The sequence below is a fragment of the Stenotrophomonas sp. 86428_Sma genome (assembly GCF_056481585.1).
The window spans coordinates 3,828,504-3,880,242 of the sequence record NZ_CM151156.1 but is presented as its reverse complement, the minus strand read 5'-3'; the positions used below and the strand labels follow the sequence as shown (position 1 = coordinate 3,880,242).

Sequence of the window (51,739 nt, the reverse complement as noted above, 5' to 3'; positions counted from 1 at the left end):
AGCAACCAGGTAACCGACCAAGGGAGACAAGCGGAGCTTGTTGGCCAGCGCGCCGAAGATGAAGGCGAGCCCGAGGCCAACGGCAACGATGTTGATCAGGTCGGTGTCATGGTGCATCGGCACTCGCAGGAAATCGGGGGTATCCCGATTTTCACCGATGACGCCAGATACGGCAAACCTTAAATGCGAATGGGGTCAGATCCCTCTCCCGCAGGAAAAGGGATCTGACCCCACCGGGGAGTTGCCGGCCAGCGGCCGGCACTACCGCTTACCAGGTGTACTTGACCCGGCCGTACACGTACGCGCCGTTGAAGCCGAACGGCGAGTAGTTGCTGTACGGCAGCATGCCGAAGGTGGAGTTCTGCAGGTCTTCGGTGCGGTCCGGGTACTTGTCCAGCAGGTTGTCGGCGCCCACGGTCAGGGTCCAGTTGCTGCTCGGCTTGTAGCTGGCCGAGGCATCCACCACCCAGGCGTCGCCATAGGTCTGGTCGCGCAGTGCGGTGGCCGAGTTGCGCACGGTGAACTTACCGTAGCGGGTCGCGGCCAGGCCCAGTTCCCAGTGGTCCGAACGCCAGGTGCCGCTCAGGATCGCCTTGTCGCGCGGATAGCTGTCCTCGATGCGGCCGATCTCATCGCGGCCGATCAGCGACTGGGTCAGGCCCAGCGTGCCGAACACCGCCGGGGTGCCGCCGACGCGGCGCACTTCGGTGTCGTTGTAGCTGTACGCGGCGGTCAGTTCCAGGCTGCTGGCGCTGAAGGGCACCGTGTAGCTGGACACGAAATCGACACCGCGGGTGCGCGTATCCAGGCCGTTGGTGAAGTACGAGAACGCGGTCACCTGCGGCAGGCCCAGGGTGCCCAGCAGCGCGCTGGTGGCGGTGTTGGTGGTGATGCTGGACGACAATGCGATGCGGTCATCGATGTCGATCTGGTAGGCGTCGACGGTGATGTACAGGCGGTCGACCGGCTGCAGCACCAGGCCCAGGCTGTAGGAGGTGGAGGTCTCGGCCTTCAGCGGCGAGGCGCCCAGCGCCTGCGCAGCCGGGCTGGTGGTCGGGAAGGTGCCGCGCTCGACGAACACACCGTTGAGGAACTGGCTGGTGACCGCCTGGTAGCCCTGCTGCGCCAGCGACGGCGCACGGAAGCCGCTGGACGCGGTGGCCCGCAGCGCGACCTTGTCGGTGAACGCGTAGCGCGCCGACAGCTTGCCGGAGAAGCGGTCGCCGAAGTCCGAGTAATCCTCGTAGCGGCCGGTGATGCCGGCCGAGAACTTCTCGGTCAGGTCCGCTTCCAGGCCGGCATAGACCGCGTAGTTGTGGCGGTCGGCATGCACTTCATTGGTCGGGGTGAAGCCACCGAAGCCCTGCGCGCCGCTGCCGGTGTACGAGTTCAGCTCGCCCGGCTTCTGGTCCCACTTTTCCTTGCGGTACTCACCGCCGAAGGACAGCGTGACCGGGTAGGCCAGGCCCCAGTCCAGCGACTTGGTCAGGTCGGCATTGAAGATGTCCTGCTGGTACTTCAGCGTGCCGTCGTAGAACGAGCGCGGGCTGGTTGCGCCGAGGCTGTAGTTGATGCTGTTGCGGGTGTGGAAGTCGAGGGTGTTCTCGCCGTGGTTCAGGCTCAGGTCCCAGGTCCAGCCGTTGTCGGTGTTGCCCTTGACCCCGGCCACCAGCGAGCGGTCCTTGGAGTACTGGTTGATCTCCGGCACGAATCCGTCCGGGTAGGTCTGCGCCAGCAGCGCGCTCTGCCCGCTGTGGTTGCGCGAGCGGTAGAACGCGAACGAGGTGATGTCGCGGTTGCTGAGCAGCGCGCTGGCGTAGCCGGTCACGCGGTCGCTGAAATCGAAGCTGGCGTTGACCGAAGCCGCAGTCGCATCCACGCGCGGGTCGCCGACGATGAAGGTCTTCTGGCCGATGCTCGGGAAGTTGCCGGTGTTCGGGGTGGTGCCGCGGTACGGGCCGGCGCGGTTGCTTTCGTCCTGCTGGCTGATCTGGCCGGCCACGTGCACGCGGCCACGGCCGTTGCCGAACTCGACGCCGGTATCGCCGGAGAGCTGGTACTTGTTGCCGTCACCGGCCGAGTACTGGCCGTAGTCCACCGCCAGGCTGCCGCCACTGCCGCTGCCCTTGAGCACGATGTTGATGACGCCGGCGATGGCGTCCGAGCCGTACTGCGCCGACGCACCGTCGCGCAGCACTTCCACGCGTTCGATGGCGGCGATCGGGATCGCATTGATGTCCACTGCCGACGAACCACGGCCGATGCTGCCGTTGACGTTGATCATCGCCGAGGTGTGGCGGCGCTTGCCGTCGACCAGCACCAGCACCTGGTCCGGTGACAGGCCGCGCAGCTGCGCCGGGCGCACGCCGCTGGTGCCATCGGTCAGGGCAGGGCGCGGGAAGTTCAGCGAGGGCAGGGCGCGCGACAGCGCGGTGGCCAGCTCGCTGGTGCCGGTGGACTGCAGAGCTTCGGGGGTGATGATGTCGATCGGCGACTGCGATTCGGCCACCGTGCGGTCGGCCACGCGGGTGCCAGTGACGATCACCGTGTCCAGGGTGTTGGCGGCGGTGCCGGCCTGCTGGGCAGCGGCAACGAACGGAGAGCCACCGAGTGCGACAGCGACGGCGGCGGCGATCAGGCTGGTCTTGCGGGTCATCGGGACGGAGCTCCGGTTGGCGGGGGCGGCACCGGAATCGACATCACGGGGGTGAGGCGGACGGCGGTTGTTGCGGTGCGCAAAGCAGGAATTAACGGGATATTCAGTGCGTGTCAAATGCCGGTCATCGGAAAAAATGTTGCAGCAGCAACCATTTAGCCCGGATCGGCACTGGCGGGGGAGGGAGCCCGGGACGCGCGCGGCAAGGACGTGGGAGAGAGGAACGCCGGCCGCCGCGCATCCCGGGACGCGTCAAGTATTCGTTAACGCTAGAATTGCGTCGCAGGAACAGTGCTCACCAGCACATTCCATCTGGTTATATGGACGCCTCCCCCGATGATTTCCCTTCGTAATTTCGCCTTGCGCCGCGGCGAGCGGCTGCTGTTGTCCAATGTCGACCTGACCCTGCACGCCGGTTACCGGGTGGGTGTGGTCGGCCGCAACGGTACTGGCAAGTCCAGCCTGTTCGCGGCGGTGAAGGGCGAGCTGGAGGCGGACAAGGGCGATGTCGATCTGCCCGGCAAGGTGCGCATCGCCAGCGTCGCCCAGGAAACCCCGTCGCTGCCCGACCCGGCGCTGAGCTTCGTGCTGGGCGGTGACATCGAGGTGGCTGCAGTGCTGGCCGCCGAGGCCGAGGCGACCGCCCGTGAAGACTGGGAAGCGGTGGCCGAGGCGCACACGAAGATGGCCGAGCTCAATGCCTACGACGCCGAAGCGCGCGCGGGCAAGCTGCTGCACGGCCTCGGTTTCCCGGCAGAGACCCACCACCGCGCGGTGTCCTCGTTCTCCGGCGGCTGGCGCGTGCGCCTGAACTTGGCCCGCGCGCTGATGATGCCCAGCGACCTGCTGCTGCTGGACGAACCGACCAACCACCTGGATCTGGACGCGGTGTACTGGCTGGAGCAGTGGCTGCTGAAGTATCCCGGCACCCTGCTGCTGATCTCGCATGACCGCGAGTTCCTCGACAACGTGGCCACCCACACCCTGCACCTGCACGGTGGCGGCGCCAAGCTCTATCCGGGCGGCTACACCGACTTCGAGCGCCAGCGCGCCGAACAGCTGCGCCAGCAGCAGATCGCGCACGAGAAGGAACAGGCCGAGCGTGCCCACCTGCAGAGCTTCATCGACCGCTTCAAGGCGCAGGCCAGCAAGGCCGCGCAGGCGCAGAGCCGCATGAAGCGCCTGGCCAAGCTGGCCGGCACCGAAGCGGTGCGTGCCGAGCGCGAGTTCCGCATCGAGTTCGCGCCGCCGGCCAAGCTGCCGTTCTCGCTGATCCGCCTGAACCACGTCGAGGCCGGCTACGGCAAGGACGCGGTGATCCTGCACAACGTCGGCTTCGGCCTGGAAGCGGGCCAGCGCATCGGCCTGCTCGGCCCCAACGGTGCCGGTAAGACCACCCTGGTGAAGACCCTGGTGGGCGAGCTGGCGCCGATCGTCGGCGAGCGCATGGCGCACCCGGACCTGAAGATCGGCTACTTCGCCCAGCACACGGTGGAGTCGCTGCACGAAGGCCAGTCGCCGATGGAGCATTTCCGCGAGATCGCGCCGGACGCACCGAACCAGTCGTTCCGCGATTTCCTTGGCAAGTGGAACTTCCCGGGCGACCGCGCGTTCGAGCCGGTCGATGGTTTCTCCGGCGGCGAGCGCGCGCGCCTGGCGCTGGCGCTGATCGCCTGGCAGCAGCCGAATGTGCTGCTGCTGGACGAACCGACCAACCACCTTGACCTGGAAATGCGCGAAGCGCTGGCTGAGGCACTGGCCACCTTCGAAGGCGCGATCGTGATGGTCTCGCATGACCGCCATCTGATCGGCCTGGTCTGCGATACCTACTGGCGCGTGGCCGATGGCGTGGTCGAGCCGTTCGACGGCGACCTCGACGCCTACGCGGCCTGGCTGCGCACCCGTCCGCAGGCGCAGGGCACCAAGGCGCGCATGGAACAGGTGGAAGAGCCGGTGGTGGTCAAGACCGCGCCGGTGGCTCAGGTGGTGCAGAAGAGGCCGGTGAACCCGCACAAGCTGGCTGCCGCCGAGGCCAAGGTGGCCGAGCTGGAAAGCGCCCTGGCCGAGCTGGACCGCCAGCTGGCCGACCCGGCCAACTACGCCGATGCCACCCGCTTGGCGGTGATCGGCCGTGACCGCGAAACCGCTGCCGCCCAGCTGGAAAAAGCCGAAGCGACGTGGATGGAACTGCTGGAGTCCTGATCACGCAAAAAAGGGGACGGAGGGGATTAAGTCGTTTGTGGCACAAACGACTTAATCCCCTCCGTCCCCTTTTTCATCCCTGCGCCTGCAGCCATTCGCGGAACCGCTTCGCCGGCTCACGCTCGGCACGCGAGCGCAGTCGCGTGAGCCAGTAGCGCCCCAGCTCCAGCGTGGTGCTGAATGGCTGCAGCAGGCGACCCTCGGCCAGTTCCTGCTCGAACATGCGCAGCGGCAGCAGCGCCACGCCGGCACCACCCACCGCGGCCATCGCCACCGTCAACGACGAATCAAACACCGGCCCGCGGGCTTCCACGCCACTCACTCCTGCCGCCTGCAGCCAGCGCGGCCATTCGTCGCTGCGGTAGGAGCGCAGCAGGGGCAGGGTGCCCAGGTCGCGTGGCTGTTTGAGCCGCCGCGCCAATGCTGGTGCGCACAGCGGTGCAAACGGCGCGTCGAGGATCGCTGTGCAGGCCTGGCCCTGCCAGTCGCCATCACCGAAGCGGATCGCCAGGTCCAGGCCCTCGCCGGCCAGATCAATGCGATTGTTGTGGGTCTGCAGTCGCAGCTCGATGTCCGGGTGCGCGGCCTCGAACGCAGCCAGCCGTGGCAGCAGCCAACCGGTGGCGAAGGTGCCGACCACGCCCAGCGTCAGTACTTCACGGGCCGGGCCACCGGTGTAGCGCGCGATGCTGGCCGAGATGCGCTCGAACGATTCGTTGAGCACCGGATACAGCGCCGCGCCCTCCTCGGTGAGCGCCACGCCGCGCGGCAGGCGATGGAACAGACGGATGCCGAGCCGATCCTCCAGCCCGCGGATCTGGTGGCTCAGCGCGGCCTGGCTGACGCACAGCTCCAGCGCGGCACGGGTGAAGTTCTGGTGGCGTGCGGCCGCCTCGAAGGCGCGCAGCGCGTTCAGCGGCAGGGTGGGGTGCAGCATCGGAGTAGTCGTGAGTCAATGTGATGGCTGATCCTACCTTCCCAGTAGCTAGTTCAGGAGAATTAAAGGGTTGATTGCGACAGGCATTAATTCAGCTAATGCCTTCCGCTGATTTTTCGCGCTGGTCGCCCGCGTGCGAGGCTTCAATAATCGGGCGGTCCCCCAGGAGAACCCGCATGCTCGCCCGTCGCCGATTCCTGCAGTTCAGTGGTGCTGCCGTTGCTTCCTCGCTTGCCCTGCCGTTGCTGGCCCGTGCGGCGGGCAAGACCGCCGCCAGTGCACCGACCGATGCCGCCCTCACCGCCGCCACCGACTTCGCCGCACTGGAAAAGGCCTGTGCCGGCCGCCTCGGCGTGACCCTGCTTGATACCGCCAGCGGCCGCCGCATCGGTCATCGCCAGGACGAGCGTTTCCCGATGTGCAGCACGTTCAAGAGCGTGCTGGCCGCCAGCGTGCTCAGCCAGGCCGAGCGCAGGCCCGCGTTGCTGGACACGCGCGTGCCGGTGCGCGATGCCGACCTGCTCTCGCACGCGCCGGTCACCCGCCGCCACGCCGGCAAGGACATGACCGTGCGGGATCTGTGCCGTGCCACGATCATCACCAGCGACAACACTGCAGCCAACCTGCTGTTCGGCGTGGTCGGTGGCCCGCCCGCGGTGACTGCGTTCCTGCGCGCGAGCGGTGATGCGGTGAGCCGCAGTGATCGCCTGGAGCCGGAGCTGAACAGCTTTGCCAAGGGCGATCCGCGCGACACCACTACGCCGGCGGCGATGGCTGCGACCCTGCAGCGCGTGGTGCTGGGGGATGTGCTGCAGCCGGCGTCGCGGCAGCAGCTGGCCGATTGGCTGATCGACAACGAAACCGGCGACGCCTGCCTGCGCGCGGGCCTGGGCAAGCGCTGGCGCGTCGGTGACAAGACCGGCAGCAACGGCGAGGACGCGCGCAACGACATCGCCGTGTTGTGGCCGCTGGCCGGCGGCACGCCCTGGGTGCTGACCGCCTACCTGCAGGCGGGTGCGATCAGCAACGAACAGCGTGCCACGGTGCTGGCGCAGGTAGGCCGCATCGCCGATCGGCTGATCGGTTGAGGTAACCGGGGTCATTCAGAAGTGGCTTGCCGGATCGGTTCGGCGCGCGCATCCTGCGCGCGTTCGAACCACACGGAAGTCCCCCATGAGCCATGAACTGATCTACCTGCTGCTGATCTTCGCGCTGCTGGTGATCCCACGCGCGCTGCAGCGTTTCAGCCTGCCCGCGCCGCTGACCTGCCTGCTGTTCGGCATCATCGGCATGCTCTGGCTGGGCGACCAGGCGCACGACGCGGTGATCGGTCTGTTGGCCACGCTGGGCATTTCCTCGCTGTTCCTGTTCGCCGGCCTGGAAGTGGATCTGCAGGCGCTGCGCCGTGGCATGTGGCCGCTGCTGGCGCATCTGGTGATCCGTACCGGCACGCTGTTCGGTGTGGGCTGGCTGGCCTGGCGCTACGCGGGGCTGCCGTGGCAGGCCGCCGGCCTGCTGGCGCTGGCGCTGCTGACGCCGTCCACCGGCTTCATCATGGATTCGCTGTCGCGGCTGGGCCTGAGCGAGGACGAGCGGTTCTGGGTGACCAGCAAGGCCATCGCTGGCGAACTGCTGGCGCTGGCGGCGTTGTTCATCGTGCTGCAGGCCGGTGATCCGGGGCACATGGCGCTGTCCAGCCTGGCCCTGCTGGCGATGATGGTCGGCCTGCCGCTGCTGTTCATCGCGCTGGGCCGCTGGGTGGCGCCGCACGCGCCGGGTTCAGAGTTCTCGCTGCTGGTGATGGTGGGCATGGTCGCGGCCTACATCACCTATCTGCTGGGCGTGTACTACCTGGTCGGTGCGTTCATCGCCGGTCTGGTCGCGCGCCTGCTGCACCAGCGCATGCCGCTGCTGGCCTCGCACGAGAACCTGCATGCGCTGCGCCTGTTCGCCTCGTTCTTCGTGCCGTTCTACTTCTTCAACGCCGGCACCAAGGTGCCCAGCGAAGCACTGAGCTTTGAGGCGCTGGGGCTGGGCATCGTGATCACCCTGGTGGTGCTGCCGCTGCGCATCGGCGTGGTCTGGCTGCAGCGCCGGGTGATGTTCGGCGAGAGCTTCCGCAGCAGCCTGCGGGTCTCGCTGGCGTTGGCCCCGACGCTGATTTTCACCCTGGTGCTGGCAGCGATCATGCGCGAGCGTTTCCAGATTCCGGCGGTGCTGTTCGGCGCGCTGCTGCTGTATGCGGCGCTGACCACGCTGCTGCCGTCGCTGGTGTTCCGCACGCCGTTCGATGTCGATCCGGTTGAACAGGAACCTGCGGGTGAAGGCGAAGCCGCGCCGGTGGCGGCCACCGAAACGCTGCCAGCGGCATCTGCAGTCGATCGCTGAGCGGATGCTGCGCGTGCGGTTTGCGCACTTCGGCCATGGCCGTTAGGGTTGGGGCATGAAACTGCCTGCCGTTGTCACCGCTTCCGCCCTCCTGCTCAGCCTTGCTGCGTGTTCGCAGCGCTCCGATACGGTCGCCCATGATCTGGCGACCGCACCGGCCGATGCCTTCATGGCCGCCATCGCCGCGCATTGCGGCCAGGCTTACGCCGGCAAGGTGGTGGAGGACACGCCGGCACCGACCGGCAAGGATCCGTTCGCCGGGCAGCGCCTGGTCATGCATGTGCGCGGCTGTGCCGATCCGGCGCACGAGCTGCGCATCCCGTTCCATGTCGGCGATGACCACTCGCGGACCTGGGTGCTGACCCGTACGGAAACCGGCCTGCGCCTGAAGCACGACCATCGCCACGAAGACGGCAGCCCCGACGCGATCACCCTCTACGGTGGCGACAGCACGCCGCCGGGCACCGCCGAGCGCCAGCAGTTCCCCGCCGACGCCGATTCGGTGGCGATGTTCCGCCGCGCCGACATGCTGGCCTCCACGCACAACACCTGGGCGATGGAGATTGATCCCGACCAGACCTTTGTCTACGAGCTGACCCGCCCGGAGGGCCGCCGCTTCCGCGTGCAGTTCGACCTGAGCAAGCCGGTTGCCCTGCCGCCTGCACCGTGGGGCGACGATAAAGCGTCCGCCCCGTGATCACAGGGTCGGATCCCTCCTGCGGAGGGCCTCGACCCCAGAAAGGCCCTCAGTAGATCCACGCCATGTGTGGATGCGGGATACCGGACCGGGGTCAGAGCCCTGGCCGTCGGCCAGGGATCCGACCGTGTACTTACCGCGTACCGAAACGCGCGCGGCAGCCGTTGCTCACCCACACCTGGCCACGTGAGTAGCCCCAGCTGCGGCCTTCCTGGCAGGCACTGCCGGACAGCTGCTGCTGCAGCACCGGGCGGCCCTGGCGCTCATCCCAGTCGCAGGTCTGCGAGCGGTTGTTGTTGCTGCTGCAGGTAACCGAGTAATTGCTGTTGCCGCCGCCCCAGCCACCGCCACCACCGCCCCAGCCGCGGGCTTCGGCGAATTCGGCACGGCAGCCGCCACTGACCCAGACCGCGCCGTTGCGCACGCCCCAGGTACGCCCTTCGTTGCAGGGGCTGCCGGACAGCTGGCGGACCAGGCGGGCATTGCGCCAGCCGACCGGGCAGCTGCGCTCACGGTTGTTCTGGCTCTCGCAGCGGATGGTCTCGCCGGGCCGGCCGTTGTTGCCGCCCCAGCCACCGCCATTGCCGCCGCCCCAGCCACCGCGGGCCTCGACGAATTCCGCGCGGCAACCGTTGGTGACCCAGATGCTGCCGTTACGGCTGCCCCAGGTGCGTCCTTCATCGCAGTCCGAGCCGGACAGCTGGCGCACCAGCTGCGCATTGCGCCAGCCGGTGTTGCAGACCCGTTCGCGGTTGTTCTGGCTTTCGCAGCGGACCACGCCGCTCTGCGCATGCGCGGAAGGGGCGGGCAGGGCAAGGGTGCCCGCGGCACCCAGGCTGAGGGTTACGGCCAGGCTGGCCAGGGACAGCGGTTTCATGGCGGCATCCCATACGGTGGCAGGTGCCCGACTATAGGGAGGGGGGCGATCAAGCCGGTGTGACTGGCCGGATTTGCCCCGGCCGGGGCCTCGGCCGCAGAATACGAGGCTTTCCGGTCCCCATCCGGTGCCGGCGTTCTCCAGCGGAGCTTCCCCCCATGCGTACCCACTTCTGCGGCCTGGTCGATGAGACCCTGATTGGCCAGACTGTCACCCTCGCCGGCTGGACCGACGTGGCCCGTAACCAGGGCGGCGTCTGCTTCATCGATCTTCGAGATCATGAAGGCATCGTGCAGGTGACCGTGGAAGTCGACAACGCCGACGTGTTCGCCGTGGCCGCGTCGCTGGGCTACGAGGACGTGCTGCAGGTGGAAGGCGTGGTGCGTGCCCGCCACGCGGTGAACGACAAGATGCGCACCGGCAAGGTGGAAGTGATCGCCACCGCCATCACCGTGCTGAACAAGGCCGCGCCGCTGCCGTTCCACGCCCACGAGAATCCGGGCGAGGAAACCCGCCTGAAGTACCGCTACCTGGACCTGCGCCGCCCGGAAATGCAGCGCATGCAGCGCACCCGCATCAAGCTGGTGCAGGCCCTGCGCCGCCATCTGGACGAAAAGGGCTTCCAGGACATCGAGACCCCGATCCTGACCAAGGCCACCCCGGAAGGCGCGCGTGACTTCCTGGTGCCGGCGCGCATGCACCCGGGCGAGTTCTACGCCCTGCCGCAGAGCCCGCAGCTGTTCAAGCAGATCCTGATGGTGGCCGGCTTCGACCGCTACTACCAGATCGCGCGCTGCTTCCGCGACGAGGCCCTGCGTGCCGACCGCCAGCTGGAATTCACCCAGCTGGACATGGAATTCGCCTTCGTCCGCGAGCGCGACGTGCAGGATTTCGTCGAGGACATGATCCGCGCCATCTTCAAGGAAGTGGTCGACGTCCAGCTGGATGCCAGCTTCCCGCGCATGACCTGGGCCGAGGCAATGCGTCGCTACGGCTCGGACAAGCCGGACCTGCGCATCGCGCTGGAGCTGGTCGACGTGGCCGAGCTGGTCAAGGACAGCGAGTTCGCCGTGTTCACCGGCCCGGCCAATGACGCCGAAGGCCGCGTCGCCGCGCTGCGCATCCCGGGCGGTGCAGCGCTCAGCCGCAAGCAGATCGACGAATACGCCGCGCATGCCGCCAAGTACGGCGCCAAGGGCCTGGCCTACATCAAGATTGCCGACAACGGCGAAGTCAGCTCGCCGATCCAGAAGTTCTTCAGCGAGGAATCCTTCGCTGCGCTGGTCGCCCACGTCGGCGCCGGTAACGGCGACATCGTGTTCTTCGGCGCCGGTGGCTACAACAAGGTCTCCGACTTCATGGGCGCGCTGCGCCTGAAGGCCGGCAAGGACTTCGGCCTGGTCGCCGACGGCTGGGCACCGCTGTGGGTCACCGACTTCCCGATGTTCGAGTGGGACGAGGAAGAACAGCGCTACGTCGCCCTGCATCACCCCTTCACCGCACCGGCCGTGGACGACATCGCCGACCTGCGCGCCAATGCCCGTACCGCCGTTTCGCGCGGCTACGACATGGTGCTCAATGGCAATGAAATCGGCGGCGGTTCGATCCGTATCCATCGTCCGGACATGCAGAGCGCGGTGTTCGAACTGCTCGGCATCGGCGCCGAGGAAGCCCGCGCCAAGTTCGGCTTCCTGCTCGACGCGCTGAACTACGGCGCGCCGCCGCACGGTGGCATCGCCTTCGGCATCGACCGCATCGCCGCGCTGATGGCCGGCACCGAGTCGATCCGCGACGTCATCCCGTTCCCGAAGACCACCGGTGCACAGGATCTGATGACCGACGCGCCGTCGCCGATCGTCGACGCGCAGCTGGCCGAAGTGCACATCCAGGTTCGCCCCAAGACCAACTGATCAGGAGATCCAGGCAATGACCGAGTTTGCGTTTTCGCTGGAGTGGGAAAAGCTGGGCAATGAAGGCTCCGAGGCCACCCTGGTCACCGAGCGTGCGCGCGTGTTCGGTGGTTGGCTGGTCCGCGTCGGAACCAACCCGGCGGCGATGGCCCTGACCTTCGTCGCCGACGGCGAAGGCCGTTGGGACGGTGAAGACTTCGGCGTCGAGGATTACGAGGACGACGAAGAGGAAGAGTACGACGAGGACGAGGAAGGCGAAGAAGAGGACGAGGACGAAGAGGAGTACGAGGAAGAGGAAGAAGAAGCGGAATCGGAATCGGAATCGCCTGAAAAGGCTTGACCCGCGCTTCGCCCTGACGTCAACTTCCTGCATGTATTCGATCCGCCGCGCCACCGTGGACGACGCGCCGACCCTGTCGGCGCTGGCTGCCCGCACGTTCACCGAAACCTTCGGCCATCTGTATCCGCCGCAGGACCTGCAGGCCTTCCTTGAGGAGGCCTACACGGTCGAGCGCCAGCGCGTGATCCTGGCCCACCCGGATTACGCGGTGTGGCTGCTGGAGCTGGATGGGGAGGCGGTCGGCCATGCCGCCGCCGGCCCCTGTGGCCTGCCGCACCCGGACGTGAAGCCCGGTGACGGCGAACTCAAGCGCCTGTACCTGATCAAGACGCAGCAGAGCTGCGGCTGGGGCAGCCGCCTGCTGGAAACCGCGCTGGCCTGGCTGGAACACGAAGGCCCGCGCACGCTGTGGCTGGGCGTGTGGTCTGAGAACTTCGGCGCACAGCGTTTCTACGCCCGCTATGGATTCGAGAAGGCCGGCGAGTACCTGTTCCCGGTCGGCGACACCCACGATCTTGAATTCATCCTGCGCCGCGCACCGCGCGCAGCCTGACGTTCACCGCCGCTTGCTGCGCGCGCGTGTTCAATCACCGTACGTTCCTGCCCCGCTGACCGCCAGGCTGTTTGCATGACTCCCCCCGTATTGCTGTTGCATGGCATCTGGAATGCCCGTGCCTGGGTCGGGCCGCTGGCCTGGCGTCTGCGCGCGCGCGGTTTCCAGGTGCACGCATTCGGTTACTCCTCGGTCTTCGGTGGCCCCGACGTGGCGGTGCCGCAGCTGCTGGAGCGGCTGGCCGATGCCGGGCCGTTGTCGCTGGTCGGCCACAGCCTGGGGGGATTGCTGGCGCTGGAGGCCTTGCGCCGCCAGCCGCAGCTGGATGTGCAGCGCGTGGTCTGCCTGGGCTCGCCGCTGCGCGGCAGTGGCACTGCGCGTTCGCTGTCCGAGCACGGCTGGGGCCTGGCGTTGGGGCGCAGCAGCGATCTGCTGCTCGATGGCCTGCCGGACTGGCAGGGCAGGGCCGAGGTTGGCCTGATCGCCGGTTCGGTGCCGCACGGCCTGGGCAGCCTGCTGGGCGCCATCGACGACGCCTCCGACGGTACCGTGGCCCTGGCCGAGACACGCCTGCCGGGCCTGGCCGACCATTGCGTGGTACGTACCAGCCACAGTGGCCTGGTGGTATCGCCCGATGCCGCGCGGCAGACCGCGCATTTCCTGCGCCACGGCCAGTTCGATCACAGCCGCGACGCCGCCGCTGCGTAAGGCGGTTCGCCGGGCAGGGCGGTGCACACTCGGTAGCGCCGGGCCATGCCCGGCGGCAGTAGATCCACGCCATGCGTGGATGGCGCCTTCCCGATATCCCTCCGCCCTAGACACGGTTGCCGCCCCCGATCAGGTAGAATCCGCGCCTTGATCCTGAAGCAGCCAGACGGTAGCACCCATGGGTAGAGGCCCCTCCATCGAAGCCCGCAAGAACGCGTCCGACGCGAAGCGTGGCAAGATTTTCACCAAGATCATCCGCGAGATCGGCGTTGCCGCGCGCGGCGGTGGAGGCGACCCCAACAACAATCCGCGCCTGCGTGTGGCCGTGGACAAGGGCCTGGCCGTGAACATGTCCAAGGACGTGATCGAGCGCGCCATCAAGAAGGCTACCGGCGAACTGGAAGGCGTCGATTACGAGGAAATCCGCTACGAGGGCTACGCCCCGGGTGGCGTGGCCGTGATCGTCGACTGCCTGACCGACAACCGCGTGCGCACGGTGGCCGATGTCCGCCATGCGTTCAGCAAGTGCGGCGGCAACATGGGCACCGAAGGCTCGGTCGCCTTCATGTTCAAGCGCCTGGGCGTGCTCAGCTTCGCCCCGGGAGCCGACGAGGAAGCCATCACCGAAGCGGCCATCGAGGCCGGCGCCGATGACATCGTGGTCTACCCGGACGACGGCTCGATCGACGTGGTCACCAGCCCTGACGCGTTCAACGCGGTCAAGGATGCGATGGCCGCCGCTGGCCATGTCGCCGACCACGCCGAAATCACCTTCCGCGCGGACAACGACATCAAGGTCGAGGGCGAGGTTGCCCTGCAGGTCAAGAAGCTGCTGGACATGCTTGAAGACCTGGACGACGTGCAGGACGTGTACTCCAACGCCGAACTCGGCGCCGACGCCTACGCCTGAGCCGTCCTCGACGGCCTGGGCGCGGGCCGTTGAACGGTCACCGCGGACAGTCATGAGCCCATACGCCTGCCAGCGCCTCCCGTTCCGCCCCGCCAGGAGTGCAGCATGACCCGCATCCTCGGCATCGACCCCGGTTCGCAGCGGACCGGGGTCGGCATCATTGATGTCGACGCCACCGGCCGCGTCAGCCACGTGCACCACCAGCCGCTGGTGCTGCTCGGCGCCGACGATTTCCCGCAGCGCATGAAGCTGCTGGTGCTGGGCCTGGCTGACCTGTGCCGCGAGTACCAGCCGCAGGAAGTGGCCATCGAACGCGTGTTCATGGCCCGCAACCCCGATTCGGCGCTGAAGCTGGGCCAGGCCCGTGGCGCGGCGATTTCCGCCGTGGTGCTGCGTGACCTGCCGGTGCACGAATACGCCGCCAGCGAGATCAAGCTGGCGGTGGTCGGGCGCGGTGGCGCCGAAAAGCAACAGGTTCAACACATGGTCGGGCTCATGCTCAACCTGAAAACCAAGCTGCAGGCCGACGCGGCCGACGCGTTGGCAGTGGCGATCACCCATGCCCACGTAAGGGCAACGGCCAACCGCCTGGGGCTCAGTGCCCGCCAGGCGTGGGGCCGCAAATGAGGAGCTGCACGCAATGATCGGTCGACTGCGCGGCATCGTCGCCTACAAGGCGCCGCCGTGGCTGGTGGTGGACGTGAACGGAGTGGGCTACGAGCTGGAGGCGCCGATGAGCACCTTCTACGACCTGCCCGAGCTCGGCCGCGAGGTCACCCTGTACACCCATTACTCGCAGAAGGAAGACAGCGTCTCGCTGTACGGCTTCCTGCGCGAAGGTGAGCGGCGCCTGTTCCGCGACGTGCAGAAGGTCAGTGGCATCGGCGCGAAGATCGCGCTGGCCGTGCTGTCCGGCGTCACCGTCGAGGAATTCGCGCGCATGGTCCAGGCCGGTGACATCACCGCGCTGACCCGCATTCCGGGCATCGGCAAGAAGACCGCCGAGCGCATGGTGCTGGAGCTGCGTGACCGCGCGGCGCAGTTCGGTGCCGGCGGCGCGCTGCCCACCGGCAGCGGCCCGGCCCCGGCCGATCCGCTGTCCGATGCCACCGTGGCCCTGCAGCAGCTGGGCTACAAGCCGGCCGAAGCGGCGCGCATGGCCCGCGATGCCTTCAATGAAGGTGACGAAGTGGCCACCGTGATCCGCAAGGCGCTGCAGTCGGCACTGCGCTGACCCGCCTTCCTTTCCCCCAACCCACCGCCTGAGCCTCGCCAGGAGTCCCATGTCCAGCAGTCAAACCCCGCACGCGGCCGCCCCAGGCGGTCATGGTCACGCCCCTCCAGCCGGAGGCCTGGCGCTGATCATCGGTGCGATCGGCGTGGTCTTCGGCGATATCGGTACCAGCCCGCTGTACACCCTGAAGGAGGCGTTCTCGCCGCACTACGGGCTCAACAGTGACCACGACACCGTTCTGGGCGTGCTGTCGCTGGCGTTCTGGGCGCTGAACATCGTGGTCACGCTGAAGTACGTGACCATCATCATGCGCGCCGACAACGACGGCGAGGGCGGCATCATGGCGCTGATGGCGCTGACCCAGCGCACGCTGCGCAACGGGTCGCGCTCGGCCTATGTGGTCGGCATCCTCGGCATCTTCGGTGCCTCGCTGTTCTTCGGTGATGGCGTGATCACCCCAGCGATATCGGTGCTGGGTGCGGTGGAAGGCCTGGAAGTTGCCGCGCCAGGACTGCACGCCTTCATCGTTCCGATCACCGTGGTGGTACTGCTGGCGGTGTTCGCGGTACAGCGCTTCGGCACCGCGAAGATCGGCAAGCTGTTCGGGCCGATCACCTCGATCTGGTTCATTTCGCTGGCGGCGATCGGCATCTACAACATCGTCGATGCACCGGAAGTGCTGAAGGCGTTCAACCCGTGGTGGGCGATCCGCTTCTTCATGGAGCATGGCTGGCACAGCATCTTCATTCTCGGCGCGGTGGTGCTGGCAGTGACCGGCGGTGAGGCGCTGTACGCCGACATGGGCCACTTCGGTGCCAAGCCGATCCGCCACGCCTGGTACTTCTTCGTGCTGCCGTGCCTGGTGCTGAACTACCTGGGGCAGGGTGCGCTGGTGCTCAACCACCCCGAGGCAGTGAAGAACCCGTTCTTCGAAGCGGTGCCGTCGTGGGCGCTGTATCCGATGATCATCCTGGCCACCATGGCCGCGGTGATTGCTTCGCAGTCGGTCATCACCGGCGCGTTCTCGGTATCGCGCCAGGCCATGCAGCTGGGCTACATCCCGCGCATGCGGATCAAGCACACCTCGCACGACACCATCGGCCAGATCTACATCCCGGGTATCAACTGGGGCATCGCGGTGATGGTGATCGGCCTGGTGCTGGCCTTCCGCAGCTCCTCCAACCTGGCGGTGGCCTACGGCATCTCGGTGTCGGCCACCATGCTGATCGACACCCTGCTGCTGGCCCTGGTGGCGCGCTCGCTGTGGCCGAAGGCGCGCAAGTGGATCCTGCCGCTGTGTGTGGTGTTCTTCGTCATCGACCTCGGCTTCGTCATCGCCAACGGCGCCAAGCTGCTGCAGGGCGCCTGGTTCCCGGTGGTGCTGGGCATCTTCCTGTTCACCATGATGCGCACCTGGCGCCGTGGCCGCGAGCTGCTGCGCGATGAGATCCGCAAGGACGGCATCCGCCTGGATACCTTCCTGCCGGGCCTGATGCTGGCGCCGCCGGTACGCGTGCCGGGCACCGCGGTATTCCTCACCGCCGACCCGACCGTGGCCCCGCACGCGCTGATGCACAACCTCAAGCACAACAAGGTGCTGCACGAGCGCAACGTGTTCCTGCACGTGGAAACCCTGCCCATTCCCTATGCGATGGAAGGGCAGCGGCTGAAGATCGAATCGGTGGGAGACGAGTTCTACCGCGTCTACGTGCGCTTCGGTTTCATGGAGACTCCGGACGTGCCGCTGGCGCTGATGCGCTCGTGCGACCACGGCGGCATCTACTTCGACCCGATGGACACCACCTTCTTCGCCAGCCGCGAAACCATCGTCGCCACCGCCAACCGCGGCATGCCGATCTGGCGTGACAAGCTGTTCGCGCTGATGCACAGGAACGCCGCCCCGGCCACGGGCTTCTTCCGCATTCCGGGCAACAGATTGGTGGAACTGGGCGCGCAGGTGGAGATTTAATCTCCACCTGCGCTACGTCCCACGATTTGCTGCGCAAACCGTGGGTCCCGCGCGCATTCCACCTTATCCCCGCGCCTGTCGGCGCGCCCCCTTGAAACGCAGGCGCCTTGGGCGCCGGCGTTCCGCGCATTCCACCTTATCCCCGCGCCTGTCGGCGCGCCCCCTTGAAACGCAGGCGCCTTGGGCGCCGGCGTTCCGCGCATTCCACCTTATCCCCGCGCCTGTCGGCGCGCCCCCTTGAAACGCAGGCGCCTTGGGCGCCGGCGTTCCGCGCATTCCACCTTATCCCCGCGCCTGTCGGCGCGCCCCCTTGAAACGCAGGCACCTTGGGCGCCGGCGTTCCGCGCATGCCACCTTATCCCCCCGCCTGTCGGCGCGCCCCCTTGAACAACAAGGGGGCTCCACTTGCGGAGACCACTCGACTTCTCAGGTCCATCCGCGCATGGCGTGGATATACCGTGTCGACCAAGGTCGACACCTACCAGATCCGACCCCGTGCCGACCAAGGTCGGCACCCACCAAAGCAGAACGCCGTTCCGACAGATCGCAGGAAACTGTCGAAGGCGGGGTGGGGCCGGTTGCGGGGGCGTGAGCCGCATGGATGCGGCGACCGAGCTTACATGGACGTACTTGCAGCGTCCCCCGCAAGCGGACCCACCCCGCCATTCCCCAGGAACTCAGCTTTGGCTGTTGCTCCGGCCGTTGCAGTTGCCTCTGCGGGTGCCGGGCGCAGCCCGGCCGAAACCCGCGCTTTTGCCGCATAATCAGCACATGACCGACGACCGCATCATCGGCGCCGGCGCCACCCGCGAGGATGACGCCGCCGACGCCAGCATCCGCCCCAAGCGCCTTGCCGACTACCTCGGCCAGGTGCCGGTGCGCGAGCAGATGGAGATCTACATCCAGGCGGCCAAGGGGCGCGGCGACGCGCTCGACCACGTGCTGATCTTCGGGCCGCCCGGCCTGGGCAAGACCACCCTCAGCCATGTCATCGCCAACGAGCTGGGCGTGGCCCTGCGGGTCACCTCCGGCCCGGTGATCGAGAAGGCCGGCGACCTCGCCGCGCTGCTGACCAACCTGCAGCCGCACGATGTGCTGTTCATCGACGAGATCCATCGCCTGTCGCCGGTGGTGGAGGAAGTGCTGTACCCGGCGATGGAAGATTTCCAGATCGACATCATGATCGGCGAGGGCCCCGCCGCCCGCTCGATCAAGATCGACCTGCCGCCGTTCACCCTGATCGGTGCCACCACCCGTGCTGGCCTTCTGACCGCGCCGTTGCGCGACCGCTTCGGCATCGTCCAGCGCCTGGAGTTCTACAGTATCGAGGAGCTGACCCGGATCGTGCGCCGCTCGGCGGCCATCCTGGCCATCGACTGCACCGCCGATGGCGCCGGCGAGATCGCACGCCGCGCGCGTGGTACCCCGCGTATCGCCAACCGCCTGCTGCGCCGCGTGCGCGACTATGCGCAGGTGAAGGCCGGCGGCCACATCGACGAGGCCGTGGCCCAGGCCGCGATGAAGATGCTCAAGGTCGACCCGGAGGGCTTCGACGAGCTTGACCGGCGCCTGCTCAAGACCATGGTCGACTACTTCGACGGCGGTCCGGTCGGCATCGAATCGCTGGCGGCGGCGCTGTCTGAAGAGCGCGGCACGCTGGAAGACGTGGTCGAGCCGTACCTGATCCAGCAGGGCTTCCTGGTGCGCACCGCGCGTGGCCGCATGGCCACCCACAAGGCCTACCGGCACATGGGCCTGAAGCCGAAGAACCCGCCGCAGGACCTGTTCGCGGAGGTTCCCGATGTCGGTTGAGCCCCGATTCAGTTGGCCGACACGCATTTACTGGGAAGATACCGACGCAGGTGGCGTGGTCTACCACGCCCGCTACGTGGCCTTCATGGAACGGGCCCGGACCGAATGGATGCGTGCGCTGGGCTACGGCCAGGAGCGCATGCGCGCCGAGCACGGGATGGTCTTCGCGGTGCGCTCGATGCAGATGGATTTCATCAGGCCGGCACGGCTGGATGACACCCTGCAGGTGAGTGCCCGCCTGGTCCAGCTGAAGAAGGCCAGCATGGTCTTCGACCAGCAGATCCTGCGCGACGGCGAGCTGCTGCTGTCGGCGCAGGTCCGCATCGCCGCACTGGAAGCGGCCAGTTTCCGCCCGCGTGGCATGGACGAGGCCGTCCTTGCCGTGCTGCAACCCCACCTCCACCCCGAATCCGAACACTGAGGAACAACGGATGATCGCAACGCTCCTGGCCCTGCAGGCCACGGTCACCGAGGCACTGCCGGCCGACGTCAGCAATGCCGCGACACAGACCCTTGCCCAGGCCACCACCGGCGGCGGCATCAACTACCTCGAACTGATGGCCAAGGCCAGCCTGCCGGTGAAGATCATCGTGCTGCTGCTGCTGGTCGGCTCGTTCGTCAGCTGGGTGATCATTTTCCGCAAGGCCCGCGTGTTCAAGCAGGCCACCCGCGAAGCCGACGAGTTCGAGAACCGCTTCTGGTCCGGTGCGGACCTGGGCAAGCTGTACAGCTCGGCCACCGACCGCAGCCGCAATGTCGGCGGCCTGGAAGCCATCTTCGAAGCCGGCTTCCGCGAGTACACCCGCCTGCGCGACAAGCGCCGCCTGGACGGCCGTGCCCAGCTGGAAGGCGCACAGCGTGCCATGCGCACCACTTACACCCGCGAAGTGGACCAGCTTGAGCGCAACCTGGAACTGCTGGCCAACATCGGCTCGACCGCGCCTTACGTGGGCCTGGTCGGTACCGTGTTCGGCATCATGGTGACCATGCACGACATGATCAGCAGCGGTGCGCAGGCCGGCATCGCCGCCGTCGCGCCGGGCATCTCCGAGGCACTGTTCGCCACCGCCATCGGCCTGTTCGTGGCGATCCCGGCGGTGTGGGCCTACAACCGCTTCACCACGCGCGTGGAGCGCATGTCAGTGCGGTTCGAGACCTTCGCCGAAGAGTTCAGCTCCATCCTGCAGCGCCAGAGCGCTGGCGACGAGTAAGCGCCTGACCCGGGAGTCCAAGCCATGTCCGCTGCCATCGGTCGCCGCAAGCGCCGCAAGCTGAAATCGGAAATCAACGTCGTTCCCTACATCGACGTCATGCTGGTGCTGCTGATCATCTTCATGGTCACCGCACCGCTGCTCACCCTGAGCTTCGACGTCGACCTGCCGCAGTCCAACGCCAAGGCGCTGGAGAGCAAGCAGGATCCGGTGATCGTCTCGGTGCGCCAGGACGGCCAGCTCAGCCTGAAGCTGCCCGACGCCAAGGACCCGACCGCCGTGTCGGCCGAGGAACTGGAAGGCCGTCTGGCCGGCATCGCCGCCCAGGACAAGGGCGTGCGCGTGATCGTCGCCGCCGACCGCGCCGTGGCCTATGAAAAGGTCATTGCTGCGATGGATGTGATCAAGCGCGCCAAGGTAGACAAGGTAGGCCTGGCCACCGATGCACGCTGACGCCCTGCCACCCCCGCATCAGCGCGAACCCGGCTGGGGCCTGCCCCTGGCGCTGGCGTTGCTGGTGCACCTGCTGGTCGCGCTGGTGTTCATCGTGGCCTGGTTCTGGTCGCCCGAGCGCAACACCGATGCCGCCGCCGGCGATCCCTCGGTCGAGGCCAGCCTGGCGCTGTCCGCGTCCGAGGCCTCCGCTGCGCGCCAGGCCCTGCGCCAGTCGGAAAAGCTGGAAGACCTGCCGCCGCCGGTGGCCGAGCCGATCCCGGTGCCGGAAGACACCATCCCGCCGCCGCAGCCGATTCCCGAGCCGCGCCCGCAGGACGCCCCCACGCCGCAGCAGCAACAGGCGCAGGAGCGTGTCGCGCAGCCAGACACCAAGGACCAGGAAGCGGTGAGCGCGCTGGCCATCTCGCAGGAGAAGGCCAAGCAGGAACAGGAAGCCAAGCGCCGCCAGGAACAGATCGACCTGACCGAACGCAAGCGCCAGGAAGAAGCGGAGCAGAAGCTGCGCCTGGCCAAGCAGCAGGAAGCGGACGAAAAGAAGAAGCAGGCCGAGCAGGAGCGCGTGGCGGCTGACAAGGCCGAGGCCGAGAAGCAGAAGAAGATCGCCGAGATCCGCGCCCGCCGCGAGCAGGCCGAGAAGGAAGCCAAGCTGGCCGAGCAGAAGCTGCGCCACGTGGCAGCCGCGCGTAATGCTGCCGGCAGTGCCGCTGCCGGTTCCAGCGGTGCCTCCCAGCCGGCCGCCGGTGGCGGTGGCAACAGCGATGATCTTTCGGCCAAGTACGCGGCCGCGATCCAGGCCAAGGTGCTGTCGCAGTGGGTGCGCCCGGATACGGTGCCGCTCGGCCAGCGTTGCCAGATCACCATCACCCAGATTCCGGGGGGCACGGTGATGCAGGCCAAGGTCAGCCCGAACTGCCCGTACGACGAGGCCGGCAAGCGTTCGATCGAGGCCGCCGTGCTCAACGCGCAGCCGCTGCCGTACCGCGGCTTCGAGTCTGTGTTCGCACGCACGCTCAACTTCACCTTTACTGCCCAGGATCGCTGAGGCGGGCAGGGCAAGGTGGCTCTCGGGTCACCTGCGCCCACGGATGTCGCGCTTGCCTCTGGCGGGCCCGGTTTCAGCCGGGCAGGCTGGGGGCTGCTGTGGAATACCACCCTGCGGGGCGGTGTGGCCGGGGCAGGCGGTGCGATGTTAGCCACGACGTTAACGGTGCGTGAGAGGACGGGCTGGAACTGACCCGGAATTCACGTACCCTTGGTTCATGATTGCGAAGCGGTTCACTCCCGCTTTGTTATCCCTCGTTCCGGTTTCCCCCTATTGAGCGCTCCATGAAAAAGATGCCTCGCTGGCTTGCCGTGTTTGCGGCCCTGTTGCTGCCCTTTGCTGCCGTCGCGCAGCAGAAGGGGCTGGATATCGACATCATCGGCGGCAATGCCTCCGCGCTGCCGATCACCATCGTGCCGATGCCCTACCAGGGTTCGGCGGCTGCACCGCAGACCGACGTCGCCGGCGTGGTCCGCGCCGACCTCGAGCGTTCGGGCCAGTTCCGCACGCTGCCGGAAGCACAGATCGTCGAAAAGCCCGTGCGGGGCGGCGACATCCAGTTCGCCACCTGGCGCGCGCTGAAGCAGAACTACATCGTGGTCGGCCGCGTGCTCGACGCCGGTGCCGGCGCCTACCGTGTCGAGTACGAACTGTTCGACGTACCGAAGGGCGAGCGCCTGCTGGGCCTGGCGATGACCGCCCGTGGCAACGCCATGCGTGACGTCGCCCACCAGATGGCCGATGCCATCTACGAGAAGATCACCGGTGTCCGTGGCGCCTTCTGGACCCGCATCGCCTACGTGACCGCCAGCGGCAAGGGCGACGCCATGCGCTACGCGCTGATGGTGGCCGACTCCGATGGCTACAACCCGCAGACCATCGTGCGTTCGGCCGAGCCGCTGCTGTCGCCGTCGTGGAGCCCGGATGGCAGCAAGCTGGCCTACGTCAGCTTCGAGCGTGGCAATTCGGCGATCTACATCCAGAACATCGGCACCGGCGCGCGCGAGCTGGTCACCAGCTTCCGTGGCATCAACAGCGCCCCGGCGTTCTCGCCGGACGGCCGCAAGCTGGCCCTGACCCTGTCGCGCTCGGGTAACCCGGAAATCTACGTGATGGACCTGGGCAGCAAGCAGCTGACCCAGCTGACCAACCACTTCGCCATCGATACCGAGCCGACCTGGGCACCGGACGGCAGCGCGGTGTACTTCACCTCCGACCGCGGCGGCCGTCCGCAGGTCTACAAGGTCGGTGCGGGCGGCGGCAGCGCCGAGCGCGTGACCTTCCAGGGCAACTACAATGCCAAGCCCTCGGTGTCCTACGATGGCAAGAAGATCGCCGTCGCCCAGGGCTCGGGCAACAGCTACAAGATCGCGATGATGGACAGCTCGCTGGGTTCGCCCCGCTGGAGCACGCTGTCCCCGGGTTCGCTGGATGAATCTCCGAGCTTTGCGCCCAACGCAAGCATGGTGTTGTACGCCGCCCGCGAGGGTGGCCGTGGTGTGCTGTACGCCGTTTCTGCCGATGCGCGCGTGCGCCAGCGGTTGGTTCTGGCTGACGGAGATGTGCGCGAACCGGCATGGTCCCCATACCGTACCCAGCGCTAAAAGAGTGTTAATATTTTCGCTGTCTTGAACCCCTCATCGGCCTAGGAGCCACAAAGGTATCGCCATGAACAAGTCCACCCGCGTTCTGCTTGTTTCCCTGCTGTCTGTGGCCGTCCTGGCCGGTTGCTCGAAGAAGGTGAAGGAAGAGCCGGCAGCCCCGGTTGACACCGGCACCTCGACCACCACCCCGACCGCTCCGTCGACCTCCGGCCTGTACGGCCCGGGCGACCTGGACACCGACGCTTGCCTGCGCCAGCGCGTTGTCTACTTCGACCTGGACAAGGAAGACGTGAAGCCGGAATTCCAGGCCATCATGGCGTGCCACGCCAAGTACCTGCGTGACCGTCCGTCCTCGCGCATCACCCTGCAGGGCCACACCGACGAGCGCGGTTCGCGCGCGTACAACCAGGCCCTGGGCGAGCGTCGTGGCAACGGCGTCAACTCGGCCCTGCAGGCCAACGGTGGCTCGGCTTCGCAGCTGACCGTCGTGTCCTACGGTGAAGAGCGTCCGGTCTGCACCGAGTCGAACGAGTCCTGCTGGTCGCAGAACCGTCGCGTCGAAATCGTCTACACCGCGCAGTAATCCATGCGTATTGGCATCAAACTGATGCTGGTCGTTGCGGCAGCCCTCGTGGCTGCCGCACCGGCGCATGCACAGCGACAGAGTCTGGCCGACCGCGTTGGCGCGATCGAGCAGCAGATGTACAACAACAGTGCCAACCAGGACCTGTTGAACCAGATCAATCAGCTGCGGCAGCAGGTCACCAGCCTGCAGGCCTCGATCGAGCAGTTGCAGCACGACAACGCCCAGCTCAAGCAGTCCGCCCAGGACCAGTACCTGGATCTGGACAGCCGCCTGAACAGGTTGGAAGGGGGCAATGCCGCCCCGGCCCTGCCGCCCGTTCCGGCGAGCGCGCCGAAGGCCGCCCCGGCCCCGGCAAAACCCGCAGCGGCGGCCACTTCCGAGCGGCCGCCTTCCGTCCATGGTGATGCCGGCAGCCTTGCCGCCACCGGCGACGAGCGCACCTCCTACAACGTCGCCTTCGATTCGCTGAAGGCCGGCAAGTACGATGATTCGGCGCAGCTGTTCCTGAGCTTCCTGCAGCTGTACCCGAACGGCGTCTACGCGCCGAACGCGCTGTACTGGCTGGGCGAGAGCTACTACGCCACCCGCAATTTCCCGATGGCCGAGACCCAGTTCCGTGAACTGCTCTCGCGCTATCCGACCCACGACAAGGCCGCTGGCGGCCTGCTCAAGGTCGGCCTCTCGCAGTATGGCGAGGGCAAGGTCGACCAGGCCCAGCAGACGCTGGAGACCGTCGTGGCGCAGTACCCTGGCTCGGACGCCGCGCGCACCGCGCAGGACCGCCTGCAGTCGATCCGCCTCGGCAAGCAGATCCGCTGATCCGCTGACCGGGCGTACAATACGTGTCCTGTAGAGCCGAGCCCACGCTCGGCTGCTTTCGTTTCCGGCTCGGCAAACCCGCCCGGATCCGGCAGCGCCGGGCCATGCCCGACGGCTCGCATTACCGGCTGGGCCACACCCGACCGGCTGCTGTTGCAGCGCCGAGCCATGCTCGGCTGCTTTCGTTACCGGATGGGTTCACCCGCCCGGTTGCTGTTGTAGAGCCGAGCCATGCTCGGCTGCTTTCGTTACCGGCCACGGTAGCTCACCCGCCACGTGTCCCTCCAAGAAGTCCCCGCCATGACCGCCGTTACCCCGTCCAGCGCCGCAGCCACGCCCAGTGAGATCGTGCAGTCGCCCCTGCCACGCCTGAAGATCACCGAGATCTTCACCTCGCTGCAGGGCGAAGCCGATACCGCCGGCTGGCCGACCGTGTTCGTGCGCCTGACCGGCTGCCCGCTGCGTTGCCAGTACTGCGACACCGCCTATGCCTTCCATGGCGGCACCTGGTGGGACATCGACGACATCGTGGCCGAGGTGCTGGCCCAGGGCGTGCGCCACGTCTGCGTGACCGGTGGCGAGCCGCTGGCACAGAAGCGCTGCCTGGTACTGCTGCAGAAGCTGTGCGACGCCGGCATGGATGTCTCGCTGGAAACCTCCGGTGCGCTGGACGTCAGCGCCGTGGACCCCCGGGTATCGCGCGTGGTCGACATCAAGACCCCGGGGTCGGCCGAAGTGGCGCGCAACCGCTGGGACAACCTGCCGTTGCTGACCGCCCGCGACCAGATCAAGTTCGTCATCTGCAGCCGCGAGGATTACGACTGGGCCAAGTCCCTGTTGGCCGAGCACGATCTGGTGAAGCGTTGCACCGTGTTCTTCTCGCCGAGCAAGGGTGAGATCACCGCGCGCCAGCTGGCCGACTGGATCGTCGAGGACCGGCTGCCGGTGCGCTTCCAGATGCAGTTGCATAAAATCCTGTGGAACGACGAGCCGGGCCGATGAGCCCAGGCAGCGTTCCCTGATGTAGCTCCGGCGCGGGACAGCGTGCTGGCTTTCCCCTCCCAACCGGATGTTTTACCCATGAAGAAGGCAGTCGTGCTTCTCTCCGGCGGCATGGATTCAGCCGCCGTCATCGCCATGGCCCAGGAACAGGGCTTCGCCGTGCATGCCCTGAGCGTGCGCTACGGCCAGCGCCACACCTCCGAACTGGATGCCGCCGCCCGCGTGGCCAAGGCCCAGGGCGTTATCGCGCACAAGACCGTGGACGTGGACCTGCGCAGCATCGGCGGCTCGGCGTTGACCGACGACATCGACGTGCCCGAGGCCGGCGGTGCCGGCATTCCAGTGACCTACGTGCCGGCGCGCAACACCATCATGCTGTCGCTGGCGTTGGGCTGGGCCGAAGTGCTCGGCGCCAACGACATCTTCTGCGGCGTCAACGCCGTGGACTACTCCGGCTACCCGGACTGCCGTCCCGAGTTCGTGGCCGCGTTCCAGGCGCTGGCCAACCTGGCCACCAAGTCGGGCGTGGAAGGCGCGGGCATCAAGGTGCACGCACCGCTGCAGTTCCTCAGCAAGGGCCAGATCGTCAGCGAAGGCGTGCGCCTGGGCGTGGACTTCGGCCTGACCGTGTCCTGCTACAACGCCGACGCCAACGGCGCCGCCTGCGGCCACTGCGATGCCTGCCGCCTGCGCGCGCAGGGCTTCACCGAAGCCGGCGTAGCCGACCCGACGCTGTACGCCTGAAATACGGGTGCCGGGCATGGCCCGGCGCCGCCGGGGTCTGGAATCTGGTAGTGCCGGCCGCTGGCCGGCATTCCCGTGGGTGCCAACCTTGGTTGGCACTGTCCGCAGGGCATGGCCCGGCGCTACCGCTGCCGCAACCACCCCGACGCGTCAATAAACGCCCGCACCGCCTCCGGATCGGCATAGTCCAGTTCGATCATCCGCGCGATCCCCGCCTTCTCATCAGCCTGTTGTCGCATGTACCCCTGCGCGATGCGATACCCGGCGTAATAGCCCACATCACTCACCCCGAACGGATTGCGGGCGCTGTTGTAGAGCCAGTTGTCGAGATTTTCCCCGTTCATCTCAGCAATGAAGCGTGTGCGGATTTCCGCTTCGTGTGTTGCGCCGTAGTCGTAGAAGGATAATGCCGGCCGGCGCCCACTCAGTCGCTCCGCCACATACTCGGCCACACCCTCGCGCACCGCGTACTGGGCCAGGCTGCCGGTGGTCTCGCGCTGCTGCGTATGCACGTACTCGTGCAGGTTGTTCTGCGCGTTGTTCGCCCCCGGACGGCTGTCGTAGAAGATCCGCAGGCGGCTGCGCATCGGCTCCGGCAGCTCGCTCACGTCCACGCGCTCATCGCCCAGCGCCATCTCCGCTCCGATCAGCACCTTGTCACCCAGCGTCGTGCCGCCGGTACGCAGAACACCGACCGCATAGGTGATGGTGGCAGGGCGCAGGGCGGGGTAGAGCGTACGGAAGGCAGTCAGGTCCCGTTCCAGTGTGGCGCTGGCCTGCTGCGCGTTGGCGGTCAATGGCCGTACCGACGTCCAGAAGCGCGGCCACGTACGCATGGCCGTGGCGTATTCGCGGGCGGTGTAGTTGCGCACCTGCATCAGCGCATGCAGGCCGGGGCTGCCTGGATCGATGTAGCGCTCCTGCACCAATGCGACCTGGCGTTCAACGTCGGGCTCGGTGCGCACGGCGTCATAGGCAGCCCAGAAGCGGCCGATGTCGTCGGTGACGACCTGGGATGGGGCGGCCAGTGCTGCGCAGGGCACAAGCAGGGCGGCAATGAGGCAGAAGGGCAGGCGCATCCGTGGCTCCGGGGAAGGATCACAGATGGGATGCGACGGAGGCCCGGAAGGTTTAAGCGGGCTCACCGGATCGGGTAGTGCCGGCCGCTGGCCGGCAACCTCATGCACCAGGGTTTCACCCGGCCCGGCAAAGTAGGGTAGAATGCCCACCCCGCCGAAAGGCTGGGGCAGTGCAATGGGCCGTTAGCTCAGTCGGTAGAGCAGAAGACTTTTAATCTTTTGGTCGATGGTTCGAATCCATCACGGCCCACCATATGCACCAAGGGTTTCAGCCCTTCCCCCTCGCTCCGCAAAATATCGACCGCTCCGCAAACGGTCACTTCGTGGGGCTGGTCAGCGCACCGCGGCGCTTCCGCACATAGATCTCTGTTGTGGTCACCGACTGGTGGCCCAGCTGCTGCTGCGCCTGGCGAATGTCGCCCGCCGAATCGGCCTTGTCGGTACCGGCCTTGGCACGCAGGTCCCTGAACTGGAATTGGTCCTTCGGGATGCCGGCCCGCTCGCGCGCACGGTCAAATCGGTAGCGCAGCGCATCCTTGCCGATCGGTAGCCAGTCCTCGCCCAGCAGCAGCCGGGTGCTGATCGGTGCATCGTCCGGGCGCTTCCTGGACAGCAGGCGGTCGATCAGCACCTTCAGCTCGCCGGTGATGGCGATGCGCATCTGCATCTTCGTCTTGCCCTGGCGCAGCACCAGCACGCCGTCCTTGATGTTGCGCCGGTCCAGCTCGCGCACGTCTGCCGGGCGCTGGCCGGTCAGGTAGGCAAGGTCGATCGCATCTTTCAGCACCTGGTCTGCGGCATCGTAGACACGCTGCAGCACGTCGTCCTCAACGTACACGTCGCGGCCATCCTCCCGGTTGCGGTTCACGCCGGCGCAGGGGTTCGGCAGATCGGTGTAGCCCTTCTTGCGGCACCAGTTCCACAGGTGCGACAGCAGCGATTTCTCGCGGTTCGCGCTCACCGGGGCATCGCGGCGCCACTGTAGGTAATTGAACACGTGCGTCGGGCGGATGGCGTCGAGCGGTCCCGGCGGGTCGTCGAAGAACTCGATCAGCTTGTCCAGTTCGCGCTTGTTCGCCTTGCGGGTGCCCTCGGCCTTGGTGGGTATGACCTCGACCTGGTACCGCTCGGCCGCCTGCCGGAACGTCAGCTTCGCGCCTGCCGGGATCATCGTCGCGCGCTCGAGCTCGGCCCACTTCTGGATGGCCAGGCCGTAGTCGCTGCCCAGCGCAGTTTCCTTGCGCGGCTTGCCGCCGTGATCGTAGTAGTAGTGCACCACGCCGGATTTCTGCTTGCGGGGGCGGAACCGGGGGATAGCCCCCGGCTTCTTCGGCTTCCTTCCCATTACGCTGCTGCCTTGTTCGGTTTCCAGTCGGTCGCCGGCGGCGTCTTCGGCTCCGGCTTGCCCTCGATCGCGGACCACAGCACCACTGGCCACCCGTGGGCGTCCAGATAGTGCCGGATCCCGTTGTTGCGCAGGAACTCAGCCTGGCCTTTGCGCCGCGGCGTGCGGCACAGCGCCTTGATATCGTCACGGGACAGGTAGGGGCTGTCGGCCATGTTGTCCTCCTTCAGTTCGTGGCCAGCGCAGCGCGCAGCTGCTCGGTGGCGGTGTTCATTGGTGTTCGGCTCCGGCCTGCTTGGCGGCTTCGCCAGCCCATGCAGCCAACAGTTCGGCCTGTGCCGGGCGGTGATCCACCACAGGGCGCATCAGGCGTTCGTGCAGCATCGAGTGGAACTCGGTGGCGCCGACCCTGACCTTGATCCGAGCCATCGCCGACAGCAGCATCTGCACCTCGCCCTCGCTGAACCTCGGCGTGAAGCACCACGGGTCCTCCATGCGCCAGTAGCCCTGGCCAGGTTCGTGCCCCTTGGTTCGGAACACGCGGCGGCCTACCACTTCGAGCAATCCCCAGCGCTCCGGCATTTCGTCGGCTCGCAGCAGGCCCTTCGGCGCCATGAAGTAACGGTACATGCCCAGGCCGCGCGAGGGGTCAGCACGGAAGGGCTTCTTCCGGTCGGCGAGGAAGTCGGAGCGGCTCGCCTTGCACTCGACCAGCATGGTTTGCCCGCAGCGCCACCCGATGGCATCGGGGTTCTCGCCGTTGCCGGTGGCTGCGCACAGCTCTTCCAGCACCACCGAGCAACCAGCGCTCCCTCGTAGCCAGCGGCCGGCCGCCAACACCAGCTGTGCGTGCGTGAGATTCTCTGCCTCAGCCATGAGCGCACCTCCTCCAGCACCAGCGCAGCCCATTTCGCGCGGCGCGGCATGCGCGGCTGATCGCCCACAGGGTGGCGATGCCGGCCAGGAACCCGGCCAGGGCGAACACGTGGACCATTGCAGCGGTGAGCAGCTGGTCAGCCATGGGTCTGGCCTCGCTCATGCTCTTCGTTGAGTCGCTCGCACTGCAGCTCAGCCTTGTCCCAGCCGTTCAATTTCAGGATGTCCCAGCGCGTCACCGTGCGGCGTTCGTGGGTGTCGTTGACGTAGGCAAACCGACTGCCGGCTGCCTTAAGCACCACGTATCGGGGTTGGTCCTTCTCGGTGTCGACACTCACTTGCCCACCGCCTTGCTGTCGGACATCAGCCGCTCGACCTTCGGAATAAGTGCCAGCACTTCCGGGTGCTCTCGGTGGTTGGTTAGCACCTGGGCGATTTCGTACGCGCCATCAACCGTAACTGGTGAACGCAGGTGGGACTGCAGCATGCCTTCCAGCTGCTGGGCGATACCGTACTCAGTGAGATCGTGCTGCAGCAGCGTGCGGCAGGCTTCACAGAAGACCGGGCCGTCGCTGTCCTGCGGCCATCCGCCGTCAACGAACTCGGCCCTTCGCGCATCCACTTCTTTCTGGGCGCAGTCGCGGCAGTAGGACATTCCCTGATCGGTGTCGTCGCCGCCAAGCCAGCACTGATATGGCGGGTCAGCCTGAAACGCCTGCAGGCGTTCAATCAGCTGATCGGCCCGCTCATGGGTGACGGCCTGCTTAGCCACGGATCCCCCCCGCCTGGCTGTCGATCAGGGCCAGCAGCGTGCCGAACTGAAGATCGACACTCTCACCAGCGGCGCATTTTTGCCATGCTTTGCGGACTGCCTCACGCACACCACTCAGGTCCACGGACTGCGCGGGCCATTTGTAGAGCGGAGTTACGCGGTGGTTGTCGCGGGCCTGCTGATCCGTCCAGAACAGGTGGCTATCGGGATCAGAAGACGCCTGACCTTTCATGACCACGTATTTATCGCGGCCATAGCCTTTCCCGCGCAGGCGTTCTATGAGCCACGCCAATGGCTCCCCCACCGGCTGTCGGTCGCCCTTCTCGATGCAGAATTCCGTTTCTTCGCCCAGAGCAACGCTATCCGGTTGCGTGGACGGCTGGCGGGCGGCGAGGACGGCCTGCAGTTCGACCGCGTGTCGCATCGTGCAGTTCGCGATCTTCTGGCACAGCAGGTTGTCGCTGACTCCAATCTCCTCGGCGTGGTTGCGCCACCGGGCGACCAGCGATTCCAAAAGCGCATCTTGACCACCCGGGGAGGGCTGGGCGGAGAGGGCGGCATTCTCCAGGTGCAGTCGTTCGGCCTCGGCCCAGCCTTCGCGCGCCCATGTCTCCCACGTCACTGGCCAGAGCGGACCGCAGCCATTCGGGCACGGCTCAGTCTTGCTGTCGCCAGCGGTCACGGTGCCGCTATGCATGTTGAGGTTCGACCGCGCAAGCTGGAACTGGCACTTCGCACAGCGGACGATGCCCGGAACCAGGTCGGAACGCTGATCCCCCAGCCTCACCCTCCCACCGGGCTGCACGTCCGCCAGGGTCTTGTCGTTGGTATTCATGCAACCTCCTGCAGTGGGGAGGCCTGTTCGGCCTCGATCAGGGCGTAGCCGATGGCGTCGACGCGTTCGCGCAGCACGCGGCGGGCTTTCAGCAGTTCCATTGCGATGAACCGGCGGTGGTCGGTGAGCTGGAACGTGTGCGTCTCGATGTGCAGCTTTCCGGCCAGGTCGCGGCGGAACAGGCGGTAGGTGAGGACGTGGCCGCCCAGCACCTTGTCGATGGACCGGCCCCAGGCGAAGCCCTCGGTGCGCTTCGGCAGCCGGCGGTCGTAGCGGTGGTGGGTCATCAGTAGGTGTCCCGTGCGTTGTCCAGGGCGGTCTGCACGTCCGCCGAAAGCTGCTGGTCGGCCACGCTGGCGAACAGAACGTCGTAGTTCCAGGTCGTGTCGCGGAACACGCGCCCGTCGTCGAAGTCGCGCAGACAATCCAGCACGTCGTTGGCAATGGCCTTGTCCTCGTCGGTTTCGACGGAGAACCGGTCGAGCGCATGGCGCACACGGTAGGGGCCTTCGCTCCAATCGCCGCGCGTCTGTCGCATTGCCACGGCCAAGTCGAGGCGCTTATCACGGCCGCGCAAGGCATCCAGGACGTCCTCCCATGACGCATCGATGGGGAGGTCGTACCTGAGCAGCATCGCGGCCAGCGCCATATCCGCCTTGCGCTGCTCGATCAGCCGGTTGTGCTCCCTTTCCTTGTGGCGGTCAGCCTGCTCCTTCTGCTTCGCTGCTTCCGCTTCGAACCGGCGGTAGTCGGCCAGCAAACGCTCGTAGGATGCTTGGGCATGGTCCCACCCGTCGCTCGTCTTCACCTCCCGGCGCAGATCGGTCAGGTAGCCGGCGTCGTGCGTGATCGACTTCGGGAAACGGGATCGGGAGCGCAAATCGCGTTCGCTGAAGCGCGACGGCATTCCGATCTCGGCCATCAGCGCCGTTACCCGTTCGATGATTTCCTGGTTGGCCGCCATCGCGGGTAGGTTCGCTTCATGGGTTGCCTTGTCCTCTGCGTAGGCCTGTTCCAACTTCTGCAGGGCAATGGCAGCTGTGCGCGTCGGGCAGGCGCTGCCGTAGCTGGTCGACGGCGCGTAGTACTTGGGGTCCGTCTTACAGCTGGTCACCTTGTTGCACGGGGCAATCTGCTGGATCTTCATGCGTGGCTCCGAAGGGGCACGCGGCGCACCGGCCCGTGCCACAGGTTGGTGAGGTTGTTGAGGCGCACCTGCATCGGGTTGCGAACGATCGGCGGCAGCGGCGCGCGCAGGCGCCGGTCGTCGTTCTGGCAGGGCGTGCAGGCCGGTTCGTGGCCGCGCTTGCCGGCGCGAGGGAAGGCGATCAGCGGCAGGTACCGGTGGCACTTCGTGCAGGTCTTCATGGCATGCGTGCCTTCTGCAGGTCCGCCCAAGTGAGCGGGTGAGGGCGCCGCTTGATTCGCTCGTATGCGGCGCTGTGGGATATGTCCAGGATCTCGGCCACCTGCGCGGTGGTGTAGCGCCTGCCCTCGACCACATGGGCGAACAGCTGGGCGCGGGCCTGCCCGGCACGGCGCAGGCTCTTGGCGTGGCAGGGGTACAGGGCGACGTCCATCAGGCTGCCTGCGCGTTGATGCCCGACAGTGGACGCTGCAGGCTGCGGATCATGGCGGCGCGCATCGCGTCGACCTGGTCGGCGTCGTACAGCTTCGATCCACGATCGGTGGCCACCGGCTCGAAGCCAAGCTGACGCAGGCCTTCGGCGTCGATCTTCAGCGGTGCGATCAGATCCACGATCTGGCCGAGCTTGATCCGGACGATCTGCCGCTGGGTGGCGCTTTGCGACGATGCGCTGGCGGAGGTAGCGGCCTCGACCTGTGCCGGTGCTGCCTCCGCAACCGGCACCTGCTGAACCTGTACCGCCTGTGCTGCAGCGGCCGCTTCCTGAGCCTTGGCCTGCTCCTGCTCGCGGATCTTCTCGCGCTCAGCGTCCAGCCGTGCCTGCTCGGCCTGCTGGTGCTCGGCGATCCGCGCCGCCACCAGGTTGCGCAGATCCTCTGGCGCCTTCGTCGCGCACAGCTGGACCCGGTCCGCAAACAGCGTTGCGTGCTCAGCATGTCCGGCGAGGATGGCCACGTTCGCGCGGATCCGGTCGGCGTACTGGCTGGCGTCGATCTTGGCATTGGCCGCCACCGCGTCCACGGCTTCCTGCATGCTGCTGAAGGAGCGCTTGCCCTTCATGGCCTCGGCGATGTCGGCAACCAGCGTCGTGGGCATGGGAATGGCGTGCTCGCCGAGGGTCTCGTTGATGGCCAGCACGTGCTGCTGCACGGCGCGGCGGGCGGAGTTGCCGATTTCAGTCCGGCGCTCGTCCTTGCGGCGCTTCACCAGCTTCTCCAGGTCCAGACGCTTGGCTCGGGCCTCGGCCGCGATGTCGTCGATCGTGCGGAACAGCAGGTCGATGCTCTCGGTCTGGCTCAGGGCGTGCTGCTTGGCCGCCTTCAGCTGTTCCTCGATGTTGCCGCACCACTTCACGGTGGTCTCGGCATCGGCAAAATCCTGGTCGCTCACCAGCTCGGTGCTAATGCCCTGGAACACGGCGATGGCCTGGTCCTTCCACTCGGCCAGGTTGGAAGCGGTGACCATGCCGGTCACCTCGATGCGCAGGGCCGGCATCTGGTCCGGGGCGCGGCCGGCGGCAACCGGCGCGGCAACCGCCGCCGGCTCATATGCGGCGACGTCAGCCTCGAACTGGGCCCAGCCCGCAACGATCTTGGCGCGCAGCTCCGGGTTCGGGACGTACCAGCAGTGGCGTTCCTCCACCAGTTCGTCGCCGGTCCACTTCGAAGCCATGAACAGCACTCGCTCGGCACCGCTGACCATCGCCTGATGTTCCATCTGCACCTGGTAGTGCAGCGGCAGGTCATCATTCCCGTCATGCATGGCCAGCCGCAGGTCTTCGTTGAGCGACTTGTGCTCGAACGCGGTGTCCTCCAGCAGCGTCAGACCGTCGAAGCTGGCCGAGAACTTGCCGTCCACGCCAACGCAGGGGTACAGCTCCTCGCCGATGATGGTCTCGGCCAGTGGCCTTGCCAGGTCTTCGAACCGATGGCCGTCAGCGAAGCGTTGCAAGGTCGCGGCGTCGTGCTCAACCGCCACACCGGTGGCGAACTCGCGCACCAGCTGGCTGCGGGTCTTGTAGGGGCTGCAGCCCATCATTGCCGGCGCATCGCTGGCGTTGAAGTGGGCGGCGCGGTGGGCATGCCATTCCGGGGTGCCCTGGATCAGTTCCACGGTCTTCATGCGCGCTCTCCTTCGCCCGGCGCATCCCAGTCGATGGGGCCGGTGTCTTCGCTGGTGCTGGTGGTGGTCGAGGCGGCATCGGTGGCATCAGTGGCGACGTCGTCCACCTGCTCGTAATCCTCGATGGCGATCATCTGCTCCTCGGTCAGGGAGCCCTTCGTCTTGACCATGTTGATGATCTGGCTGGCCGTCTTTTTGCCAGCGGCGATCAGTGCCCCCCAGGCCGGCAGGTTCTCCTTGAACTTGTCGGCCGGATAGGGCGGCAGCTCGCGAGGCAGCTGCTGCTGCGGCTCCTGCCGAACCTGCGCGGCTTCGCCCTCGATAACGCGGCCTTCCATCTCCTCTGCGGTCGGCTGGGCGCCCACCGCTTCCGGGAAGGCCTTTCGCAGGGCCAACGCTTCAGCGCACTTCTCCAGCTGCCCGAAGGGGCGCTTCTTCCACATGGCATTCGGTGCATCGCTGTCGCGCTTGGCGGTCGCATAGCTCTCCAGCCAGTAGGCCTTTGCCGAGTAGCGCACGGGGTTCCCGTTCACCAGGCGGTAGACGGAAACGCTGCACCATTCCGGGTAGCGAACACGCACGCCGTTGAGGGTGTCTTCGATGGTCGGGCCGAACGTGGCTTCATCCTGGCCTGCGTACTCGCCGGTCCGGTGCGCCTTGGTCCGGTACAGCTCGATGCCCGGCATGATCACGTCGCGCATACCTGCCGGGCTGATGACCCGATTCCCCTGCTTCTTCTCCGGAACCCACATGGGCACGATGTGCACGGGCTTGGTCATCGGGTCCAGACCGCCGGCGCGGCAATAGGCCAGCACCATGTCCACGGAATCATCAGTGGCGCCCGGGTACAGACTGGTCTTCAGGGCAGTGCGAATAGCTTCGGCCTGCTCAGCCGTCACCAGATCCCCGGCGCGCGGCTTCATGGGTGCGATGTTGCTCATTGAATGCTCCGGCCGGCATGGCCGGCGATGTGGGAATGGGGTGCCCCGTCATCCCGGGGCCACGGAGGGAACGATCGATCCCTGCGCGATGGGTAGATGCCGGCTTTGTGGAAGGCCTGGCCGGCGCAGGCACCCGCAGGGGGCGGGCGGGGGAATTCGTTACGCGGCCAGGTCGGCCTGCTGCGATGCAGCGCTCGGCGGCGTGAGAGTCAGACGCACCTCGCCGCGGCGCCATGCAGAGATCAGCTCGGCGTCTTCGTCCTCGTCCAGCAGCACCGAGACGGTGAAGCCCATGGCCACGCTGCCGCCTTCGAGCGGCTTCCAAGTGATCTTTTTCACCTTGGTGTCGGCGAAGAACACCGCCTCGATGTGGTCCATCAGGGAGCCGATCGACAGCTCGTAGCCTTCAAACTTCCCGGTGATGTCCTGCTCGCCCAGCAGCGGCAGGTTGAGCGCCACCAGGTCGGTGCTGCCTTCCATCGGCAGGTTCTGCTGCTGGCCCTTGTCGGCCTTCTTCCAGAACGCCGGCAGGATGGCCGGGTCGATGGTGTTGAGGATCGTGTTCGGAGCGTTCAGCGAGAACTTCAGGTCAGCGGCGGCCGCGTCTTCGTCGCCGTGCTTTTCCTTGCGCAGGTTCAGATGCGAGAACACCGCATCGTGTTGATCGAGTTGGAACATCGGTGGTGCCTCTCGTAGGAGCCGGCCGCGCCGGCGGGAAGTCAGGACCAGGCCAGCGGCCAGCACATCGCCCAGCCAAGGCCGAGGACGATGGCGACGCAGCCCAAGAAGGCGAGGAAGTCGGCGGCGTTACGGCAGCCGATGGCGGTCAGAAATCGCATGCGTCCTCCGATTCGAAGGCGGCCAGAGCCGCAAGGAGGCGCTCGTCTGCCATGACCTGGTCTGTGAGGTCGCGGGCTGCGAGGGAAGCGCGGGCGGCGGACCGCAACTCGATCAGCGGTGCGCGCATCGAGCGCAGCTCCGCCAGCAGGATGCGTGCGTGTTCGGCCATGCGGTCCGCGGTGATCTGCCTACCGCCGTGCTTGGCCGCCGCCTTGTCGGCCTGCTTGCCGTAGCGTGCGGCGCGGTCCGCCCGGTCCCGCAACTGGCGGTCCAGCACGGCCAGAACATCCACGCCGCGGCTCACGACAGCACCGCCTGCAGCAGTACGGCGGCCAGCACGCCCAGGCAGAAGGACAGGGCATTGGCGACGACAGTGGCCACCACGTGGTGGCGATGCTCGCGTTCGGCGGCGGTCATGCGGCACCGCCTTTGACGCGGGCGAGGGCGACGCGAGTGCTTTCCAGCTTCTTTACGAAGCGGGAAATAATCGCGGCTTGAATCCGAACAGCGCCCCTCCCGAGAGTGCGGTTGTTGACGCGGAGCAACTCGTCGCACATTTCGATAAGTGCTGCGTTCTGCTTGACCAGTTCTTTGAACGCGTCGCTAGCTTCCAGCAGATCGTCGTCTTGCGTGATCTGGTCACTGGTCCATACCTCATGGACGGCGATGGAGTCACCGAGCCTCTTACGGGCCGAATCAAGCACCGCCAGCACATCGACAGGGGCGCTCATGCCGCCACCTGCTGCAGCGCCATTTCCAGCAGCTGCGCGTCGATCGCCGCGGCCTCGTCGCGGGCCAGCCGGTACAGGTCCAGCAGCACGCCCGAGCCCATCAGGTCGGCCGGGTCCGTGTGGTGCAGCCGGTGCAGCGCCAGCGACACCTCGGTGTAGTGAGTACCGCTGAAGGTGCCAGCCGTCTGTTCCTCGGCCTTGCGCAGCTTCGCCGGGTCGGTGCGGTAGGCCTTGGCCAGGTCCGCTGCCTGCTCGGCGCGGTGTTCCTGGTCGAAACGCGGATCTTCCTGGTTGTCCCAGTTGCGCTGGGCGCTACGTGCCCGGTCGCTGTATGGCTGCAGTGCCATGGTGAACCCCGTCAGATGGCCCGGGTGGGCCGACGGGGCTAGTAAAGCAATGCTTAAGCGTCAAGTCAAGCGATGCTTTAGCGATTTGCATAAAAAAGCCCCGCTCGTGATGGCGGGGCCGGTACGGGAATGGCTGACTCAGGCCGGTGGGTGGACCATCCAGTAGCCGCAGCCGATTGCCGCGAGCAGCGCAACGACCGAAAAGACGGGGCCAGCGCGAGTAAGGCCAAACACCGATCCCAGAATGCCGCCGACGACGGTGGCGGCCAGAGAAAGAAGGAGAACCCAGTACCAGGTGACCCACCAGAAGCCCGCGATGAACATCACAGTGGCAAGGATCGGGGACAGCCACACCGCCATCATTGGAATCGAGGGGCCTGCGTAGAACGCAGTGCCATCTCGCTTAGCCATGACTTTGCCGGCATAAAAGACGGACCACAACAATGTGGATCCCAAGGCAAAAAACAGCGTGCTGTTCAATTCACATCCCCTGTGCGTTTAGTTGAATCGCTCAATCCGGTTGCGCAGATAGACCTTCCCGCCTATCAACGTGCCCTCAGGAATTGGGAACGGATCCCCATAGTTCTTGTTGTCGCTTGCGACGTGGATAACCCCTCTGTCGAGCAGGCGCTTGATCTGCTGTCCGTTACCCATGTTGATGAGGTAGATGCCGTCGCCATCGAAAGCTGTGATGCCGGTGTCCACAACCACCGCATCGCCCGGTTGGATCACCGGCTGCATTGAGTCCCCGTTTCCGGTGATCAGCCTGAGACGCCCTGGTGGCGGCACAAAGCCGACGATGCTTCGGATATATCCAGGCTCGAAATCGATAGCCCGGATGACGTCCGGGTAGTCGGGATTCTCAACAGCCTCGCCCATTCCTGCCTCCGCATCCAGTTGCTGAACGCGAACATAGTTCCCTGGTGTCGCTGGGACTGAGACGACCTCGGAGCCATCGCCCATGCCGAAGTGCGACAACGGCCGGCTGGTGAGAGACGCAAGCTTTGGAAGCTTCCGCTTGTCTACCTTGCCAGTACGAAGCCAGCCAGAGACGGCCTGCTCGGTGACGCCGAAGGCGTCGGCAATTTCCTTCTGGGTACGTCCAGACCCCTCGATGGCCGAGCGGATGGCGACCGCCATTTCGTGGTTTTCAAGCATCGCTTGATTCTCCACGGACAAGCCATGCCATTGTAAGAAAGCATCGCTTGACCTCGGGCTTAAGCGATGCTTTAGTATCACCATGAACACAATCGCCATCGCAATTGAGAGACATGGGGCTGGGCAGGCCGGTATCGCACGGTTGCTCGGCGTTACGCCGCAGGCGGTAAGCCAGTGGGTAAACGGCAGTAGGCCGGTTCCCCCGAAGCATGCCCTCGCTATCGAGGCTGCTACCGGCGTATCCCGCCACGAACTCCGGCCCGATGTGTTCGGCCCGGCGCCGACCGACATCGAGCAGCAGACCCCGGAAACCGGGGTCGCCGCCTGACATGTGCGCCCGAATCCTCCACCGGCTGAACCCTCGCATCTGGCTGCGCACTGCCTTCCGGGCCGTGTTCGCCTGGCTGATGCGGCCGAGCGAGTGGGAGAGGGCGCAGCAGAGCCTGGCCAGCCGGGCAGTCGACGAGTACGCCGACTCGATCGGTGTGCCCACGAGGATCCGTCGATGACTGGTCGGTTCAGCCCCCTCGCTGGAATTGGCCGGCCGCTCCGTCGATCTCACCCGAGATACCTGCGAGCCGTGCGAGGAACGCCTGCATGTACGGACCGTGCTGGGCAAACAACGTTTCATGCTGGTCATCGATCCAATCCGGCTTCGATTGGTCCCACACGTGCCGCAGCAGATCCGGCTCGGGGTGCGTGGCAATGAGGACCGATAGCAGGGCTTCGTTGGCCTTCGCAGTGGCCGCAAGAACTGAGGCCAGGCGCGTCAGCGTGGCCGTATCCATTTCCATGTCCGTCTCCGGTGGCAGTTGGGTTGGGTCGCACCGCCAACTCTACCGGCAGACGGGCGCCTACCCAGCCGGTCACAGGCCGGCCCGGGCGGGGAAGGGGATCACGACCCCGGGCACCTTCCGGCGCTGGCGCGACCGCACCACCTGGCCGACTGGCCGCACGTCGACCCGCTCCCCGACCCGCTTCAACACGAACCACTTCCCACCCATTCGCATGAGCGTCAGGACGTTGGCTCCGGCCAGCTGATTCGTTTTCGCCACAGGGCTGCACTCCGATTTCGGGATGCGGCCATTTTCAGAACCAGTCAGGGGAACGCAGGGGAAAACATCTTCCCCCGCATTCCCACCCACGGGATAACTGCATGAAAAGTCAGCAAATTACCTATGAAGACGGGTTGACCCGCAACCCGACGCTCCGTGACCACATGGCGGCGATGGTCCACCGTGGCGCCGGCCTGACGGCCGTGGCCGGGCAGCTCGATATGGCCCCTTCGAAGCTGAGCGAGAAGCTGGCCGGCTGCGACAGCGGTGGCAAGCCGAGGGGGCTGTCCATCGATGACCTGGAACGCTACATCCAGGCAACCAAGGACGTCTCGCCGGTCCACTACCTGATCGAGCGCTACCTGGTCACTCCCGAAGCAGCGACGGCAGAGGCGCTGGCCGAACTGCACCAGCACCTTTCTGCCCTGAGCGGGACGCTCGCCAAGCTGGGGATCAAGTGGCCATGAACGCCAACACGATCAACCTGGCCGACGAGCAGCGCGAGCGCCGTATCCGTGAGCTGGCAGCAGCCATGAGGGTGGCCCGGTCCTGTGGCGACCGTTCGGCGCTGCGGTGCCTGTGGAGCGAGCTGCGCGCTTCGGTTCTGGCCCGTTCCCCTGAGCAGGTGCGTGCCATGGAGCAGCGCATGGGCATGCAGGAGGGCGGGTGCCATGGCTGAGGCAGACGTTCGCCAAGCCAAGGGCCGGTATCGCAAGGTCGAGGTGCGCACGTGGGGCGACGAGAAGTTCCGCCGCCTGACGCCGATCCCGCCTTGCGGCCAAGGCCTGTGGCTTTTCCTGATCACCGGACCTCACACCGGGCCTATCCCTGGGCTGTTCCGTGCTGGCCGTGCGGCGATGGCCGAGGAACTGGATTGGGAAGTGGAAGACTTCGATAAAGCCTTTGGGGAAGCCTTCCGCGAAGGCATGGTTAAAGCCGACTTCAAAGCCCGCGTTGTGTGGGTGCCGAAGGCTATCAACCACAACCGGCCCGAGTCGCCCAACGTGGTGCTGAGCTGGGCCGCTGAGTTCGACCTGATCCCCGAGTGCGCCCTGAAATGGGAAGCTCTCGAAGTGCTGAGAGCCTTTGTTTACGGGCTTGGAGAGGCTTTCGCAAAGGCATTCGATAGGGCTTTCGGGAAGGCTTCCCAGAAGGCTTTGCCGAAGACTATGCCTAATCAGGAGCAGGAACAGGAACAGGAACAGGAACAGGAAGAAGATGAAGCCACTGACGTGGCTTTGCCGGCAGCAGGCGGCGATGCCGCTGCTGACGCCGATGGCGAAGAGGGCGGCGATGCAGGGGAGGGCGAGGACCTGCTGGGCAAGGTGCCGAAGAAGGTCGGCACGCCGCCATGCCCGCACCTGAAGATCATCGACCTGTACCACGACATCCTCCCGGAACTGACCGAGGTCCGTGTGTGGGAGGGCGAGCGCGAGCGAAAGCTGGCGGCCCGCTGGAAGGGCGACAAGGCGCGGCAGAACCTGGACTGGTGGCGCAGCTTCTTCGAGTCCGTGCGCGGCATGCCGTTCCTGATGGGCGAACGCACTGGCCGTGACGGCCGGGCCTTCACCTGCACGCTGGAATGGCTGGTCAGCCCGAAGAACTTCGCCAAGGTCATCGAAGGCAACTACGTGGACGTGCGCCGATGAACGCACTCCGGGAACAAGAGCCCGCGCGCGGGCCGTTCAACCTCGACGCCGAGACGGCGGTGCTGGCGGGCCTGCTGCTGCACAACTCCGAGCTGGCCAACGTCCAGGACTGGCTGGGTGCAGACGACTTCTACTCCCCGGACAATCGCGCCATCTATGCCGCGATCGTGGAGCTGAGCGGAGCGAACAAGCCTGCAGACGGCGTGACCGTAGGCGAGTGGCTTCTGGCTCAGGGCGGCGAGGACGGCGACCACCTGGCGGCAATGGCGATGGAGCTGGCATCTACCGCCTACACCGCGTCGAACGTCGTCTCCTACGCCGAGGTGATCGTCGAGCATTCGCACATGCGGCAGTTCATCGACACCTGCCAGAAGGCGCTCGGCGCCGCCCAAGGGCGCCGCGGTCATTCTGCGGAGCAGCTGGCGGCGCACCTCGCAACGCGGTTGAGTGCCATTGCGCCGGTTCGGGCGACGGGTCTGCGGCCGTACCGCGAAGTGATGAACCGATTCGCCACCCAGATGGCCGAGCGTCACCAGCATGGGCGTCGTGTGGGCATGCCGACGCCATGGGCTGACGTGAACAAGGCCATCGGTGGACTGCTGGACGGCCAGGTGATCGTGCTGGCCGCGCGTTCGAACATCGGCAAGTCGCTGCTGGCATTCCAACAGGCGCGCTTTACCGGCCTGCGTGGTGATCCGGTTGCGGTGTTCTCCATGGAAATGGTCGACACGGACGTGGCAGCACGCGACGTGGCTGCGCTGGGAGAAGTGCCGCTGCAGTGGATCATCGGTCAGGACGAGGGCGCCACTGCGGAAGACGCCGACCTCTACTGGTCGCGGAGTACCGAGGCGATCCGCAGCATGATGGGGGCCTCGATCTTCCTGGACGACGACCCGCAGCTGTCTGCGCCGCAGATCGTCGCGCGCGCGAAACGTGCCCATGCACGCAAGCCGCTCCGCCTGGTCGTGATCGATCACCTGCACGAAATGTCGCTGCCAGGAAAGCAGGACGAGGCGTTGGAGCGCGGGCAGGCGCTGCGAGACATCAAAGGCCTGGCCAAGTTCCTGAAGTGCCCGGTGCTGGTGCTGGCGCAGCTCAATCGAGCGGGCGCGAAGGGCGAACGCCCGAAGGTGACCGACATCCGTGGGTCAGGCGGCATCGAAGAAGTGGCCGACGTGATCCTGTTCGTCCACCGCCCCGACGTCTACAACCCAACCGACCGGCCGGGATTGGTCGAGGTGATCGTGGGCAAGGGCCGGAACATCCAGACCGGCACCGTCGTTTCGCTACGCAACGAGTACCAATTCCAGCGCGCAGTCGATTGGGATGGGCCTGCGTTCGAGTTCGAGCAGACCCCGCCCCCGGCAAAGCCGCAGAGGCAGTTGGCGCAGCGCCTCGGCAGTCGCCGCCGCAGCCAAGGAGACGACGAATGACCCTGACCACTGCAGCAAGGAAGATTCGCGCCAAGCGCGCGCGCCGGCCGATCTACCTGGTCGTGGCCAAGCTGATCGACCCGAACACCGGCGAGCTGGTGGGCGCCCTGGTGCCGGCCAATGCCGTCGACCAGCGCCTGCTGCGCGACCGCAAGTTCCGCGTGGGCCGGGAGATCCGCGGCGAGCTGAAGCAGCCGCGCGAGGAATGGCAGCACCGGCTGATCCACAAGATCGGGCACCTGATGGTCGACAACGTCGAAGGCTGGGAGCAGCTGGACGCGCACGACGCGGTGAAGCGCCTGCAGCTGGACGCCAACGTGTGCTGCGAGACGGTAGAAATGGACGCCACCCCGGTCATCGCGGCGGTCCTGGACGCCTGCGAGGCGCTGCTGGGTGCAGGCGCCCGCAAGGTGCTTGCCGGCGTGCTGCCGGAGATCCGCACCATCCCGGTCAAGCGTGCCGAGAGCCTGTCATTCGACGAGATGGAACAGGCCCGGTTCCAGGAGCTGTTCGACGGCATGACCGAGTACATCGGCAACCGCTACACCCACGTGATGCTTGACGACGTGCGCGCCGAGTTCTGGAACATGGCAGGGCAGAACAGGAGGGTGGCGTGAGCCAGTACTTACTTCTTGCGCACCTTTCGTGCCAGGCGGATGAACCAGTTATCCGGCGCGATCTCTTCAACTATCGACGCAACATCAGGTCGACGGGCCCTCAGAAGGTCGCGATAGGTAGTGGCCATCTCCGATCGAATGAAGCTCAACCGCGCGCGCTCTTGCATGTCGCTCATTCCCATCTCTTTTTCGACCACGTCCTGCATGACGACCAGCGCGCTGTGGGTTTCCTGCATCGGCTTCAGCAGCCTGTAGTCCGGCACGTTCTCGACGTTCACCTCGGCAAACTGGCCGGCAACCTGCCTGAGGCGCGCGGTTGTGATCACAGAAGGGGCGCCCTTGATGGAACTGTCGAGCATCGTTTCGGCAATGTCGAGGAGAGCCAAATAGCTGCTTGCTTTCCGACGCTTCGCAAGCTTGTCAGGGGCCGTTGCGGCGAGCGCAGCAAAGTAGATCGCTGCTGCCGAAAGAAAGGCTTGCGCCCATGCCGCCCAGACCTCGGGTGCCAAGCATGGAGCGCCAATGACATACGGACAGTAGGCGAGATCGGCCACGGAATTTCCCCTTCCTTGATGGAGAGGCAAGCATGAAGCGCGGCCGCTCCACCGGCAAGCCAACCGTAGCCCAGCAGCAGCGAATGGATGCCATCACCGAAATCGGCTGCATCGTGGCCCACAGCTTGGGCATCGACCTCGGCGACAGGCCTATCCCGGCCGAAGTGCATCACCTGACGGTTGGCGGCAAGCACGGCGCCAAGCGTCGTGGCCACGATTTCACGATAGGCCTCAACCCCTGGTCCCACCGCGGCGAGCCGTTCGGCGGCATGTCCGCCGCCCGATGCGAGGAATTGTTCGGTCCGTCCTATGCCCGCCAACCCCGCAAGTTCCGTCAGGACGTCGGCAGCGACGATTACCTGCTGGACCTGCAGAACACCCTGATCGAGAAGCACATGAAGGAGAGCCGCCAATGGCAAGCCGCCTAACATTCGGTATCGACCCCGGCCTGACAGGCGCCATCGTGACGCTGCTGGACGGCGAGCCTGGCCCGATGGTCGATATGCCGGTGATGGACGGGGAGGTCGACGCACGCGCCGTCGCTGCATTCCTTCGCCAGCAGCGGGACGCCCATCCTGGTGCGGTGATCGCCGTGGCTCTGGAACGGATCCACGCCCGTCCGATGCGCAACGGCGAGGGAAAGGCCATCGAGGGATCGGTGGCCAGGCACAACCTGGCCGAAGGCTTCGGGCAACTGAAGGCGACCGTGCGCCTGTTGGGCCTGCACCTGGTGCTGGTGCAGCCATCGGTCTGGAAGCGTCGCTTCGACCTGTCGGGGAAGGGAAAGGACGCCGGCCGTGTGCTGGCGATCCAGCGATTCCCGGCGGCGGCGACCCAGCTGCAGCGGAAGAAGGACAACGGCCGCGCTGATGCCCTGCTGATTGGCCTGTACGGCGACAGCCTGATCAGGGGCGGCGCATGACCACAGCCGAGGCCCGCACGCGGAAGCGATACAACGCCTACCTGCGCCGGCATGGCGTGTGCGCGGTTTGCACCATGCGCGAGCGCGGCAGCAGCCCGGCGCACTGCCAGCGCCGGCCAGACCGGCAGGGCGGCTGCGACACCGACGGCCTGCTGCCGGTGTTCCGATTTGACGAGACCGTGCTGAAGGGGATGCGCGATGGCGACTGACGATTACCTGGTGCAGCAGCTGCGAGCCTGGGGCCACGCGCAGGTCAACCGCTTCGCGCTGACCTACGCCGATCGCAGCACGCACGTGCTGGAGAAGGCCCGCGACATGGCGCCCGGCACCCGGGAAAGGGCCCTACGCGATCTGGTGGGGCGAGACGGATCCAGCCGCCGCCGCTTCATGGCCGACCGCAGCGGCGTGGAAGGAATGGGCATGCTGCCGGCTTGGGCGGTGGATCCGGTGCGGTCGACGAACGATGCCGACAAGCCGCACGACAACCCGGAGATCGCGGTCGACGTCGGCATCCCCGACGCACTGCGCTGGGTCGAGCAAGCGCTGGCTTCGATGATGCGGCAGTGCCCGCTACGCGCCCTGGTGCTGCACACCGAATACACGGTGTCGGCCAGCCAAGCCGTCAAAGCGCGGATGGTCGCCGAGAAATATGGGGGGGAGCTGACATTGCGGCAGTATCGGTATGAGCTGGGCAAGGGGCTGGAGTGGTTCCGGGGGCGGCTTGCGGCATAATCGGGGGACATTCCAAGGAGAAGGAACATGCAGGGGAAGTGCCCGAAGTGCGATAGGCCAACTGTCCGCATCAATACTGAGAAGCAGACCACCGTGGTGGCCGGAATCACGACCCACATTCTGGTGTTCAGCACCAGCTGCTGCCACGTGATCGTCAGCGTGGCGTTGGATCCAAAGGAGATCGCCAAGCGTATCGGTTGACAGTGACGTCACCGAATGGTTTGATTCTGCAACTGTCAAGAATTGTCCCTGAAGCCCCGGCCCTGCGTCGGGGCTTCTGCGTTTCCGGGACTGCGCTTCCTGCGGGCGTAGGCCAGAGGTCCAGGCTGCCGGGCTCATAACCCGGAGATTCGCCGGTTCGAATCCGGCCCCCGCAACCATCCACGCCCGTCCACCCTCACCGGACCAATTCGCCGAGCCCGCCGGGCTGCGGTGACGGGCACCTCTTGCTATGGAGTTGCAATGGCACGTTCCGACGGCAAGCGATCGCCGAAGCGGACCCTGACGGATGAATGGATCCGGGAAAACCTGACCTATGAGCCTGACACAGGGCTGGTGCGTCGAAGGGGGCAGGTGGTCGGCAACCCAGACAGCAAGGGCTATCTGCGCACCCAGCTGCGGGGGAACTTCATGCGAATCCATCGGCTCGCGTGGTTCCTCGCCAACGGCTCCTGGCCGGTACACCAGATCGACCACATCGATGGCGACAAGCAGAACAACCGGCTGTCGAACCTCCGGGACGTCCCGGTGGAAGTGAACATCCAGAACCGCAGGCATGCCACCGGAGTGTGCCGCGAAGGCGCCCGGTTTGCGGCGGTGATCGTCACAGGTGGTCGAAAGATTCGCCTGGGTAGTTTCAACACACACGCGGAGGCGAATGCCTCCTATGTGGCCGCGCGCCCACTGTTGCACGCCGGCTATACCGAAATCTAACCAATCGGGGAGGGCGTCATGCCGAACCGGACCAACCATGGAACCGACATGCGGGGAGAAATCATTGACGCGGTGGGGACCGCTGCCCTGAAGGTCACGCCGCCGGTAACGGTGGCCACGGCCGTCGCATCAGGGTTCACCCTGGATAAGGCCGTGCTGGTGCTGACGGCCATCTACCTGGTGGGCCAGATCGGCTACCTGGTGTGGAAGTGGGTACGCGAATGGCGCCAAGCGCGCCGCGGCGGGGTGATCGGATGAAGGGCAAGGTGATCGGCGGCAGCGCCGCGGCCGTTATCGCCCTAGCCGCCGCCGCGCTGGTGAAGCCATGGGAGGGCTACTCGCCCACGCCATACATCGACATGGTCGGTGTGGCCACCTACTGCTACGGCGACACCAGCCGTCCGGACAAGGCGGTCTACACCGAGCAGGAGTGCGCCGAAAAGCTCAACAGCCGCCTCGGTAGCTACCTGACCGGCATCAGCCAGTGCATCAAGGTGCCGCTGCGGGAGCGCGAGTGGGCCGCGGTGCTGAGCTGGACCTACAACGTCGGCGTGGGCGCTGCCTGCCGCTCGACCTTGGTGGGCCGGATCAACGCTGGCCAGCCCGCCGCGAGCTGGTGCCCGGAGCTGGACCGCTGGGTCTACGCCGGCGGCAAGCGTGTGCAGGGCCTTGTGAACCGTCGCGCGGCTGAGCGCCGCATGTGTGAATCCACCAACTGAGCCCAGGAGGGCGTCATGGAAAACCAGCACCGCAAGATCACCGGCTACCGCGAACTGAGCCAGTCCGAGATCGACCTGATGAACGAGATCAAGACGAAGGGTGAGGAACTGCAGGCCCTGGTCAACAAGGTCAACGACACCAACACCGCGATCGAGGGCGACAAGGGCGATTGCTACCGTTGGTCGGCCATCGCCAAAACGGACTTCCAGACCGGCCTGATGGCGCTCACCCGCGCCGTGGCCAAGCCGACGAGCTTCTAACCCCATGATCCTCACCCGCGTCCTTCTGATCGCGCTGCCGGTGGTTGGCCTGATGGGCTTTGCCGCTGGCTGGGTGTGGCGCGGTGATCGCGCTGAGGGCAACGAAGCCCGGCAGCAGGCCAGTGTCAGCGCCGCCCAGGTAGCGCAGGTCAACGAGGCCCGCGCCACCGAGCACGCCCAAGCCCAGACACTGGCCACCATTGGAGCGAAGCATGAAGAAGACCGCACTGCGGCCGCGACCGTCCCTGCTGCTGTTGTTGCTGGCGTGCGTGATGGCAGCCTCCAGCTGCGCGACGACCTCGCCACCTGCAATACCGCTCGCCTGTCCCAAGCCGTCGCCGGCACCATCGAACGTGACCAGGCAGCCCAACTACGAGCAGAGGTCGCGGGCGCTCTTGTTCAAATCGGCCGCGACGCCGACGACCACGTCCGCGCCTGCCAAGCCGTGATCCGGGCGGACAGGGAGCAGTAATGGCACGTCCCAGCAAGTACAGCCAGCAGCTGGCCGACGCGATCTGCGACCTACTGGTGGATGGCAAGAGCCTGCGCACGATCTGTTCCACGGCGAAGATGCCGAGCCGTTCCACGGTCATTCGTTGGTTGGCTGAGAACGAGGCATTTCGAAACCAGTACGCGCGTGCACGCGAGCTGCAGGCGGACACGCTGGCCGAAGAGATCCTCGACATCGCCGACAAGGCGGTGCTGGGCGAGCGGCTGAAGAAGGACGGCAAGGGCAAGGTGCTGGAGCGACAGACAGGCGACATGGTCGAGCGCTCCAAGCTGATGATCGATGCCCGGAAGTGGTACGCCGGCAAGCTGCAGCCCAAGAAGTACGGCGAGCGCGTTGCTCTGGACCACGGCGTGCAGGACAACCTGGCCGACCAACTGAGGGCAGCCCGTGAGCGCGCAGCTGGCCGGGAGTCCTGAGCAGGAACTGGTCGAGGCCATCGGCTCGTTCCAGCACGACCCGCTGGGCTATGTGCTGTTCAACTTCCCATGGGGCGTCAAGGGCGGCCCGCTGGATGGCAAAAAGTTGCGTGCCTGGCAGCGCCGGCGGCTGGAGAAGATCGGGAACAGACTGCAGGCCGGTGCGGCTGATGCTGGTGAGGTCATCCGGCAGGCCGTCGGCTCGGGCCACGGCATCGGCAAGTCCGCGCTGGTGGCGATGCTGATCAAGTGGGCCTTCGACACGTTCGAAGACACGCGCGGCGTCGTCACAGCCAACACCGACATCCAGCTGCGCACGAAGACCTGGGCGGAACTGTCGAAGTGGCATGAAATCAGCCTCACCAAGGACTGGGCCACGCTGACCGCCACGGCGCTGATCAGCAACGCCCCGGGCCACGACAAGACCTGGCGCATCGACGCGGTGCCGTGGTCGCAGAACAACACCGAGGCGTTCGCAGGCCTGCACAACGAGGGCCGGCGCATCCTGCTGGTGTTCGACGAGGCTTCGGCCATCGCCGACAAGGTGTGGGAAGTGGCCGAGGGTGCGCTGACCGACCAGGGCACCGAGATCATCTGGGCCGCGTTCGGCAACACCACCCGCAACACCGGCCGGTTCCGCGAGTGCTTCCGCCGGTTCAAGGCCAGTTGGGACACCGAGCAGATCGACAGCCGCACCGTTGAGGGTGTGAACCTGGTCGAGGCCGAGCGCATGGTGCGCGACTACGGCGAGGACAGCGACGTGGTGAAGGTCCGTATCCGCGGCCTGTTCCCCTCGATGTCAGCCCGCCAGTTCATCGCCGAGGCGGATGTGGCTGCAGCCTACGGGCGACACCTGCGGCCGGAGCAGTACAGCTGGGCGCCGAAGATCCTCACGCTGGACCCGGCGTGGGAAGGCGACGACGAGCTGGTGATCGGCCTGCGGCAGGGCCTGGCCTATCGGCAGCTGCGCACGCTGGCCAAGAACGACAACGACATGGCGGTGGCGGCGATCCTCGCCCAGCTGGAGGACGAGCATCAGGCCGACGCTGTGTTCGTCGATGGCGGGTTCGGCACCGGCATTGTGTCCGCAGGCCGAACCATGGGCCGCGACTGGCGCCTGGTGTGGTTCTCCGGCGAGTCGGGCGACCAGGGCTGCCTCAACAAGCGCGCCGAGATGTGGAAAGCCTGCCGCGACTGGCTGAAGGAAGGCGGGGCCATCCCCGAAGACCCGCAGCTGCGCGACGAGCTGCAGGCACCGGAAACCGTGCCGCGCCTCGACGGCAAGCTGCAGATGGAATCGAAGAAGGACATGAAGCGCCGCGGCCTGCCGAGCCCCAACCGGGCCGACGCCCTGGTGCTGTCGTTCGCATACCCCGTGATGCCCCGGCCGCGCTTCCCCGATGGGTCGCCGATGGAGCATCGCGACCACGCCGACCAGCAGGCCGGCGAGCCCTACAACCCGTTGTCCTGAAGGAATCCCCATGTGCAACTCCGCCCCCAAGGTGAAGCCGGTGGCCGCAGCGCCCGAAGTGGCGCCCGAGTCGATCGACGATGCCGCCGTGAACGAGCGCGACCGCGAGCGCCAGCGGCAGCGCCTTCGCTTCGGCAGCCGGTCGACCATTCTGGCCGGTGACACCAGCTCGGCGATGCCCACCGCGTCGGTCAAGACGGCTCTGGGTGCCTGACGCCATGTGCACCTCGCGCCAGATCATCGATCCGGGTGGCCTGCTGTTCGGCGACAAGACCGGCAAGTACGCCGATCCGCTCGGCATCACCAAGACCGCCGTGGGTGATCCGACCGGCCGCGTGCGCCGCGCTCGCAAGGAAGCCGAGGACGAGCGCCGGACCTACGCCAGCAGCGGCGCGTCCTCTGTGGCGTATCGATCGCTGGCGCCGACGACAACCGCGCTGGGTGGAACAGCTCCGCGCAATACCGTGCTGGGGGGAGGCTGATGGACATGATGGAGCTGCGCGCGCACTGCCGGCGCCGCAAGAAGGCCATGAAGGACAACCAGACGGACTGGAACACCGACTGGCGCCAGGTGTCGGAGTACGTGGACCCAACCCGCGGCCGCTTCTACGGCGAGACCGACACGAAGCCCAGGAAGCGTAACCGGGCCAAGGTCATCAACAGCACCGCCACCGAGGTCCTGCGCACGATGTCGGCCGGCATGATGTCCCACATGACGCCGAAGGCGCAGCCGTGGTTCCTGGTCAAGACGCCGGACCCGTCGCTGTCTGAGCAGTTTGGCGTCCGGGTATGGCTGGACGACGTAGCGCAGCGCATCCGCGACGCCTTGGCCAGCAGCAACTTCTACAAGGCCATGCCGGTTGTCTACACGGAAGACGGGCTGTTCGGCACTGCGCCAATGCTGATCCTCGAAGATCCGCGCGAGGTGGTCCGGTTCTACTCGCTGACCGCAGGCACCTATGCGGTGGGGCTGGACGACCAGCAGCGTGTCGACTCGCTGTGGCGCCGGTACACGAAGACTGCCCGGCAGCTGGAGCAGCGCTACGGTGCAGACCGGCTGCCGAGAACCGTTCGGGACTGCCTGGCCAACAATGGCGACCGCGAGTTCATCGTTGAATCGCTGATCGAGCCGAATCCAAACGAGCGCCCCGGTATCGGGCCGCTGGGGCTGCAGGCGCCGCAGTTCCGTCCATACCGCGAGGTAGTCTGGATCGATGGTGTTGGCACCGCCGATCACGGGATTCTGGACATCGGCGGGCACTACGAAGCGCCGTTCGTGGTGGCTCGCTGGAATCCGGTGGCTGAAGACGTGTACTCCACCAGCCCGGCGGTCGACTGCTTGGGAGACATCAAGCAGCTGCAGTATCTGGAAGGCGAAAAGCTGCGTCTGATGGAGCAACTCTCCGATCCCACGCTCGGGGGGCCGGAATCGCTGAAGCGGTCCGGAGGCGCGCGCCTGCGAAAGGGCGGCATGGTTTACCTGCCGCAGGACTCGGTCAACGCCACCGTTGCGCCGGTCTACACGCCCGACGCCAGGGCGTTGCAGCAGATCCGCGAAGAGATCGCCACGATTGAGGCCCGCATCGAGCGGGCCTTCTTCTATCAGCTCTTCCTGAT

At 66.3% G+C, this 51,739-nt stretch carries 69 protein-coding genes and 2 tRNA genes (2 of these 71 only partly in view); 45 read left to right on the top strand and 26 right to left on the bottom strand.

All coding sequences use genetic code 11. The annotated features are described in order from the left end of the window. Both ybaL and ACZK3J_RS17915 read right to left on the bottom strand, forming a co-directional pair. Positions 1–117 carry the 5' portion of a YbaL family putative K(+) efflux transporter gene (gene ybaL, locus ACZK3J_RS17920; RefSeq protein WP_049461518.1) on the bottom strand. The gene continues 1,581 nt to the left of window position 1, outside the view, so 117 of the gene's 1,698 nt are visible here — the first part of the coding sequence; it begins with the start codon at positions 115–117; its stop codon lies beyond the left edge, outside the window. A 151-nt stretch (positions 118–268) separates the two neighbouring features. After that, the gene (locus ACZK3J_RS17915) at positions 269–2,656 is read right to left on the bottom strand and encodes a TonB-dependent receptor plug domain-containing protein (RefSeq protein WP_032128541.1); all 2,388 of its coding nucleotides are present in this window, start codon (positions 2,654–2,656) and stop codon (positions 269–271) included. Between the two features lie 336 nt (positions 2,657–2,992). Here ACZK3J_RS17915 and ACZK3J_RS17910 point away from each other — a divergent pair, with 336 nt between their 5' ends. Beyond that, complete coding sequence (locus ACZK3J_RS17910; RefSeq protein WP_478476123.1) at positions 2,993–4,858, top strand: ABC-F family ATP-binding cassette domain-containing protein; 1,866 nt, start codon at positions 2,993–2,995, stop codon at positions 4,856–4,858. Positions 4,859–4,931: 73 nt separating this feature from the next. Here the strand turns inward: ACZK3J_RS17910 and ampR are convergent, their stop codons facing one another. After that, a complete protein-coding gene (ampR, locus tag ACZK3J_RS17905; protein WP_012511908.1) occupies positions 4,932–5,795 on the bottom strand; it encodes a LysR family transcriptional regulator AmpR in 864 nt (287 codons plus the stop codon). Between the two features lie 176 nt (positions 5,796–5,971). On the opposite strand from ampR, the gene blaL2 reads away from it, so the two are divergent. The 3 genes from blaL2 to ACZK3J_RS17890 all read left to right on the top strand — a co-directional run bounded on the left by blaL2 (position 5,972) and on the right by ACZK3J_RS17890 (position 8,880). Next, the gene (gene blaL2, locus ACZK3J_RS17900; protein ID WP_134951173.1) at positions 5,972–6,883 is read left to right on the top strand and encodes a L2 family extended-spectrum class A beta-lactamase; all 912 of its coding nucleotides are present in this window, start codon (positions 5,972–5,974) and stop codon (positions 6,881–6,883) included. An 85-nt stretch (positions 6,884–6,968) separates the two neighbouring features. Continuing rightward, a complete protein-coding gene (locus tag ACZK3J_RS17895) occupies positions 6,969–8,183 on the top strand; it encodes a cation:proton antiporter (RefSeq protein WP_032128538.1) in 1,215 nt (404 codons plus the stop codon). A 55-nt stretch (positions 8,184–8,238) separates the two neighbouring features. Further along, positions 8,239–8,880, top strand: a complete 642-nt coding sequence (locus ACZK3J_RS17890) for a hypothetical protein (protein ID WP_049422905.1) — start codon at positions 8,239–8,241, stop codon at positions 8,878–8,880. A gap of 133 nt (positions 8,881–9,013) precedes the next feature. Here ACZK3J_RS17890 and ACZK3J_RS17885 read toward each other — a convergent pair whose 3' ends face one another. Next, positions 9,014–9,757: a DUF3011 domain-containing protein gene (locus tag ACZK3J_RS17885; RefSeq protein WP_032128536.1), complete on the bottom strand. Its 744-nt coding sequence runs from the start codon at positions 9,755–9,757 to the stop codon at positions 9,014–9,016. Between the two features lie 158 nt (positions 9,758–9,915). On the opposite strand from ACZK3J_RS17885, the gene aspS reads away from it, so the two are divergent. The 18 genes from aspS to queC all read left to right on the top strand — a co-directional run bounded on the left by aspS (position 9,916) and on the right by queC (position 26,657). Beyond that, positions 9,916–11,667, top strand: a complete 1,752-nt coding sequence (gene aspS / locus ACZK3J_RS17880; protein WP_010481582.1) for an aspartate--tRNA ligase — start codon at positions 9,916–9,918, stop codon at positions 11,665–11,667. Positions 11,668–11,683: 16 nt separating this feature from the next. Continuing rightward, positions 11,684–12,007: a hypothetical protein gene (locus ACZK3J_RS17875; RefSeq protein ID WP_049461392.1), complete on the top strand. Its 324-nt coding sequence runs from the start codon at positions 11,684–11,686 to the stop codon at positions 12,005–12,007. Positions 12,008–12,038: 31 nt separating this feature from the next. Next, complete coding sequence (locus ACZK3J_RS17870) at positions 12,039–12,560, top strand: GNAT family N-acetyltransferase (RefSeq protein WP_180852430.1); 522 nt, start codon at positions 12,039–12,041, stop codon at positions 12,558–12,560. Between the two features lie 75 nt (positions 12,561–12,635). Then, entirely contained in the window at positions 12,636–13,268 is a 633-nt protein-coding gene (locus tag ACZK3J_RS17865; RefSeq protein WP_032128532.1) for an esterase/lipase family protein, read from the top strand. 178 nt (positions 13,269–13,446) lie between these two features. Next, complete coding sequence (locus ACZK3J_RS17860; RefSeq protein WP_032128531.1) at positions 13,447–14,178, top strand: YebC/PmpR family DNA-binding transcriptional regulator; 732 nt, start codon at positions 13,447–13,449, stop codon at positions 14,176–14,178. Positions 14,179–14,283: 105 nt separating this feature from the next. After that, on the top strand, positions 14,284–14,805 hold the full coding sequence (ruvC, locus tag ACZK3J_RS17855; RefSeq protein WP_032128530.1) for a crossover junction endodeoxyribonuclease RuvC: 522 nt from the start codon (positions 14,284–14,286) through the stop codon (positions 14,803–14,805). Positions 14,806–14,818: 13 nt separating this feature from the next. After that, on the top strand, positions 14,819–15,412 hold the full coding sequence (gene ruvA, locus ACZK3J_RS17850) for a Holliday junction branch migration protein RuvA (protein ID WP_005410756.1): 594 nt from the start codon (positions 14,819–14,821) through the stop codon (positions 15,410–15,412). Positions 15,413–15,461: 49 nt separating this feature from the next. Further along, entirely contained in the window at positions 15,462–17,381 is a 1,920-nt protein-coding gene (locus ACZK3J_RS17845) for a potassium transporter Kup (RefSeq protein ID WP_032128529.1), read from the top strand. Positions 17,382–18,152: 771 nt separating this feature from the next. Next, positions 18,153–19,193 carry a Holliday junction branch migration DNA helicase RuvB gene (gene ruvB / locus ACZK3J_RS17840; RefSeq protein ID WP_049463253.1) on the top strand — a complete coding sequence of 347 codons (1,041 nt, stop codon included), beginning with the start codon at positions 18,153–18,155 and terminating at the stop codon, positions 19,191–19,193. After that, positions 19,183–19,614, top strand: a complete 432-nt coding sequence (gene ybgC / locus ACZK3J_RS17835; RefSeq protein WP_010481597.1) for a tol-pal system-associated acyl-CoA thioesterase — start codon at positions 19,183–19,185, stop codon at positions 19,612–19,614. Before ruvB ends, ybgC begins: the two co-directional genes overlap by 11 nt. A 10-nt stretch (positions 19,615–19,624) precedes the next feature. Beyond that, positions 19,625–20,404 carry a protein TolQ gene (tolQ, locus tag ACZK3J_RS17830; protein WP_006438802.1) on the top strand — a complete coding sequence of 260 codons (780 nt, stop codon included), beginning with the start codon at positions 19,625–19,627 and terminating at the stop codon, positions 20,402–20,404. A gap of 24 nt (positions 20,405–20,428) precedes the next feature. After that, positions 20,429–20,857 carry a protein TolR gene (tolR, locus tag ACZK3J_RS17825; protein WP_049400778.1) on the top strand — a complete coding sequence of 143 codons (429 nt, stop codon included), beginning with the start codon at positions 20,429–20,431 and terminating at the stop codon, positions 20,855–20,857. Then, positions 20,847–21,902, top strand: a complete 1,056-nt coding sequence (tolA, locus tag ACZK3J_RS17820) for a cell envelope integrity protein TolA (protein WP_478476122.1) — start codon at positions 20,847–20,849, stop codon at positions 21,900–21,902. The genes tolR and tolA overlap by 11 nt, the downstream gene beginning before the upstream one ends. Before the next feature lie 284 nt (positions 21,903–22,186). Next, a complete protein-coding gene (gene tolB / locus ACZK3J_RS17815) occupies positions 22,187–23,506 on the top strand; it encodes a Tol-Pal system beta propeller repeat protein TolB (protein WP_032128528.1) in 1,320 nt (439 codons plus the stop codon). A 64-nt stretch (positions 23,507–23,570) separates the two neighbouring features. Further along, positions 23,571–24,089, top strand: a complete 519-nt coding sequence (gene pal / locus ACZK3J_RS17810; protein WP_032128527.1) for a peptidoglycan-associated lipoprotein Pal — start codon at positions 23,571–23,573, stop codon at positions 24,087–24,089. 3 nt (positions 24,090–24,092) lie between these two features. After that, complete coding sequence (ybgF, locus tag ACZK3J_RS17805) at positions 24,093–24,911, top strand: tol-pal system protein YbgF (protein WP_010481611.1); 819 nt, start codon at positions 24,093–24,095, stop codon at positions 24,909–24,911. Between the two features lie 300 nt (positions 24,912–25,211). Continuing rightward, positions 25,212–25,913: a 7-carboxy-7-deazaguanine synthase QueE gene (queE, locus tag ACZK3J_RS17800; protein ID WP_010481613.1), complete on the top strand. Its 702-nt coding sequence runs from the start codon at positions 25,212–25,214 to the stop codon at positions 25,911–25,913. Positions 25,914–25,991: 78 nt separating this feature from the next. Next, a complete protein-coding gene (gene queC / locus ACZK3J_RS17795; RefSeq protein WP_049422913.1) occupies positions 25,992–26,657 on the top strand; it encodes a 7-cyano-7-deazaguanine synthase QueC in 666 nt (221 codons plus the stop codon). A gap of 122 nt (positions 26,658–26,779) precedes the next feature. On the opposite strand, the gene ACZK3J_RS17790 is transcribed toward queC, so the two are convergent. Then, positions 26,780–27,736: a DUF2268 domain-containing putative Zn-dependent protease gene (locus tag ACZK3J_RS17790; RefSeq protein ID WP_049463255.1), complete on the bottom strand. Its 957-nt coding sequence runs from the start codon at positions 27,734–27,736 to the stop codon at positions 26,780–26,782. Positions 27,737–27,913: 177 nt separating this feature from the next. Here ACZK3J_RS17790 and ACZK3J_RS17785 point away from each other — a divergent pair. Next, positions 27,914–27,989, top strand: a tRNA-Lys gene (locus ACZK3J_RS17785). 63 nt (positions 27,990–28,052) lie between these two features. Here the strand turns inward: ACZK3J_RS17785 and ACZK3J_RS17780 are convergent. From ACZK3J_RS17780 to ACZK3J_RS17690, 19 genes are all read right to left on the bottom strand, one after another. After that, entirely contained in the window at positions 28,053–29,081 is a 1,029-nt protein-coding gene (locus tag ACZK3J_RS17780; RefSeq protein ID WP_430766972.1) for a site-specific integrase, read from the bottom strand. Continuing rightward, the gene (locus ACZK3J_RS17775) at positions 29,081–29,296 is read right to left on the bottom strand and encodes a DUF4224 domain-containing protein (RefSeq protein WP_088611175.1); all 216 of its coding nucleotides are present in this window, start codon (positions 29,294–29,296) and stop codon (positions 29,081–29,083) included. Before ACZK3J_RS17775 ends, ACZK3J_RS17780 begins: the two co-directional genes overlap by 1 nt. 55 nt (positions 29,297–29,351) lie before the next feature. After that, positions 29,352–29,957, bottom strand: coding sequence for a hypothetical protein (locus ACZK3J_RS17770; protein ID WP_478476121.1), 606 nt, complete (start codon positions 29,955–29,957; stop codon positions 29,352–29,354). Further along, positions 29,950–30,102, bottom strand: a complete 153-nt coding sequence (locus ACZK3J_RS17765) for a hypothetical protein (RefSeq protein ID WP_181453450.1) — start codon at positions 30,100–30,102, stop codon at positions 29,950–29,952. Before ACZK3J_RS17765 ends, ACZK3J_RS17770 begins: the two co-directional genes overlap by 8 nt. Continuing rightward, complete coding sequence (locus ACZK3J_RS17760) at positions 30,095–30,295, bottom strand: hypothetical protein (RefSeq protein ID WP_478476120.1); 201 nt, start codon at positions 30,293–30,295, stop codon at positions 30,095–30,097. Before ACZK3J_RS17760 ends, ACZK3J_RS17765 begins: the two co-directional genes overlap by 8 nt. After that, positions 30,292–30,729, bottom strand: coding sequence for a hypothetical protein (locus ACZK3J_RS17755; protein WP_478476119.1), 438 nt, complete (start codon positions 30,727–30,729; stop codon positions 30,292–30,294). The genes ACZK3J_RS17760 and ACZK3J_RS17755 overlap by 4 nt, the downstream gene beginning before the upstream one ends. Beyond that, positions 30,722–31,564, bottom strand: a complete 843-nt coding sequence (locus ACZK3J_RS17750) for a hypothetical protein (RefSeq protein ID WP_478476118.1) — start codon at positions 31,562–31,564, stop codon at positions 30,722–30,724. Before ACZK3J_RS17750 ends, ACZK3J_RS17755 begins: the two co-directional genes overlap by 8 nt. Continuing rightward, positions 31,561–31,851 carry a hypothetical protein gene (locus ACZK3J_RS17745; protein WP_478476117.1) on the bottom strand — a complete coding sequence of 97 codons (291 nt, stop codon included), beginning with the start codon at positions 31,849–31,851 and terminating at the stop codon, positions 31,561–31,563. Before ACZK3J_RS17745 ends, ACZK3J_RS17750 begins: the two co-directional genes overlap by 4 nt. Next, positions 31,851–32,711 carry a hypothetical protein gene (locus tag ACZK3J_RS17740; RefSeq protein ID WP_478476116.1) on the bottom strand — a complete coding sequence of 287 codons (861 nt, stop codon included), beginning with the start codon at positions 32,709–32,711 and terminating at the stop codon, positions 31,851–31,853. Before ACZK3J_RS17740 ends, ACZK3J_RS17745 begins: the two co-directional genes overlap by 1 nt. After that, complete coding sequence (locus ACZK3J_RS17735) at positions 32,708–32,932, bottom strand: hypothetical protein (protein WP_478476115.1); 225 nt, start codon at positions 32,930–32,932, stop codon at positions 32,708–32,710. The genes ACZK3J_RS17740 and ACZK3J_RS17735 overlap by 4 nt, the downstream gene beginning before the upstream one ends. Next, a complete protein-coding gene (locus ACZK3J_RS17730) occupies positions 32,929–33,144 on the bottom strand; it encodes a hypothetical protein (RefSeq protein ID WP_478476114.1) in 216 nt (71 codons plus the stop codon). The genes ACZK3J_RS17735 and ACZK3J_RS17730 overlap by 4 nt, the downstream gene beginning before the upstream one ends. Beyond that, entirely contained in the window at positions 33,144–34,832 is a 1,689-nt protein-coding gene (locus tag ACZK3J_RS17725) for a lambda-exonuclease family protein (RefSeq protein ID WP_478476113.1), read from the bottom strand. The genes ACZK3J_RS17730 and ACZK3J_RS17725 overlap by 1 nt, the downstream gene beginning before the upstream one ends. After that, a complete protein-coding gene (gene bet / locus ACZK3J_RS17720) occupies positions 34,829–35,773 on the bottom strand; it encodes a phage recombination protein Bet (RefSeq protein WP_242890172.1) in 945 nt (314 codons plus the stop codon). Before bet ends, ACZK3J_RS17725 begins: the two co-directional genes overlap by 4 nt. A 159-nt stretch (positions 35,774–35,932) precedes the next feature. Next, positions 35,933–36,451, bottom strand: coding sequence for a hypothetical protein (locus ACZK3J_RS17715; protein WP_242890169.1), 519 nt, complete (start codon positions 36,449–36,451; stop codon positions 35,933–35,935). A 148-nt stretch (positions 36,452–36,599) separates the two neighbouring features. After that, positions 36,600–36,917 (bottom strand): hypothetical protein, encoded by a 318-nt coding sequence (locus ACZK3J_RS17710; RefSeq protein ID WP_242890166.1) that lies wholly within the window; start codon positions 36,915–36,917, stop codon positions 36,600–36,602. Positions 36,918–37,026: 109 nt separating this feature from the next. Then, positions 37,027–37,344, bottom strand: a complete 318-nt coding sequence (locus ACZK3J_RS17705; protein ID WP_242890162.1) for a hypothetical protein — start codon at positions 37,342–37,344, stop codon at positions 37,027–37,029. Further along, complete coding sequence (locus ACZK3J_RS17700; RefSeq protein ID WP_242890159.1) at positions 37,341–37,691, bottom strand: hypothetical protein; 351 nt, start codon at positions 37,689–37,691, stop codon at positions 37,341–37,343. The genes ACZK3J_RS17705 and ACZK3J_RS17700 overlap by 4 nt, the downstream gene beginning before the upstream one ends. A 138-nt stretch (positions 37,692–37,829) precedes the next feature. Continuing rightward, positions 37,830–38,171: a hypothetical protein gene (locus ACZK3J_RS17695; RefSeq protein WP_154344440.1), complete on the bottom strand. Its 342-nt coding sequence runs from the start codon at positions 38,169–38,171 to the stop codon at positions 37,830–37,832. An 18-nt stretch (positions 38,172–38,189) separates the two neighbouring features. Beyond that, positions 38,190–38,849, bottom strand: coding sequence for a LexA family transcriptional regulator (locus tag ACZK3J_RS17690; RefSeq protein WP_154344439.1), 660 nt, complete (start codon positions 38,847–38,849; stop codon positions 38,190–38,192). 82 nt (positions 38,850–38,931) lie between these two features. On the opposite strand from ACZK3J_RS17690, the gene ACZK3J_RS17685 reads away from it, so the two are divergent. Beyond that, positions 38,932–39,177, top strand: a complete 246-nt coding sequence (locus tag ACZK3J_RS17685) for a transcriptional regulator (protein WP_427916294.1) — start codon at positions 38,932–38,934, stop codon at positions 39,175–39,177. A gap of 190 nt (positions 39,178–39,367) precedes the next feature. Here ACZK3J_RS17685 and ACZK3J_RS17680 read toward each other — a convergent pair whose 3' ends face one another. Further along, a complete protein-coding gene (locus tag ACZK3J_RS17680) occupies positions 39,368–39,643 on the bottom strand; it encodes a hypothetical protein (RefSeq protein WP_242890153.1) in 276 nt (91 codons plus the stop codon). Between the two features lie 362 nt (positions 39,644–40,005). Here ACZK3J_RS17680 and ACZK3J_RS17675 point away from each other — a divergent pair, with 362 nt between their 5' ends. The 5 genes from ACZK3J_RS17675 to ACZK3J_RS17655 are packed head-to-tail and all read left to right on the top strand — an operon-like array spanning position 40,006 to position 43,603. Then, complete coding sequence (locus tag ACZK3J_RS17675; protein ID WP_164078656.1) at positions 40,006–40,371, top strand: hypothetical protein; 366 nt, start codon at positions 40,006–40,008, stop codon at positions 40,369–40,371. Next, entirely contained in the window at positions 40,368–40,583 is a 216-nt protein-coding gene (locus ACZK3J_RS17670; protein WP_242890149.1) for a hypothetical protein, read from the top strand. Before ACZK3J_RS17675 ends, ACZK3J_RS17670 begins: the two co-directional genes overlap by 4 nt. Continuing rightward, complete coding sequence (locus ACZK3J_RS17665) at positions 40,576–41,553, top strand: hypothetical protein (RefSeq protein ID WP_242880413.1); 978 nt, start codon at positions 40,576–40,578, stop codon at positions 41,551–41,553. The genes ACZK3J_RS17670 and ACZK3J_RS17665 overlap by 8 nt, the downstream gene beginning before the upstream one ends. Then, a complete protein-coding gene (locus tag ACZK3J_RS17660) occupies positions 41,550–42,986 on the top strand; it encodes a replicative DNA helicase (protein WP_478476112.1) in 1,437 nt (478 codons plus the stop codon). The genes ACZK3J_RS17665 and ACZK3J_RS17660 overlap by 4 nt, the downstream gene beginning before the upstream one ends. Beyond that, positions 42,983–43,603: a hypothetical protein gene (locus ACZK3J_RS17655; RefSeq protein ID WP_049446549.1), complete on the top strand. Its 621-nt coding sequence runs from the start codon at positions 42,983–42,985 to the stop codon at positions 43,601–43,603. Before ACZK3J_RS17660 ends, ACZK3J_RS17655 begins: the two co-directional genes overlap by 4 nt. An 8-nt stretch (positions 43,604–43,611) precedes the next feature. Here ACZK3J_RS17655 and ACZK3J_RS17650 read toward each other — a convergent pair whose 3' ends face one another. Next, on the bottom strand, positions 43,612–44,157 hold the full coding sequence (locus tag ACZK3J_RS17650) for a hypothetical protein (protein WP_049446550.1): 546 nt from the start codon (positions 44,155–44,157) through the stop codon (positions 43,612–43,614). Positions 44,158–44,189: 32 nt separating this feature from the next. On the opposite strand from ACZK3J_RS17650, the gene ACZK3J_RS17645 reads away from it, so the two are divergent. From ACZK3J_RS17645 to ACZK3J_RS17570, 16 genes are all read left to right on the top strand, one after another. After that, positions 44,190–44,585 carry a Ref family recombination enhancement nuclease gene (locus tag ACZK3J_RS17645; RefSeq protein WP_049446552.1) on the top strand — a complete coding sequence of 132 codons (396 nt, stop codon included), beginning with the start codon at positions 44,190–44,192 and terminating at the stop codon, positions 44,583–44,585. Next, a complete protein-coding gene (locus ACZK3J_RS17640) occupies positions 44,570–45,079 on the top strand; it encodes a RuvC family protein (protein ID WP_049446554.1) in 510 nt (169 codons plus the stop codon). The genes ACZK3J_RS17645 and ACZK3J_RS17640 overlap by 16 nt, the downstream gene beginning before the upstream one ends. Further along, entirely contained in the window at positions 45,076–45,288 is a 213-nt protein-coding gene (locus ACZK3J_RS17635) for a hypothetical protein (RefSeq protein WP_049446555.1), read from the top strand. Before ACZK3J_RS17640 ends, ACZK3J_RS17635 begins: the two co-directional genes overlap by 4 nt. Further along, a complete protein-coding gene (locus ACZK3J_RS17630) occupies positions 45,278–45,811 on the top strand; it encodes a hypothetical protein (RefSeq protein WP_049446556.1) in 534 nt (177 codons plus the stop codon). Before ACZK3J_RS17635 ends, ACZK3J_RS17630 begins: the two co-directional genes overlap by 11 nt. A gap of 27 nt (positions 45,812–45,838) precedes the next feature. Continuing rightward, entirely contained in the window at positions 45,839–46,012 is a 174-nt protein-coding gene (locus tag ACZK3J_RS17625) for a hypothetical protein (protein ID WP_158231493.1), read from the top strand. Between the two features lie 100 nt (positions 46,013–46,112). Beyond that, positions 46,113–46,191, top strand: a tRNA-Met gene (locus ACZK3J_RS17620). An 82-nt stretch (positions 46,192–46,273) separates the two neighbouring features. Then, positions 46,274–46,744, top strand: coding sequence for an HNH endonuclease (locus tag ACZK3J_RS17615; RefSeq protein ID WP_164078647.1), 471 nt, complete (start codon positions 46,274–46,276; stop codon positions 46,742–46,744). Positions 46,745–46,762: 18 nt separating this feature from the next. Then, positions 46,763–47,002 carry a hypothetical protein gene (locus tag ACZK3J_RS17610; protein WP_239508883.1) on the top strand — a complete coding sequence of 80 codons (240 nt, stop codon included), beginning with the start codon at positions 46,763–46,765 and terminating at the stop codon, positions 47,000–47,002. After that, a complete protein-coding gene (locus ACZK3J_RS17605) occupies positions 46,999–47,463 on the top strand; it encodes a lysozyme (RefSeq protein WP_049446561.1) in 465 nt (154 codons plus the stop codon). The genes ACZK3J_RS17610 and ACZK3J_RS17605 overlap by 4 nt, the downstream gene beginning before the upstream one ends. Before the next feature lie 15 nt (positions 47,464–47,478). Then, positions 47,479–47,724, top strand: coding sequence for an Acb2/Tad1 domain-containing protein (locus ACZK3J_RS17600; RefSeq protein WP_049446563.1), 246 nt, complete (start codon positions 47,479–47,481; stop codon positions 47,722–47,724). 4 nt (positions 47,725–47,728) lie between these two features. Beyond that, positions 47,729–48,196, top strand: a complete 468-nt coding sequence (locus ACZK3J_RS17595; RefSeq protein ID WP_049446565.1) for a lysis system i-spanin subunit Rz — start codon at positions 47,729–47,731, stop codon at positions 48,194–48,196. Next, positions 48,196–48,651, top strand: a complete 456-nt coding sequence (locus ACZK3J_RS17590) for a terminase small subunit-like protein (RefSeq protein WP_053091891.1) — start codon at positions 48,196–48,198, stop codon at positions 48,649–48,651. The genes ACZK3J_RS17595 and ACZK3J_RS17590 overlap by 1 nt, the downstream gene beginning before the upstream one ends. Then, complete coding sequence (locus tag ACZK3J_RS17585; RefSeq protein WP_049446566.1) at positions 48,623–50,122, top strand: hypothetical protein; 1,500 nt, start codon at positions 48,623–48,625, stop codon at positions 50,120–50,122. Before ACZK3J_RS17590 ends, ACZK3J_RS17585 begins: the two co-directional genes overlap by 29 nt. 10 nt (positions 50,123–50,132) lie before the next feature. Next, complete coding sequence (locus ACZK3J_RS17580; RefSeq protein ID WP_049446572.1) at positions 50,133–50,336, top strand: hypothetical protein; 204 nt, start codon at positions 50,133–50,135, stop codon at positions 50,334–50,336. A gap of 4 nt (positions 50,337–50,340) precedes the next feature. After that, positions 50,341–50,604 (top strand): hypothetical protein, encoded by a 264-nt coding sequence (locus ACZK3J_RS17575; protein ID WP_049446574.1) that lies wholly within the window; start codon positions 50,341–50,343, stop codon positions 50,602–50,604. Between the two features lie 5 nt (positions 50,605–50,609). Beyond that, positions 50,610–51,739, top strand: the 5' portion of a protein-coding gene (locus tag ACZK3J_RS17570) for a portal protein (RefSeq protein WP_478476111.1). The gene runs 577 nt beyond the window's last position; the window shows 1,130 of its 1,707 coding nt (coding positions 1–1,130); it begins with the start codon at positions 50,610–50,612; its stop codon lies beyond the right edge, outside the window.

What these genes read in the sequence shown, in the direction of transcription:
- ruvB (WP_049463253.1), top strand. Translation starts at nt 18,153, where the DNA reads ATGACCGACGACCGCATCATCGGCGCCGGCGCCACCCGCGAGGATGAC.
- ACZK3J_RS17865 (WP_032128532.1), top strand. Translation starts at nt 12,636, where the DNA reads ATGACTCCCCCCGTATTGCTGTTGCATGGCATCTGGAATGCCCGTGCC.
- tolA (WP_478476122.1), top strand. Translation starts at nt 20,847, where the DNA reads ATGCACGCTGACGCCCTGCCACCCCCGCATCAGCGCGAACCCGGCTGG.
- ACZK3J_RS17890 (WP_049422905.1), top strand. Translation starts at nt 8,239, where the DNA reads ATGAAACTGCCTGCCGTTGTCACCGCTTCCGCCCTCCTGCTCAGCCTT.
- tolR (WP_049400778.1), top strand. Translation starts at nt 20,429, where the DNA reads ATGTCCGCTGCCATCGGTCGCCGCAAGCGCCGCAAGCTGAAATCGGAA.
- ACZK3J_RS17915 (WP_032128541.1), bottom strand. Translation starts at nt 2,656, where the DNA reads ATGACCCGCAAGACCAGCCTGATCGCCGCCGCCGTCGCTGTCGCACTC.
- ACZK3J_RS17675 (WP_164078656.1), top strand. Translation starts at nt 40,006, where the DNA reads ATGAAAAGTCAGCAAATTACCTATGAAGACGGGTTGACCCGCAACCCG.
- ACZK3J_RS17860 (WP_032128531.1), top strand. Translation starts at nt 13,447, where the DNA reads ATGGGTAGAGGCCCCTCCATCGAAGCCCGCAAGAACGCGTCCGACGCG.
- ACZK3J_RS17640 (WP_049446554.1), top strand. Translation starts at nt 44,570, where the DNA reads ATGGCAAGCCGCCTAACATTCGGTATCGACCCCGGCCTGACAGGCGCC.
- ACZK3J_RS17610 (WP_239508883.1), top strand. Translation starts at nt 46,763, where the DNA reads ATGCCGAACCGGACCAACCATGGAACCGACATGCGGGGAGAAATCATT.
- ACZK3J_RS17725 (WP_478476113.1), bottom strand. Translation starts at nt 34,832, where the DNA reads ATGAAGACCGTGGAACTGATCCAGGGCACCCCGGAATGGCATGCCCAC.
- ACZK3J_RS17745 (WP_478476117.1), bottom strand. Translation starts at nt 31,851, where the DNA reads ATGACCCACCACCGCTACGACCGCCGGCTGCCGAAGCGCACCGAGGGC.
- ACZK3J_RS17730 (WP_478476114.1), bottom strand. Translation starts at nt 33,144, where the DNA reads ATGGACGTCGCCCTGTACCCCTGCCACGCCAAGAGCCTGCGCCGTGCC.
- ACZK3J_RS17870 (WP_180852430.1), top strand. Translation starts at nt 12,039, where the DNA reads ATGTATTCGATCCGCCGCGCCACCGTGGACGACGCGCCGACCCTGTCG.
- ACZK3J_RS17600 (WP_049446563.1), top strand. Translation starts at nt 47,479, where the DNA reads ATGGAAAACCAGCACCGCAAGATCACCGGCTACCGCGAACTGAGCCAG.
- ACZK3J_RS17630 (WP_049446556.1), top strand. Translation starts at nt 45,278, where the DNA reads ATGGCGACTGACGATTACCTGGTGCAGCAGCTGCGAGCCTGGGGCCAC.
- ACZK3J_RS17765 (WP_181453450.1), bottom strand. Translation starts at nt 30,102, where the DNA reads ATGGCTGACCAGCTGCTCACCGCTGCAATGGTCCACGTGTTCGCCCTG.
- ACZK3J_RS17660 (WP_478476112.1), top strand. Translation starts at nt 41,550, where the DNA reads ATGAACGCACTCCGGGAACAAGAGCCCGCGCGCGGGCCGTTCAACCTC.
- ampR (WP_012511908.1), bottom strand. Translation starts at nt 5,795, where the DNA reads ATGCTGCACCCCACCCTGCCGCTGAACGCGCTGCGCGCCTTCGAGGCG.
- bet (WP_242890172.1), bottom strand. Translation starts at nt 35,773, where the DNA reads ATGAGCAACATCGCACCCATGAAGCCGCGCGCCGGGGATCTGGTGACG.
- ACZK3J_RS17705 (WP_242890162.1), bottom strand. Translation starts at nt 37,344, where the DNA reads ATGAGCGCCCCTGTCGATGTGCTGGCGGTGCTTGATTCGGCCCGTAAG.
- blaL2 (WP_134951173.1), top strand. Translation starts at nt 5,972, where the DNA reads ATGCTCGCCCGTCGCCGATTCCTGCAGTTCAGTGGTGCTGCCGTTGCT.
- ACZK3J_RS17845 (WP_032128529.1), top strand. Translation starts at nt 15,462, where the DNA reads ATGTCCAGCAGTCAAACCCCGCACGCGGCCGCCCCAGGCGGTCATGGT.
- ACZK3J_RS17790 (WP_049463255.1), bottom strand. Translation starts at nt 27,736, where the DNA reads ATGCGCCTGCCCTTCTGCCTCATTGCCGCCCTGCTTGTGCCCTGCGCA.
- ybgF (WP_010481611.1), top strand. Translation starts at nt 24,093, where the DNA reads ATGCGTATTGGCATCAAACTGATGCTGGTCGTTGCGGCAGCCCTCGTG.
- pal (WP_032128527.1), top strand. Translation starts at nt 23,571, where the DNA reads ATGAACAAGTCCACCCGCGTTCTGCTTGTTTCCCTGCTGTCTGTGGCC.
- ACZK3J_RS17680 (WP_242890153.1), bottom strand. Translation starts at nt 39,643, where the DNA reads ATGGAAATGGATACGGCCACGCTGACGCGCCTGGCCTCAGTTCTTGCG.
- ACZK3J_RS17775 (WP_088611175.1), bottom strand. Translation starts at nt 29,296, where the DNA reads ATGGCCGACAGCCCCTACCTGTCCCGTGACGATATCAAGGCGCTGTGC.
- tolQ (WP_006438802.1), top strand. Translation starts at nt 19,625, where the DNA reads ATGATCGCAACGCTCCTGGCCCTGCAGGCCACGGTCACCGAGGCACTG.
- ACZK3J_RS17735 (WP_478476115.1), bottom strand. Translation starts at nt 32,932, where the DNA reads ATGAAGACCTGCACGAAGTGCCACCGGTACCTGCCGCTGATCGCCTTC.
- ACZK3J_RS17690 (WP_154344439.1), bottom strand. Translation starts at nt 38,849, where the DNA reads ATGCTTGAAAACCACGAAATGGCGGTCGCCATCCGCTCGGCCATCGAG.
- ACZK3J_RS17715 (WP_242890169.1), bottom strand. Translation starts at nt 36,451, where the DNA reads ATGTTCCAACTCGATCAACACGATGCGGTGTTCTCGCATCTGAACCTG.
- ACZK3J_RS17910 (WP_478476123.1), top strand. Translation starts at nt 2,993, where the DNA reads ATGATTTCCCTTCGTAATTTCGCCTTGCGCCGCGGCGAGCGGCTGCTG.
- ACZK3J_RS17750 (WP_478476118.1), bottom strand. Translation starts at nt 31,564, where the DNA reads ATGAATACCAACGACAAGACCCTGGCGGACGTGCAGCCCGGTGGGAGG.
- ybgC (WP_010481597.1), top strand. Translation starts at nt 19,183, where the DNA reads ATGTCGGTTGAGCCCCGATTCAGTTGGCCGACACGCATTTACTGGGAA.
- ruvA (WP_005410756.1), top strand. Translation starts at nt 14,819, where the DNA reads ATGATCGGTCGACTGCGCGGCATCGTCGCCTACAAGGCGCCGCCGTGG.
- ACZK3J_RS17875 (WP_049461392.1), top strand. Translation starts at nt 11,684, where the DNA reads ATGACCGAGTTTGCGTTTTCGCTGGAGTGGGAAAAGCTGGGCAATGAA.
- queC (WP_049422913.1), top strand. Translation starts at nt 25,992, where the DNA reads ATGAAGAAGGCAGTCGTGCTTCTCTCCGGCGGCATGGATTCAGCCGCC.
- ACZK3J_RS17670 (WP_242890149.1), top strand. Translation starts at nt 40,368, where the DNA reads ATGAACGCCAACACGATCAACCTGGCCGACGAGCAGCGCGAGCGCCGT.
- ACZK3J_RS17885 (WP_032128536.1), bottom strand. Translation starts at nt 9,757, where the DNA reads ATGAAACCGCTGTCCCTGGCCAGCCTGGCCGTAACCCTCAGCCTGGGT.
- ACZK3J_RS17740 (WP_478476116.1), bottom strand. Translation starts at nt 32,711, where the DNA reads ATGAAGATCCAGCAGATTGCCCCGTGCAACAAGGTGACCAGCTGTAAG.
- ACZK3J_RS17770 (WP_478476121.1), bottom strand. Translation starts at nt 29,957, where the DNA reads ATGGCTGAGGCAGAGAATCTCACGCACGCACAGCTGGTGTTGGCGGCC.
- ACZK3J_RS17665 (WP_242880413.1), top strand. Translation starts at nt 40,576, where the DNA reads ATGGCTGAGGCAGACGTTCGCCAAGCCAAGGGCCGGTATCGCAAGGTC.
- ACZK3J_RS17655 (WP_049446549.1), top strand. Translation starts at nt 42,983, where the DNA reads ATGACCCTGACCACTGCAGCAAGGAAGATTCGCGCCAAGCGCGCGCGC.
- ruvC (WP_032128530.1), top strand. Translation starts at nt 14,284, where the DNA reads ATGACCCGCATCCTCGGCATCGACCCCGGTTCGCAGCGGACCGGGGTC.
- ACZK3J_RS17895 (WP_032128538.1), top strand. Translation starts at nt 6,969, where the DNA reads ATGAGCCATGAACTGATCTACCTGCTGCTGATCTTCGCGCTGCTGGTG.
- ACZK3J_RS17575 (WP_049446574.1), top strand. Translation starts at nt 50,341, where the DNA reads ATGTGCACCTCGCGCCAGATCATCGATCCGGGTGGCCTGCTGTTCGGC.
- ACZK3J_RS17645 (WP_049446552.1), top strand. Translation starts at nt 44,190, where the DNA reads ATGAAGCGCGGCCGCTCCACCGGCAAGCCAACCGTAGCCCAGCAGCAG.
- ACZK3J_RS17605 (WP_049446561.1), top strand. Translation starts at nt 46,999, where the DNA reads ATGAAGGGCAAGGTGATCGGCGGCAGCGCCGCGGCCGTTATCGCCCTA.
- ACZK3J_RS17625 (WP_158231493.1), top strand. Translation starts at nt 45,839, where the DNA reads ATGCAGGGGAAGTGCCCGAAGTGCGATAGGCCAACTGTCCGCATCAAT.
- ACZK3J_RS17580 (WP_049446572.1), top strand. Translation starts at nt 50,133, where the DNA reads ATGTGCAACTCCGCCCCCAAGGTGAAGCCGGTGGCCGCAGCGCCCGAA.
- ACZK3J_RS17685 (WP_427916294.1), top strand. Translation starts at nt 38,932, where the DNA reads ATGAACACAATCGCCATCGCAATTGAGAGACATGGGGCTGGGCAGGCC.
- ACZK3J_RS17635 (WP_049446555.1), top strand. Translation starts at nt 45,076, where the DNA reads ATGACCACAGCCGAGGCCCGCACGCGGAAGCGATACAACGCCTACCTG.
- tolB (WP_032128528.1), top strand. Translation starts at nt 22,187, where the DNA reads ATGAAAAAGATGCCTCGCTGGCTTGCCGTGTTTGCGGCCCTGTTGCTG.
- ACZK3J_RS17615 (WP_164078647.1), top strand. Translation starts at nt 46,274, where the DNA reads ATGGCACGTTCCGACGGCAAGCGATCGCCGAAGCGGACCCTGACGGAT.
- aspS (WP_010481582.1), top strand. Translation starts at nt 9,916, where the DNA reads ATGCGTACCCACTTCTGCGGCCTGGTCGATGAGACCCTGATTGGCCAG.
- ACZK3J_RS17595 (WP_049446565.1), top strand. Translation starts at nt 47,729, where the DNA reads ATGATCCTCACCCGCGTCCTTCTGATCGCGCTGCCGGTGGTTGGCCTG.
- ACZK3J_RS17780 (WP_430766972.1), bottom strand. Translation starts at nt 29,081, where the DNA reads ATGGGAAGGAAGCCGAAGAAGCCGGGGGCTATCCCCCGGTTCCGCCCC.
- ACZK3J_RS17590 (WP_053091891.1), top strand. Translation starts at nt 48,196, where the DNA reads ATGGCACGTCCCAGCAAGTACAGCCAGCAGCTGGCCGACGCGATCTGC.
- queE (WP_010481613.1), top strand. Translation starts at nt 25,212, where the DNA reads ATGACCGCCGTTACCCCGTCCAGCGCCGCAGCCACGCCCAGTGAGATC.
- ACZK3J_RS17700 (WP_242890159.1), bottom strand. Translation starts at nt 37,691, where the DNA reads ATGGCACTGCAGCCATACAGCGACCGGGCACGTAGCGCCCAGCGCAAC.